At 69.0% G+C, this 45,918-nt stretch carries 34 protein-coding genes and 3 pseudogenes; 29 read left to right on the forward strand and 8 right to left on the reverse strand.

Translation table 11 applies throughout. The features are described from left to right. The 3 genes from EFK10_RS48835 to eccE form a co-directional block, all read right to left on the reverse strand. On the reverse strand, positions 1-297 hold a 297-nt coding region (locus EFK10_RS48835; protein WP_265737557.1), incomplete at its 3' end, for an SCO5717 family growth-regulating ATPase. A 221-nt stretch (positions 298-518) separates the two neighbouring features. Continuing rightward, a complete protein-coding gene (locus EFK10_RS24940; RefSeq protein ID WP_240677447.1) occupies positions 519-1,373 on the reverse strand; it encodes a hypothetical protein in 855 nt (284 codons plus the stop codon). Continuing rightward, the gene (eccE, locus tag EFK10_RS24945; protein WP_127357904.1) at positions 1,373-2,701 is read right to left on the reverse strand and encodes a type VII secretion protein EccE; all 1,329 of its coding nucleotides are present in this window, start codon (positions 2,699-2,701) and stop codon (positions 1,373-1,375) included. The genes EFK10_RS24940 and eccE overlap by 1 nt, the downstream gene beginning before the upstream one ends. A gap of 236 nt (positions 2,702-2,937) precedes the next feature. On the opposite strand from eccE, the gene eccB reads away from it, so the two are divergent. The 10 genes from eccB (at position 2,938) to EFK10_RS24995 (ending at position 14,495) form a co-directional block, all read left to right on the forward strand. Further along, positions 2,938-4,503, forward strand: coding sequence for a type VII secretion protein EccB (gene eccB, locus EFK10_RS24950; RefSeq protein ID WP_127357905.1), 1,566 nt, complete (start codon positions 2,938-2,940; stop codon positions 4,501-4,503). A 162-nt stretch (positions 4,504-4,665) separates the two neighbouring features. Next, positions 4,666-4,989, forward strand: a complete 324-nt coding sequence (locus EFK10_RS24955) for a WXG100 family type VII secretion target (protein ID WP_127357906.1) — start codon at positions 4,666-4,668, stop codon at positions 4,987-4,989. 78 nt (positions 4,990-5,067) lie between these two features. Continuing rightward, entirely contained in the window at positions 5,068-5,361 is a 294-nt protein-coding gene (locus EFK10_RS24960) for a WXG100 family type VII secretion target (RefSeq protein WP_127357907.1), read from the forward strand. Positions 5,362-5,465: 104 nt separating this feature from the next. After that, positions 5,466-6,731, forward strand: a complete 1,266-nt coding sequence (mycP, locus tag EFK10_RS24965) for a type VII secretion-associated serine protease mycosin (RefSeq protein ID WP_240677448.1) — start codon at positions 5,466-5,468, stop codon at positions 6,729-6,731. Positions 6,732-6,759: 28 nt separating this feature from the next. After that, positions 6,760-7,056, forward strand: coding sequence for a hypothetical protein (locus EFK10_RS24970; protein WP_240677449.1), 297 nt, complete (start codon positions 6,760-6,762; stop codon positions 7,054-7,056). A gap of 44 nt (positions 7,057-7,100) precedes the next feature. Then, on the forward strand, positions 7,101-8,657 hold the full coding sequence (locus tag EFK10_RS24975; RefSeq protein ID WP_127357909.1) for a hypothetical protein: 1,557 nt from the start codon (positions 7,101-7,103) through the stop codon (positions 8,655-8,657). Between the two features lie 91 nt (positions 8,658-8,748). Continuing rightward, positions 8,749-10,089, forward strand: a complete 1,341-nt coding sequence (locus EFK10_RS24980) for a S8 family serine peptidase (RefSeq protein WP_127357910.1) — start codon at positions 8,749-8,751, stop codon at positions 10,087-10,089. A 129-nt stretch (positions 10,090-10,218) separates the two neighbouring features. Beyond that, positions 10,219-11,580, forward strand: a complete 1,362-nt coding sequence (locus tag EFK10_RS24985; RefSeq protein ID WP_127357935.1) for a S8 family serine peptidase — start codon at positions 10,219-10,221, stop codon at positions 11,578-11,580. A 188-nt stretch (positions 11,581-11,768) separates the two neighbouring features. Next, complete coding sequence (locus tag EFK10_RS24990) at positions 11,769-13,214, forward strand: AAA family ATPase (RefSeq protein ID WP_206305578.1); 1,446 nt, start codon at positions 11,769-11,771, stop codon at positions 13,212-13,214. 105 nt (positions 13,215-13,319) lie between these two features. Beyond that, the gene (locus tag EFK10_RS24995; RefSeq protein ID WP_127357911.1) at positions 13,320-14,495 is read left to right on the forward strand and encodes an SMI1/KNR4 family protein; all 1,176 of its coding nucleotides are present in this window, start codon (positions 13,320-13,322) and stop codon (positions 14,493-14,495) included. Here the strand turns inward: EFK10_RS24995 and EFK10_RS25000 are convergent. Next, positions 14,447-14,761 carry a hypothetical protein gene (locus tag EFK10_RS25000; RefSeq protein ID WP_127357912.1) on the reverse strand — a complete coding sequence of 105 codons (315 nt, stop codon included), beginning with the start codon at positions 14,759-14,761 and terminating at the stop codon, positions 14,447-14,449. The two genes, EFK10_RS24995 and EFK10_RS25000, sit on opposite strands and share 49 nt — an antisense overlap. Before the next feature lie 80 nt (positions 14,762-14,841). Here EFK10_RS25000 and EFK10_RS25005 point away from each other — a divergent pair, with 80 nt between their 5' ends. Continuing rightward, positions 14,842-15,162, forward strand: coding sequence for a WXG100 family type VII secretion target (locus tag EFK10_RS25005; RefSeq protein WP_127357913.1), 321 nt, complete (start codon positions 14,842-14,844; stop codon positions 15,160-15,162). A 16-nt stretch (positions 15,163-15,178) separates the two neighbouring features. Here the strand turns inward: EFK10_RS25005 and EFK10_RS25010 are convergent, their stop codons facing one another. Further along, entirely contained in the window at positions 15,179-16,489 is a 1,311-nt protein-coding gene (locus tag EFK10_RS25010; protein ID WP_127357914.1) for an SUKH-4 family immunity protein, read from the reverse strand. A 66-nt stretch (positions 16,490-16,555) separates the two neighbouring features. Next, positions 16,556-18,523: an ATP-binding protein gene (locus tag EFK10_RS25015; protein WP_164836143.1), complete on the reverse strand. Its 1,968-nt coding sequence runs from the start codon at positions 18,521-18,523 to the stop codon at positions 16,556-16,558. An 89-nt stretch (positions 18,524-18,612) separates the two neighbouring features. On the opposite strand from EFK10_RS25015, the gene EFK10_RS25020 reads away from it, so the two are divergent. The 7 genes from EFK10_RS25020 (at position 18,613) to EFK10_RS25050 (ending at position 28,994) form a co-directional block, all read left to right on the forward strand. Next, positions 18,613-19,011 carry a hypothetical protein gene (locus EFK10_RS25020; protein ID WP_127357915.1) on the forward strand — a complete coding sequence of 133 codons (399 nt, stop codon included), beginning with the start codon at positions 18,613-18,615 and terminating at the stop codon, positions 19,009-19,011. A gap of 135 nt (positions 19,012-19,146) precedes the next feature. Continuing rightward, a complete protein-coding gene (locus EFK10_RS25025) occupies positions 19,147-19,533 on the forward strand; it encodes a hypothetical protein (RefSeq protein WP_127357916.1) in 387 nt (128 codons plus the stop codon). 61 nt (positions 19,534-19,594) lie between these two features. Further along, the gene (locus tag EFK10_RS25030) at positions 19,595-23,911 is read left to right on the forward strand and encodes a toxin glutamine deamidase domain-containing protein (protein ID WP_240677451.1); all 4,317 of its coding nucleotides are present in this window, start codon (positions 19,595-19,597) and stop codon (positions 23,909-23,911) included. Continuing rightward, positions 23,908-26,091 (forward strand): SUKH-4 family immunity protein, encoded by a 2,184-nt coding sequence (locus EFK10_RS25035; protein ID WP_127357918.1) that lies wholly within the window; start codon positions 23,908-23,910, stop codon positions 26,089-26,091. Before EFK10_RS25030 ends, EFK10_RS25035 begins: the two co-directional genes overlap by 4 nt. A 246-nt stretch (positions 26,092-26,337) precedes the next feature. Beyond that, positions 26,338-27,111, forward strand: coding sequence for a hypothetical protein (locus EFK10_RS25040; RefSeq protein WP_127357919.1), 774 nt, complete (start codon positions 26,338-26,340; stop codon positions 27,109-27,111). Further along, positions 27,111-28,403 carry a TerD family protein gene (locus EFK10_RS25045; protein WP_127357920.1) on the forward strand — a complete coding sequence of 431 codons (1,293 nt, stop codon included), beginning with the start codon at positions 27,111-27,113 and terminating at the stop codon, positions 28,401-28,403. The genes EFK10_RS25040 and EFK10_RS25045 overlap by 1 nt, the downstream gene beginning before the upstream one ends. 186 nt (positions 28,404-28,589) lie before the next feature. Continuing rightward, positions 28,590-28,994 carry a hypothetical protein gene (locus tag EFK10_RS25050; protein ID WP_127357921.1) on the forward strand — a complete coding sequence of 135 codons (405 nt, stop codon included), beginning with the start codon at positions 28,590-28,592 and terminating at the stop codon, positions 28,992-28,994. Positions 28,995-29,092: 98 nt separating this feature from the next. Here EFK10_RS25050 and eccCa read toward each other — a convergent pair whose 3' ends face one another. Continuing rightward, a complete protein-coding gene (gene eccCa / locus EFK10_RS25055; RefSeq protein ID WP_127357922.1) occupies positions 29,093-33,037 on the reverse strand; it encodes a type VII secretion protein EccCa in 3,945 nt (1,314 codons plus the stop codon). A 267-nt stretch (positions 33,038-33,304) separates the two neighbouring features. Between eccCa and eccD the strand changes: the two genes are divergently transcribed. From eccD to EFK10_RS25085, 6 genes are all read left to right on the forward strand, one after another. Next, positions 33,305-34,774, forward strand: a complete 1,470-nt coding sequence (gene eccD / locus EFK10_RS25060) for a type VII secretion integral membrane protein EccD (RefSeq protein WP_127357923.1) — start codon at positions 33,305-33,307, stop codon at positions 34,772-34,774. Between the two features lie 232 nt (positions 34,775-35,006). Next, complete coding sequence (gene rpsO, locus EFK10_RS25065; RefSeq protein ID WP_127357924.1) at positions 35,007-35,294, forward strand: 30S ribosomal protein S15; 288 nt, start codon at positions 35,007-35,009, stop codon at positions 35,292-35,294. Positions 35,295-35,623: 329 nt separating this feature from the next. Then, positions 35,624-37,834 carry a polyribonucleotide nucleotidyltransferase gene (locus tag EFK10_RS25070; RefSeq protein ID WP_127357925.1) on the forward strand — a complete coding sequence of 737 codons (2,211 nt, stop codon included), beginning with the start codon at positions 35,624-35,626 and terminating at the stop codon, positions 37,832-37,834. Continuing rightward, complete coding sequence (locus EFK10_RS25075; RefSeq protein WP_127357926.1) at positions 37,831-39,210, forward strand: M16 family metallopeptidase; 1,380 nt, start codon at positions 37,831-37,833, stop codon at positions 39,208-39,210. The genes EFK10_RS25070 and EFK10_RS25075 overlap by 4 nt, the downstream gene beginning before the upstream one ends. A gap of 15 nt (positions 39,211-39,225) precedes the next feature. Further along, entirely contained in the window at positions 39,226-39,978 is a 753-nt protein-coding gene (dapB, locus tag EFK10_RS25080; protein WP_127357927.1) for a 4-hydroxy-tetrahydrodipicolinate reductase, read from the forward strand. A gap of 4 nt (positions 39,979-39,982) precedes the next feature. Beyond that, positions 39,983-40,435: a tetratricopeptide repeat protein gene (locus tag EFK10_RS25085; RefSeq protein WP_127357928.1), complete on the forward strand. Its 453-nt coding sequence runs from the start codon at positions 39,983-39,985 to the stop codon at positions 40,433-40,435. Positions 40,436-40,442: 7 nt separating this feature from the next. On the opposite strand, the gene EFK10_RS25090 is transcribed toward EFK10_RS25085, so the two are convergent. After that, a complete protein-coding gene (locus EFK10_RS25090) occupies positions 40,443-40,973 on the reverse strand; it encodes a hypothetical protein (protein ID WP_127357929.1) in 531 nt (176 codons plus the stop codon). A 170-nt stretch (positions 40,974-41,143) separates the two neighbouring features. On the opposite strand from EFK10_RS25090, the pseudogene EFK10_RS52760 reads away from it, so the two are divergent. The 5 genes and pseudogenes from EFK10_RS52760 to EFK10_RS25105 all read left to right on the forward strand — a co-directional run. Beyond that, positions 41,144-41,431 (forward strand): annotated as a pseudogene (locus EFK10_RS52760) (FAD-dependent thymidylate synthase); the annotation flags it as partial. A gap of 159 nt (positions 41,432-41,590) precedes the next feature. Then, a pseudogene (locus EFK10_RS52765) lies at positions 41,591-42,337 on the forward strand (HNH endonuclease); the annotation flags it as partial. 3 nt (positions 42,338-42,340) lie between these two features. Further along, positions 42,341-42,790 (forward strand): annotated as a pseudogene (gene thyX, locus EFK10_RS52770) (FAD-dependent thymidylate synthase); the annotation flags it as partial. 172 nt (positions 42,791-42,962) lie between these two features. Further along, positions 42,963-43,862, forward strand: coding sequence for a 4-hydroxy-tetrahydrodipicolinate synthase (gene dapA, locus EFK10_RS25100; RefSeq protein ID WP_127357931.1), 900 nt, complete (start codon positions 42,963-42,965; stop codon positions 43,860-43,862). Between the two features lie 115 nt (positions 43,863-43,977). Next, complete coding sequence (locus EFK10_RS25105; protein WP_127357932.1) at positions 43,978-45,663, forward strand: ribonuclease J; 1,686 nt, start codon at positions 43,978-43,980, stop codon at positions 45,661-45,663. Positions 45,664-45,918: the final 255 nt, after the last annotated feature.

The following is a 45,918-nucleotide window of genomic DNA, read 5'->3' on the forward strand; positions in this document are numbered from 1 at the left end:
GGCGGGGGCGGCCTGCGCAACCGGAGGGGCGGGCTCGGACGCGGGCGTCGGCGCCGCCGCAGCGGGGGTGCCCCCGGTCGACAGCGGCTGGACGCCGCCCAGTGGCACCGGCTGGCCCAGCGGCGGCGGGGGAGCCGGCGCGGACGATGCCGACGGCGAGGACGATCCCGTATCGCCACCGCCAGCACTTTGCTGCGTGTACCAAGCCGGAGGCGTGAAGTCGATGCTGAATTCGCTCGTAAGCGGCTCTTCGCCCCGCTCGTCGTCGGGCACGTTCCCGTCCCGGTCGCTGCTCACTGTGCCTCCTGGTCAACTACTGCATTCCCCGTCGCGAGCGGCACAGCCGGATGGAGGGGGGATCATTCGGTCATTACGCCCGCAGGGCCGAACCACCCAATACCGCACCGGAGAAGTGCTCCTGCCGCTCGTAGGACAGCCTAATCATGCGGAGCACCAATACGGCAGGCCGGTGGGCAGCGCCCACCGGCCCGCACCGGCACCTTCCGGCCCCGGCCGTGTCAGTCCATACGGCGCGGAGCGCCCAGCAGACCCGTCTCCGCGTCCGTGGGCTGCGTCATCACGAACTGCTGCCGGTCCCGCGTGCACCACAGCATCACGTTGTCGCCCAGAGTGGACAGCGCGGCGGACACCTGACGCGGCAGCCGCAGCACCCGCGTGACGACCTCGGTCTCCTCCGGCGACAGCCGCTGCAGGCCGACAAGGTCCGCCCGGCCCAGCAGCCGGGGCGCGTCGGGCCCCAGGAAGGGCAGCAGCGTCAGCAGCGACTGCCACGGGCTCGGCGCCAGCAGGCTGCGCGGCGGCCGGGCACCGCAGTCGCGTACGACCAGCACCGGACTGGTCACCGATGGGCCCTGCGGCGCGATCTGCCGAACCTCATGGACCGTCACCGACTGCTGGCCGCCGCCCGCCGCCTGCGCCATCGGACCCCAGGCGGGCGGCCGCGCCGTCTCCACCGCGACCCGGGCGCCCACGGCGACCGTACGCAGGGCGAGCAGTTGGGCGATCCACATGCTGCCGACCACGACGATGTCCAGCGGAGCCGGCCGGGCGATGCCGAGCACCGCGGGCTGGTTCTGCGGGTCGACGCCGATCACGACGCCGTCGTCACCGACCGGCACGGTCAGCGCGCCCAGCGACTGCTCCGGCAGCACGTGCTGGTCGCGGCGCGGGCCGCGCAGCCCGAAGCCGGGGCGCAGCCGCCGCACCGGGGCGAGCGGCGCCTCCTCCGGGCCCTGCGTCGGCAGGTGCGTGGGGCGCCCGGCGGGCTGCCCCGGCACCTGGCCGGGGAAGCGCCCCCGCGCGGGGTCCTGGTTCCAGCCGCCACCGGCGGGGGCATACGTGGGCACCGACATCAGCGCGTACCTCCGAGGGGAAGCGTGGCCAGTAGACCGGGAAGCTGCTCGCGGTCCAGCCGTACGAGGCCGGCCCGCGCAGCGCCGGAACGGCGCTCCAGGTCGCGGCGGGCGGCGATGAGTTCGTTCTCGCTGCGCGCGGCGAGGCGTACGTAGCCGGACATCGCGGGGGAGTTGAGCGCGCCGCGCGAGGCGGTCAGCGCGAAGGTCGTCGCCATCACCGGCGTCGCGGTCAGCAGCGCGGCCAGATCGGCCAACTGCACCGCGCCGGGGCCGAGCTGCGGCCAGCTTCCGACCCAGTAGGTGGTGTGCCAGCGGTCGTCGCAGCGCCAGGCCCGCACCGACTCCTGGGTGCGCCGGGCGGCCCGGCCGTTCTGCGGGGCCGCGTTGTTGGCCCGGGGGTTGATGCACGACGCGATGCCGACCGCCGTCACGATCTCCCGCTCGTCGAGCACGCTCGCCCGGAAGCCCAGCCCCGTCAGCCGGCTCGCCAGCTGGTCGGCGGCCCGCAGCAGCGCCCGCTGGGCACCGCCGATGCCGCCGCCGCGCGCCTGGACGGCCTCGGCGCACAGCTCCGGGTCGAGCTTGAGCGCGACCCAGGTCAGCCGGACCGCCGGGGTCTGCGACTGTGCCTGCAGCGGCGCGTAGGAACGTACCGAGACCGCCTGCTCGGGCACATGCGGCGCCGGGGCGGGCTGGGTGTACTGCACCAGCTGCACCGACTCCAGGTGGATGTCCTCCACGTCAAGTGCGGCGTGCAGCAGGTCCAGCGGCAGCGGCCGCGTCCCGCGTTGCGGGCGCAGCGGCTCGTCCGGCGCCTCCACCTGCACGATCGCGGTCAGGAACGTACCGTCGCCGACGAAGCCGACGGTCCGCTCGTCGCGGTCGGCGTAGGCGTACGTACGAAGCGCCGGATCGCACTCCACGGCGGGCACGAAGGCCGGGTCGGTGCCTTGCGGCGCCGGGTCCGAGCACTCCTTCTTGCGGCGCTTCATGGCCTGCACCGTGGCCATCCACTCCGGCATCGGGCGCTTGCGGCGGCGGCCGAGGCCGAAGAACAGCAGCGCGATCGCGGCGACGGCGGTGACGCCGAGGGCGATCGGGTGGATCACCCAGCCCACCAGCAGCAGCGCCGCGGCGAGTTCGATGAAGACCAACTGCTGCACCCGCACCGGGCCGACGCTGCCCGACCGCGTACGCAGTCTGGGCGCCACCGGGCCGGTACGGGTCACAGGCGCCTGCTGTGTCGCAGGCCCCCGACGTTGGTCCTGCTGGCCCTGTTGTGCGGCCTGCCTGCCGCCATGTCGGGTCCTGGTAGCGCTGGACATCCCCCGGTTTGCTCCTCTGCTGGTGTGCTGCTGCTCTGCTGCTGGTGTGCGGTCGGTCAGCTGTCTCGGCTGGCGAACGCGTTCGCGGTACCCGTACCGTACGGGTCGATCACCACACGGCATAGTAGAGGGCCCGTCGGCCTAACGGCCGGGGGCGGGCCCCTGGTTGGCCGGGGTGGATCCGACGTACGGGCACCGACAAACGGGCATACGGGATACGGGGAGACAAGGCACCAATGACATCACGACGGGATGAGCTCAACGCGTACACGTTCGCGCGCAAGCGCACGGTCGCCGCGTTCTTGAAGCCCCTGCCGAACGGCTCGGCCGACGACGCGCCCCGCCCCATGAAGGCGCTCCTGCCCGGCATCATCGTCGGCGCGCTGATACTGGTCGGCTTCGGCGGCTACGGCATGATCAAGCCCAGCGCGCCCCCCGGGTGGAACTCCCCCGGCGAGAAGGTCCTGGTGGGCAGCAAGTCCACCACCCGCTACGTCTATCTCGACTCCGGCAAGAAGGACAAGAACGGCAACGAGATCGACCTGCTGCACCCGGTCCTCAACCTCGCCTCCGCCCGCCTCCTCCTCGACCCCTCCAAGTACGAGGTGCTCAAGGTCGACGAGTCCGTCCTCGACGACCCCAAGATCCAGCACGGCCCCACCATCGGTATCCCGTACGCCCCCGACCGCCTCCCGGAGAAGGACGAGGCGGCCAAGGCCAAGGTCTGGGCGCTGTGCGAGCGGCCCGGCGCCGGCAGCGACAACAAGGCCCAGAAGGCCGTCTTCGTACTCGGCGGCAACGACAAGAAGGACGTCGAGGGCAGCAACAAACTCAAGGCCAACCAGGCGCTGTTCGTCCAGGCGCCCGACCGCGGCTTGTACCTCGTCGACAACAAGGGCACCGCCTACCCGATCGGCAAGACCTCCACGTACGAGATCGCGGCCGACGAGATGAACACGCTCCGCCGCGCCCTGTTCGGCAACTCCTCGCAGCCGCAGTTGGTCACCCAGGAGTTCATGGACACGCTGAACGTGGGAACTCCCATCCTCTTCCCCACCATCGACGGGGTGGGCGGCACGTCGACCGCCTCCGGCCTGCCCGCCGGGCACAAGACGATCGGCACGGTCCTCGTGGCCGACGACGCGTCCGGCAAGCAGCAGTACGTCGTCCTCAAGGACCACCTGGCCCCGATCTCCAACTTCACCGCCCGGCTGCTCCTGCAGGGCCCCAACGCCTCCAAGGCCTACGGGAACGTCAAGGCGGAGGCGATCGGCGTCAACACCGGTGACATCGCCCCGGGCGCCGCCTTCCAGGACTCGATGTGGCCCAAGGAGGACCCGACCCAGGTCAACAAGGCCGACGGCCGCAAGGTCTCCTGCAACGTATTCTCCGGCGCCGGCGACTCCTTGGGCCACCCGATCCTGAGCACCTGGGCCGGCACGGACTACCCCGAGCAGGTTTCCGACGGCGGTACGAGCGCGTACGTGACCCCCGGCAGCGGCATCCTCCTGCGCCGCGTCTCGTCGCTGAACACCAACATCGGCTCGGTCTTCCTCGTCACCGACACCGGCCTGCGCTACTCGGTGCCCTCCAACGGCGACAGCGCCACCGCTGCCGCCAACACCGCGTCCACCTCCGGCTCCACGTCCACCTCCGTCGACCCAGCGCAAAACAACGCCCCGCAGAAGCGGCTCGGTTACGACGGCGTCACCGCCGTCCCAGTTCCGAACGCCTGGGCCGACCTGCTGTCGGCGGGCCCGACGCTGGACACGGCGAGCGCCAAGCAGCCCCAGAATCAGTGAAGTTGGCGAGTTCTGTGAAGACTTGTTGTGGCTCTGTCACAACTGGCGCTCCCACTTGGGCGTTGTCACAGCGGATCGCTAGAGTGGTTTAAGGCATCAGACATAGATGCGGCCGTATCGAATACGGACACGGGTTACGAGTCTCATGGGGGACGCTGGCTTATGGCTGGACAGCAGTACACGACGACTGAGGAGGAGATGGTTGCGTTCAGCAACAAGATCTCCACGGTCAACGGATCCATCCAGGGTGAGATCAGCCGCCTGCAGACGGTGATCGACACGATCACCTCCGGGTGGAAGGGCTCTGCGGCGACCGCGTACAACAACCTGCAGACGCAGGTGAACGAGGACGCGAGCAAGCTCAACCAGATCCTGGGTGAGATCAAGGACGCGATCGACACCACCACCAAGAACTACTCGGCCTCGGAAGAGGACCAGGCGGCGTCGATCAACCAGGTCTCGTCTTCCGCTTCGCCCTTCGGATGACCGGACCGCGTACGCACTCCGTACGCGCGGCGAAGCAGCACACACGACCAGTCCACACCAACTCCCCGAGGAGACACCATGTCCGGCCAGATCCTCGTTAACTTCACGACGATCTCGCAGGCCTCTTCCGACGTTCGGCAGACGGCCGGCAACATCCGTACCCAGCTCGACGACCTCGAGAGTGGCGTCAAGAAGATCGCCCAGAGCTGGCAGGGTGCGGCCCAGGAGGGCTACCAGGCCAAGCAGGCCGAGTGGGACAAGCGCGCGGCCTCGCTGCACGCCACCCTGGAGGCCATCGCCAAGGCCCTCGACACCGCGGCCCAGAACTACCAGAGCACAGAGCGCCAGAACGCCAGCATCTGGAACGGCTGACCCGAGCGGCCCTCACCGGCTCTCGCACAACACTGAGGGTGGGCGCGCTGCTTCATGGTGCGCCCACTCTTCGCGTCCGTCACAAAACAGGGAGAAGAAGACCCGTGCGATCCCGCGCCGCACACTCCACCGCTGCAGCGCTCTGCGTCCTGAGCCTCGTCGGCCTGTCCGGCACCGTCGTCGCCACACCCGCCGCGGCGGACGACAACCCGAGCATCCCGATCGCCAGCAACTCCTGCCAGTTCGGCGGCGACGACATCGCGGGCACTCCCTGGTCCCTCCAGCGCATCCTCCTCGACGAGATGTGGGACAACTCCCGTGGCGAGAACGTCAAGGTCGCCGTCATCGACACCGGCGTCGACCGCGACAACAAGCAGCTCCAGCAGGCCATCGACCCGGACCCGAAGTCGCGTGGCAAGGACTACTTCGTCCCCAGCGGCGACGGCACCACCGACCCCGTCGGCCACGGCACCAAGGTCGCCGGCATAATCGCCGCCCGCCAAAAGGACGGCACCGGCTTCATCGGCATCGCCCCCAGAGCCACCATCATCCCCATTCGCCAGAACAACAACGAGGGCGGCGGCACCGCCGGCACCATGGCCAGTGCCATCCGCTACGCCGTCACGGCCGGCGCCGGCGTGATCAACATCTCCCAGGACACTTCCTCCGCCCTCAGCCCCGGCTCGGAGCTCGAGAAGGCCGTCGAATTCGCCCTCGGCAAGAACGTCGTCGTCGTAGCCGCCGCCGGCAACGACGGGGCCTCCGGCAAAGAGAAGAAGACCTACCCCGCCTCCTTCCCCGGCGTCCTTGCCGTCGCCGCCTCCGACCGCAACAACGAGCGCGCCTCCTTCTCCCAGCCCGGGGACTTCATCGGTGTGGCCGCCCCCGGCGTCGACATGGTCTCCACCGTTCCCAAGGGCGGCCAATGCATCGACAACGGCACCTCCTTCGCCGCCCCCTACGTAGCCGGCGTCGCCGCCCTCATCCGCTCCAAGTACCCCAACTGGACCGAGGCCCAGGTCGTCGCCCGCATCGAGCAAACCGCCCAACGCACCGACCGCGGCCCCAACCACCTCATCGGCTGGGGCGTCGTCGACCCAGTAGCCGCCCTCACCAGCGACGACCCCCCCACCGACAAGCCCACCCCCGACCCGGCGTCCCTCCAACTCCAGAACGCAGGCAGTTCCATCGTCCCCGGCAAGCTCACCATCGGAGAGACAACGGAAGAGCGGAACGCCCGCTACGGGATCTATGTCGTTGGCGCCGGCATCCTCATCGTCGCCGTCGTCGTGGGCGCCGGGATCGCGATGCGCGACTGGCGCCGCAAGCATCCAATCAACACTCACGGGGAGGCCATGACTAATGGCTAGCAGTCAATACGGTGTCGATCTAAGCGCCTTGGACGAGGTCATCACCGCACTCAACAACGTTCTGCGGGACATGGGCGGCCCCAAGGGCAAGGCAGCGAACAACACGTACCTTCCGGCCGGCGCGTTGGGCAAGAACTTTTCCGAGGAGGAGGAGTTGCGGAACTCGCATGCCGTGATGAAGGACTACATCGAGAACGAAATCCTCGGCAAGATCGCGGACCTGGTCGATGAATTCGGCAAGAAGACGAAGAAGGCCAAGGACCACTACGAAGAGGCCGAGCACGCGAACACGACCACTTCCAGCAGCGCGAACATGGGAGTGTGAGCTGTGACGATCGGCGGAGAATTCACTGCATTGGGGGCTAGCTGATGGTGGCAGCAGACGGCGGAGGCTCCAGCCGGCTCAAGCCGGATACTCCTTTCAACCAAAAGGGGTTGAAGGATCTCAAGGCGATGCTGGAGGACGTCAAGGTCCAAACCGTGGAGGACGTCGCCCAGAACTGGCTGGATGTCCACGACCTGCTCGTCGGGACAGATGGCCAGGGCGGCATCCTGAAGCAGTTCACTGACGCCGTGAGCAAGGTTCTTGAAACCTGGCACGGCGATTCGGCCATGGGCTTTGCCAGCGAGGCCAACAAGATCTCCCAAAGCTTCGTCAGTGGCGCGCCTTACGCTAAGGGCGTCTCCGACGTGCTGTTCTCCGCGGCTCAGACCTTGCAGGACACATACGGTCAGGTCATGGCGATCCAAGAGCCCAGCTTGCTCGACAGTGGCCTGGACTACCTCGGGAACACTCTCTCCTCCGGGGCCGGAGCAGCGGGACTCATCTCCAACACCATCCTCCCCGGTAGCGGGGGCGTGGTCTCGGCCATCGGCGGCATGTTCGGTATGAGTACCGGCCGTGACGAGACCCAGCTCAATGCGGATCTGGCCAACCCGAACATCTCCACGGCGCAGGCATTGAACAACAACAGGGGGCAGATCTCCGAGGAGAAGGAGCGCTCGCTCGAAGCTGCGGTCCATATGGAGAACCTTGCGCTGGTGTACAAGGGCAAGGCCCAGCAGTTGAAACAGCCAACTTTGGCTCACGTCGACCAGAGTATTTCGGAGCAGAAAGACGGAAACGGTAACGGAAACACCACCGGCGTTGGGACGATCGCCGCAGTTCCCGTGGGCGTCTCCAGCCCGAGTTCGACAGCCGGGACTTACAAGGCCTCTACCAGCACGGGCTCGGGATACACCCCGATCACCGCTACCTCTCCGAATGCCACAGAAGGTATTTCGGGTGGATCCGGCAGCGGTAGCACGCCGAAGTTCTCAACTTCCACCCCTTCGATTGGGACGGGCGGCACAGTCGGCACCGGGCTTGACAGCTTCGGAACCGGAAGTTCCGGCGGTAGCAGCAGCCTTGGGGGTGTCGGCGGCAGCTACGGAGGGGTCGGGTCGACCGGCTCGTCAGTCGGTTCTGGGTCCAGCAGCCTCGGCGGCGGCACCGGAAGCGGCACTTCTGGAGTTCCTGGCGTCTCCGGCTCGACGGTCGGCGGCAGTGCCGCTGGCCGCACTGGTGCGGGCAGCGGGCGCATGGGTACACCCGGTATGGGTGGCGCGGCAGGCGCCGGTAAGGGCGGCGCTGGGGGCTCAACCGGCCGCGGTGCTCTAGCCCGGCAGAAGGGCGGCGTCGTCGGTGCGGCGAAGGGCAAGTCCGGCAGTGGAGCCCAGGGCGGATCCGGACTCCACCGCAGTCGCGGCGGTACGCAAGCCGGCACGGGCAGCAAAAGCGGCCGGGGCATGGCAGGGGCGCCCGGCGCCCACGGACGCGGCAAGGGCGACGAGGAAGGGCGCGAGGGCCAGCGTCCGGACTACCTCATCGAGGATGAGGAGACCTGGACGCCAGAGCGTAATGTGGCACCCCGGGTCATTGAGTAGGCAGCTGCCGAACGAGTGATCGGCGGAAAAGCGAAGGGGCCCGCAGCCATCGGGCTGCGGGCCCCAGTCACGTCAGGAGAGGTGTAACAGCATGAGCTTCACCCGGACGCTGCGTGCAGTGGGCGGCGCGGCACTGGCGGGAGCGCTGCTCTTCGGAACCGCGCCGGTCGCTTCGGCAGATAGCATCAGAGACAGCCAGTGGCCGCTGAGTGAGTTCGATGCCGAGCAGGTATGGCAGCTGTCCACGGGCAAAGGCGTTACCGTCGCGGTTATCGACAGTCCGGTGGACGGTACTCATCCAGACCTTTCCGGAAATGTTCTGCCGGGTAAGAACTTCGTCACCGGCGGGACGGCCAACCGCAATGACAGCACTGTCGACGGCGACAGTCACGGGACCGCGATGGCATCGCTCATCGCAGGTCACGGACATGGGGCTGGGGGCTCTGCGGGGGTAAAGGGACTAGCCCCGGATGCCAAGATTCTGCCCGTCGGAATCAACTTCGAAAACTCCGGAAGCACGGAGTGGGCTGAAGCGCTTCGGTATGCGGTGGATCAGGGCGCGACCGTGGTGAATATGTCTTTCGATGCGGGCATCGCCTACTCTAGCGATGAGAAGGACGCTGTCGCCTACGCAGCAGAGAAGGACGTCCTTCTCGTTGGCGGTGCAGGCAACACTGGCGCGCAGAGGGTCTCTTTTCCTGCTGGTGCGGCTGGGGTTGTCGCCGTGGGAGCTGTCGGCAAGGACGGCGTAGTGTGGGAGAATTCGAATTCCGGGGAGCACCTCATGCTCACAGCTCCCGGTGAGTACATCAGGTCTGCAGCCAACGGGGGCGGCTATCGCCTGGCCAACGGCACTTCTGACGCGACCGCTTACGTCTCGGCGACTGCCGCTCTCCTCCGTTCGAAGTACCCGGATCTCACTGCCGGTCAGATCGCCAACCGCCTGGTGAAGACGGCTGGCCTGCCCTCTTCGGCGAAGGGCCTCAGCCTTCCGGACAAGCACTACGGCTACGGTTTTATCCGCCCGTACCACGCTCTTGCAGACGACATCCCGGCCGGGTCCAAGCAGGGCCCGCTCAGGACGCCCGATGCCGCGACCTCGGCCTCTCCGTCGACAGCCACCACGGCTGGCGGATCGGACGCCAACAGTTCGGCCTCGTCGGACTCCTCGGGTCTGGGTGCCGGCGTCTTCGTCATCATCGGCGTTGCCGTGCTCGTCGTCGTGATCGTGCTGGTCATCGTCCTCTCGAAGCGCGGCGGTCGCCGCAACGGACCGGGTGGCGGGTCTCCGCTCCCGCCGCAGGGTGGCTGGCAGCAGCAGCCTCCGAGCGGCTGGCAGCAGCCTCCGGCCGGTGGGTACCAGCAGCAGCCGCCGCAGCAGAACCCGTACGCCTCGCAGCAGCAGCCACCGAACCAGTGGCCCAATCAGTGAGGCATCGAGCAGGCACTCAGCGCCGGGGTCTCATCGGCCAAGGCCACTAGAAGCAGCACACACAAGAAGTGCCGAGGGTCCGCAGTCTCCGGGCTGCGGACCCTCCGTACGTCAGGAGAGTTGCAAAACATGACCTTCACGGGGACGCTGCGTGCAGCGGGCGGCGCGGCGCTGGCGGGAGCGCTGCTCTTCGGAACCGCGCCGGTCGCCTCGGCGGACTCAATCAGAGACAGCCAGTGGCCCCTCGCAGTCACAGCCTTCGACGCCGAGAAGGTGTGGGGGGTCTCGACGGGTAAGGGCGTTACTGTGGCAGTCCTCGACAGCGGCGTGGATGGCACTCACCCTGATTTGACCGGAAGTGTTCTGCCTGGCAAGGACTTTACCGGCGGTGGGACGGCTGATCGGGAGACAGTCAACGTTCACGGGACTGCGATGGCGTCCCTCATCGCGGGGCATGGTCATGGATCCGGCGGTGCCGACGGAGTAATGGGGTTGGCCCCTGACGCCAAGATCCTTCCCGTCAAGGTCCTGGCTCAGGACTCCGGGATTACCTCCGCCGATTCGCTGGACTACGCCGCAGGGCTGAGGTATGCGGTTGATCACGGCGCCTCCGTTGTCAATATGTCCATTGACGCCGGATTTGACCCCTCTGTCGAAGAAGAGCAAGCAATTGCCTACGCGGCAGAGAAGGACGTTCTAGTCGTTACTGCCGCGGGGAACGATGGCGCAGGTAATCTCACGGACCCAGCTTCTGCTCCGGGTGTTCTCGCTGTCGGTGCAGTAGGCAAGGACGGCGTTGTCTGGGAGAAGTCAAACTACGGTCCTCAGCTGATGCTCGCTGCGCCCGGCGAGTACATCAGGAGCGCGAAGACGGGAGGCGGCTACCGCCTGGCCAACGGTACTTCTGACGCCACCGCCTACGTCTCCGCCGCTGCAGCCCTGCTCCGTGCGAAGTTCCCGGACCTGACAGCAGGCCAGATCGCCAACCGCCTCGTTAAGACGGCGAGCCTGCCCTCTTCCGCGAAGGGCCTCAGCCTGCCGGACAAGCATTACGGATACGGCTTCATCCGCCCCTATAGCGCCCTCACAAAGGGCATCTCGGCCGGCTCCAAGCAGGGTCCGCTCAAGACGCCGACAGCGGCAGCCTCGTCCTCGAACTCGCCGTCAACATCCGCGGCGGCGGGTGGCTCGGTCGCCAACAACTCGTCGTCGTCTTCTGACTCGTCAGGTATGGGCACGGGTGTCATCGTCGCTATCGTTATCGGTGTCTTGGTGCTCGCCCTCGTCATCATGCTGATCATCGTCCTCTCGAAGCGCGGCGGTCGCCGCAACGGTCCGGGTGGCGGATTTCCGCTCCCGCCGCAGGGCGATTGGCAGCAGCAGCCTCCGAACGGCTGGCAGCAGCCTCCGGCCGGTGGGTACCAGCAGCAGCCCCAACACAACCCGTACGCCTCCCAGCAGCCGCCGCCGGGTCAGTGGCCCAATCAATGAGGAGTGGGGCCCACCGCTTTCGGGCCGTGGGCCTCAGGCAGTCAGAAGAGATGCGGCCCCGGTGTACGTGCGTCGTAACCGTCTGGGCGACGGGAAGTTATTAGGGGTGTACTTCTAAGAACTACACCCCTAAGAGGGAAAGCCCCGTGCCGAAGCCTGTAGCCGTCCACATCCCGAAGCCCCCGGACATGTTCAACCGTGACTGGGAGTGGAGCGAGCTGACAGGCTTCGCGACGCGGGAGCATCCAGGCAACTCCCTTGGTGTGGTCTCGGGCCGGCGTCGGCAGGGTAAGACGTTCCTGCTCCAGGCCTTGGCGCGGGCAACGGGAGGGTTTTACTTCGCTGCGACCGAAGCGACAGAGGCCCAATCGCTGAGGCGGCTCGGGGCGGCCATTGCCCGGCACACGGGAGCCAGGCGCCCGCTGCGGTTCGACGACTGGGAGGACGCCTCCCACGAGTTGTTCCGGCTCGGAGCCAACGGTCCCACCCCGGTCATCATCGACGAGTTCCCGTATCTTGTCCGGTCGTCGCCCTCGCTTCCCTCAATCCTCCAGGCGGTCATCGGTGTCCGCACGATGGACGCGCATGCGCCCCGGCCCCGCCTCCTTCTGTGTGGCAGCGCACTGTCCTTCATGGGAGGGCTGCTGTCCGGTACCGCGCCTCTGCGTGGCCGGGCTGGCCTGGAGTTGATTGTCCATTCGCTCAACTACCGGGAAGCAGCCCGCTTCTGGGGCATCGAGAGCCCTCGGCTGGCGGTCATGGTCAACGCCATCGTCGGCGGTACGCCCGCGTACCGCCGTGAATTCGCGGGCGACGACGCCCCGGATGGCCCGGACGACTTCGACGATTGGGTGTGCCGTACAGTTCTGAACCCAGCTAGGCCGATCTATCGGGAAGCGCCCTACCTCCTGGCTGAGGAAGCGGACCTGCGGGACCGGTCGCTCTACCACTCCGTGCTTGCCGCAGTCGCAGGCGGCAATCACACACGCGGCGGGATCGCTGACAGCATCGGGCGAAAGGCCACCGACATCTCACTGCCGCTGACCGTGCTGCAGGGGTGCGGCCTGCTCAATGCCGAACCCGACGCCTTTCGCGGCAACCGAACCAGTTACCGCATCGCCGAACCGCTGATCGCCTTCCACCACTCGATCATCGAACCCTCCCTCGACTGGCTGAACCAGAACACAGCGGCGGACGTATGGGCACGCAGTCAGGAACGCTTCAACAGCCAGGTGCTGGGTCCGCACTTCGAGAAGCTGTGCCGCGACTGGGTGTCGGACCATGCCGACATCGAGGTCTTCGGCGGATTGCCTACTCGCGTGGCCCAGGGGACCGTGGCCGATCCGGAGCGGCGTACGTCCATCGAACTCGACGTCGTAGTCCATGGAGCGATCGGCCAGGACAACGGCATTCTCCTCTCCATCGGTGAGGCAAAGTGGAACAAGGTCATGGACCTGCGCCACTTGGAACGGTTGCAGCACGCCCTCCGTCTGCTGGCAGCCAAGGGCATCGACACGACTCACTCCAAGCCGGCCTGTTACAGCGGTCTGGGTTTTTCCGATGACCTGCGGGAGGCCGAACGTCGAGGCGACGTCGTCCTCGTGGACCTGGACCGGTTGTACGGCGGTGCCTGACCACTGTTGGCGAGGGAGCGGAGAATGCCTTGGCGTGGAAGGCGGAGCTCCGGCCGCAGGCGGCCGCGGAGGCCTCCTGTCAGTGCTCGCAAATAGTGTTTGGGCATGACGACCGACCTGGTGGACAGTTCGTGGGACCGCATCGACGCTTGGCTGCGCGAGAGGGCGCCGGCGACGTTCGCCACGCTCAACGGGCCTGCGACGGCGGGGGATATAGCGGCGGCTGAGAGCCGGCTTGGGGTCCGGTTTCATGGTGATCTTGTGGCGTCGATGAGGCGGCATGACGGGGCAACAGGGTTTCAGTTTCCGACGCATGACAGGTTGTTGGGCGTGGGGGAGGCCGTGGGGGCGACGCTGTTTCTGCGCGGGATCATCGCGGGGGACGAGGATGAGGACTGGGGCGATTACTGGCGGCGCGAGTTCGTCAAGTTCGGGTCGTATGAGGTCACGGCGGATGGGCTGACGGTCGATTGCAGGGCCGGGGGAGATGGGTTTGGGGCGGTGGGGCGGTTCTTCGATGAGTCGGGGACGAGCTTCGGGCATGCGGGGTCGCTGGGGGCGTACTTGGCGGATGTGGCCGACAGCTTGGAGGGCGGAGGGGCGTTCCAGGGGGATGGGGCGACGCCGGTCGTCTTCAACGGGGCGCTGATCTGGGAGCGGGCCCAGGCGCCCGACGCGGGGTGGGGGAGGGCGGATGAATCTCTTCCGGGCGCGGAAGAGACGCTCCCGGCGCTGAGCCTGGACCGGGGCGAGCCGCGGCTGCGGGCCGTCTACATCCAGGGACTGGGTGTGCTCGGAGCCCTCATAGCCACTCTGCCCCGGGAGCGGGTCGCCGAGGCGGCGGTGAGGCAGATGTGCCGGCTCGCCGCCGAGACGGGGCTGGCCAAGTACGCGGAAGTCGCACACGCTCTGGACGAGGCGGGGCGGGGTCACCGCGTCGAGGTCACGGATGACAATCCGCTCGGCCTGCGGCTGCGCTCGGTCATAGCCCAGGCGGAGACGCGGCGGGACAACTACCGCAAGTGGGCGGCGGAGAGCATGGTGGTCCTACTCCGGAACTTGCCGCACCGGGCCGTCGACCAGATCAGGACCGTACGCAGCCATGTGTGCGCCGAGTGGCGGGGAGATCTCCTCGAAGACCTGGGCAGCCCGCCCCTCCCGCCCGCGCCCGACGAGCTGTTCTGGGCGAATCTGCGCAACCCCGCCATCGACACGGACTGGTACGCCGACCGCTACGGCCGGACCACCAGCAAGGGAACGGCGAGTAATAGCAGCCCGTAGGCCGCGAGCATCCAGCGCCGGGAGCGGATCGGGAAGGCGCGCACCGCGAGGACACCGCCCGCGGCAGCCGCGGTGCCGCCGACGAAGCCCAGAGCGCGGCCCGCCATGGACAGGCGCGGGCTCTCGGCGAAGAGGTCCAGCGCGCTACCGGCGATGCCGTTCGCCGCGAGGGACAGGGCGAGCACAAGAGCGAGGCCCGTGAGGTTCCACCAGACCAGGGCCCAGTTCCGGTCAGCAGGACGGCCGTTCGGGGTGCAGTCGAGCATGACCTGTATGGTAGCCAGGCCATGCGCAGGTAAAGACGACGTAGTCAGGGGGCCGGCGGCCCTACGACGACGGGGGATTCATGTCTGAAGAGTTCCGCATCAACCACACCGAGGTGGCAAAGCTCGGGAAGAGCTTCGGGACGTACGCCTACGACCTGGAGCGTTATGCGAGCGCCTTCGAAGAGGCCGCGGCAGCGGACGCGATACGCGACGGCGTCGGGGCCGAAGCGGGCGACGGCTACACCGAGTTGGCCGAACGGATGGTGGCGACGCTCGGGCACCTGAACCGCCGCCTCGACGCCATCGGCGGCGCGCTTGGCACTGCGGCCGAGAGCGCCGAGGCCTCGGATGAGGCGCTGGCCCGCGAATGGGGGCGGCACATCTCGCCGCCCCTCTCCTGACCCCCGGTCAGAACAGTCAGAACAGGCCGTGCCACATCTGCTCGACCACGACCGTCCACCAGTTCTCGACATCGCCCAGCGCCGTCGGGTCCAGCGCGGCCAACTGCTCCTGGAAGGCGGCGACGGCCGCGCCGGCCTCGACAGGGTCCATGCCCTCCATCTCCTCCCGGGTCTGCACGAGCAGCGCCAGTGAGCGGTCGAAGGCGGAGACGGACTGGTTGATGAAGCGGCCGGTGCCGGAGACCGGGTGGACGGCCCAGACGGAGCCGATCCAGCGCTCGGCGCCCCGGCATTGGACGGTGACGACGTAGAGGCCGTCGGTGCCGATGCGTACGTGCCCGGCCAGAGTCTCCAGGGCCTTCTCGGAGGCCTCGGTGCCGCGCTCCCGCAGATGCGTGGCCGCGTCGGTGAACAGGCCGCCGGGTGGGGGCACGTCGGGGCGGTCGGCGGCGAAGAAGAAGGGGATGTCGGCGGGGAGGCCGGCCGTGGTGAGGGTAGCGGTGGCGGACTCGGGGAGCTCGGTGGCGGTGAGGTCGGCGGCGTCGTAGCGACGGACGCCGTCCGCGCCGAAGACCTCGACCAGTTCCTGGCCGAGAGCGTCGTCGCCCTCGGGCTCTGCCGGCGTCACGTTGTCCGGGACGGGGACGCGGTGGGGGCGGGGCGGGGGCTGCTGGCCGGCCATGCGGTGCATGGACTCGACGTTCTGGATGAGGGCGGCGATGCCCTCGGCGCGCTCCTCAGGCCGCATGCCGTAGTCCTGGGAGCAGGAGAAGGAGGCGTTCGGGAAGGCGTTGAGGATCAGGTCGCCGGTGTAGCCGCCGGGCAGGAGGCTGGGCCGCAGGTCGGTGTGGACAGCGACGACATTGCCGGCCGGTACGCCCATGCCCTGCAGCTCGGCCCAGACCTGGTACTCGACGGGGGGCTGCCCGGGGGCGGAAGTGCGGAAGAGGGTGGTCTCCTCGCCGTTCGTGGGGTCGACGTAGGAGAAGACGGCCGTGTTACCCGGGCCCGTGACCGGCGGCGCCGCATCGGCGGACGCGGAGGCGCCGTGCTTGGCCTGGTACATGCCGATGACCTCGTCCACCGGCACCGAAGGCCAGACGGTCAGCTCGCCGGTGCGCCGGTCGACGACCCCGCACGCGTTGCCGAAGTCGGCGGGCGGCCGGCGCTGCCCGGTCACCGGGTCCACCTCGACGGGCGGCGGCACCGCCCACACCACCCACCCGAGGTCGAACTCCTGAATGCCGACCCGGCGGTGCTGCTCCTGCGGAGCGTGGCCGTTGAGCCAACGGTCGGCGGTCGCGAGCGCTTGCGCCTGGCTGATCACGGGAGAAGCTCCTTCATACGGGGCCACGGGTGTCGTACGGACGAGGCTATCGGTTGCACGGGAGGGTTACGCGGGGGTGGTGATCCGCAGGGCCTTGGCCCCGCGCTCGGTGGCCAGCAGCAGTACGCCGTCGGGGGAGAGGTCAGCGCCGGTGAACGGTACGTCGGAGATCACGGCCGCGACGACCTCCTGGGAAGCGCGGTCCCAGACCCGTACGTAGTCCGCGCCACGGCTCAGCGCGAGCGGGGCGGCAGCGCGCTCATCCTCGTCGGGGCGCAGGATGGCGGTCGGGTCGAGGGCGTCCTGCGAAACGGGCGTCGGCTCGGTGAGCCCGTGCACCATGACGGCGGCGCCGCCGAGGGGCAGCGCGCCCGGGGTGCCCTCGGGGACGACCAGGACGGCAACACGCAAGGGCGCCGCTTCGGGGGACAGGGACGAGGACGGGGACGGTGCCGGCAGGGCCGCCGCCGTCACCGCGCTCACCCCCGGCACCGGAACGCTCCACAGCGTCCGCCACGGCAGGACCAGGCCCAGCGCGTGCACCGCGTCCGCGTAGTCCCGCAGCCCGTCCTCCACGAACGCCGTCTCCAGCAGCGCCGCCCGCAGCACCTCGGGCGCCTCGGTGCGGGTCAGCAGCGGCGCGACCCGACGATACGTACGGGCCGGGGCGCCCAGCGCCTCCAGCGGCACGGCGTCCACGGCGGCACGCAGCGGGACAGGGTCGGCGAACGTGAACAGGCCCGGGTCGGTCAGGAGTTGCGGCAGCAGCCCGGCCGCCAGGGCGTGGCCCGCGATGTAGTCGCGTACGTACGGATCGGCCTGGGCCCAGTTCTGGGCGGGCACCTGTTCCAGCAGCGCCACCGCGATCTGCGTCTGGGCCGCACGCCCGCCGTCGGGCAGGCCGGACCGCAGTTCCTCGGCCAGCCCGGGGTGCAGCAGCTTCAGCAGCGTACGGCCGTCGTCAGCGGATTCCCCCGGCGTCACGAACGGCCCGGCGAGCGTCATCGCCCCCGCGATGGCCTCGCCCATGTCATGCCCCGCGACGGCGCTCGCCAGCGGCGCCCACAGCTGCAACGGCAGCCCCTGGCCCTCCGCGAGCGCGAGCGGCAGGAGCATTCGCCGCAGCAGCTCCGGCTCGGCGCCCAGACGGCGGGCGTGCAGGTCGAGGGCCTCGCCGATGCCTCGCGGCAACCACTGCTCGTCCGCCGGATCGAAGCCCTCCGGCGCCATGAGGAGTCCGTTCACCGCGAGTTGTACGGTCAGCCGACTCCCGCCCGGCCCGTTCGCCGCCGCCCGCCCGGCAATCGCCGCGGCCAGCCGCCCGCGCGTTTGCGAGTCGGTGGTGAACGGCAGCTCCGGCGCCCCGAACTGCGGGCTCAGCAAGGCGTCCGCCTGGAGCACCAGGCCCTCCGGGTCGTCCCACTCCGGCTCGTCCAGGTCGATGACCTGCACCGTCCCCGGCGGCAGCCCGGCGGCCAGTTCGGCGGCCAGCGGTCGCGGCACGTCCGTGAGCAGCCGTACGGTCTCCGTCGCCGCCAGCGGCCGCAGTACCTCCCGTACGACCCGGGCCGGCTCGTCCAGCCCCCGGATCGCCCCGGCCAGGTCCACGTCCGGCACGACGACGGTCACCGGCGCGTCCAGCGCGGCGAGTTGCGCGTACACGTCCTCCACCCGCGAGGCCTTCAGCCCGAAGTGGTCGGCCAGCACCCACAATAGCTGCGCCGCCGTCAGCCCGTCCGGGCCCGGCACGGCCGGCGCGGGCAGCTCCGGCGGCACGATGGTCGGATCCAGCTCGGCCAGCGGCAGCTGCTTCCGGAACTCCGGGTCGCACAGCATCAGAAACCCGGTCAGCAGCCGCGACGCACCGCTCCCCGAACTCCCGGTCAGCACAACGCATCTGGGCGTCCCCGGCCACTCCATCCGCCAGGCCGCCAGCGCGCGCAGCGCCGCCGTCCGGCCGCCGATGTGGGGATGCGGTGCGTACTGGCCGCTCATGGCCTCTGCCGCCCTTCGCTCGTCGTGCGTGCGATACATACGGACGCCGATCCTATGGCCATGGTTTCAACCCCCGGGCGCCTGGCACTATGGCATGCGCACGCACATCCTGAGACGGGGGCGATTCAATGAGCACCGAGCGCGAAGTCACCGACGACGACCTCATGGAGGACGCCAAGGACCCGGCCCAGGCCGCCCGCCTCCACAAGGCCCTGCGCACCCTCCGCGACAACCCCGACGTGCCGCCCCAGCTCAAGCAGATGGCCCGCGAAGTCCTCACCGGCCGGCTCACCATGACCGACGTCGCCAAGGGCGGACCGTATCTCGACGCCCTCGGCGACGGCATGACCAAGATCCGCCGCGCTGCCGAGAACCTCACCCCCGAGGAGGAGGCGCGCAACCGCGAGGCCGCCGAGCGCTACCGCCGCGAGCAGGAGGAAGCCGAGGCCCGCGAGCAGGCCGAGCGCGACGCACCCGCGCAGCCGCCCACGACCCCGCGCCCGCGCGGACGCCGCGGCCGCATCTAGAACAGAACCCAGCACAGAATCCAGAACAGAGCTGTGACACAAGGGCCTTGAAGAATCACGGGTTGCCCTCAGTAAGCTTTTGCGATGACTGACTGCCGTGCCGGAACGTGATCGCCGTATGGACGGGGGAAGTTAATGGGACAGGACGGCCTCAAAGCCGCAACTGACGTCCTCGACACCGAGGGCAACAGCTTCAAGAAGATGAGCGAGTCCTTCGGCAATGCCGTGGACCGCCTCAGGAACGGGCTGACCACCCTGGAGCAGGGCGACACACCTCCGTGGGGCGACGACGACATCGGCGAGAAGTTCGGTGTCGTCTACGAAGGCGTACGCGACGGCATGTACCAGTCGATGGACTTCCTCACGACCCGGCTGGACGACATCGGCAAGGCGCTGCAGGACATGGGCAAGAACCATGACTCCAACGAGACGTTCAACAACGCGCTCATCCAGCAGGAGCAGTCGCACGCCGACGCGCAGGGCCAGTTGCTCAAACAGCTGGTTCCGCCGACGAGTATCTGAATACCGGCCGCCGCCCGCAATCCGCAACTGAATCTCAACGGGGGAATACCGCGTGTCCATCATGCTGCCGGACTGGCTCGAATGGGTCCTCAACGAGGTCCTCGGGATGGACTGGCCGACGGCGGACGAGGACAAGCTCTTCGAAGCCGCCAACCTGTGGCGGCAGTTCGCGACCGACGTACAGGGGATCCAGTACACGGGCGTGACCGCGGCCGGCAACGTGATCTCCGAGAACTACGGCGACTCGATCGACGGCTTCAAGGGCACCTGGGACAAGTTCTCCGGCAACGGCTCCGGCTACCTGGACGACGCCCAGACCGTGGCCCTGGTCGTCGCCGGCGTACTCGACGCGGCCGGCGCCATCGTGATCGCGGCCAAGGCGGCGGTGATCGTCCAACTGGCAATCCTTGCAGCGGAGATCATCGCCGCCCAAGCAGCCGCGCCCTTCACCTTCGGTCTGTCCGAGCTGGGGGCGGCCGGGGCCACACAGGCGACGAAGATGATCGTGCGCCGACTCCTCAAGGAGCTCAAGGACGCCCTCATCGAGGCGATCGTCGAGGCGATGAAAGAGCCCGCGATCTCCGCCCTCGAAGCGATCATCACCGACCTGATCTCCCAGTCCCTGAACGTCAACTTCGGCGCCCAGAAGGGCATCAATGTCGGCCAGACCCTCAAGGCCGGCTCCGACGCCGCCGTCGACCAGCTCAAGAACACCCCGCAGACCATCGCCGAGGGCGTCCGCGACAACCTGGGCGGCAAGGCCGGCCACAGCGCCCACCACGCGATAGACAGCCGGAACGGGCACGGGGACAGCAGCTCCTCCGACGGAGACGGATCGTCGTCCACGTCGTCATCGACATCGACGGACAGTACGAACTCCTCCGACGGCAATTCCTCGTCCGACAGCTCAAGCAGTACGAGCTCTACGACCACGACGCACAGCGACGGCAACTCAGGCCCGACGACGACCTCCCCGACCAGCCCGCTCGCCAATGGCAACGGCAACGGCAACACCACGACGAGCTCCGACAGCACGCCACCGACTCTGCCGTCGACCTCGACGCCTGGCGCGACACCGCCCACGACACCGGACTCGACAGCCGTCCCGGCGCCCGCCGCCTCCCCGGTAACGCACTCGGCCGACAACTACACGCCGTCCCCGTTCGACCCGCAGGCCTCGACGGACACGCCTTCCGCAACGGACTCGACCCCCACGAGCAACCCGGACTCGACTCCGACCGCGACCCCCAGCGATTCACCGACGCCGGCCCACGACTCAACTCCGGCCCACGACTCAACTCCGGCCCACGACACGACACCGTCCGCCGATTCGTCGCCGCACGCCACCTCCTCGGACTCGGCACCACACTCGCCCAACCCGACCTCGTACACGCCGACGCACGCCACGGATACGACTGCCCACAACGTCCGTACGCAGTCCGACAGCATTGCCTCACCCGACCTGAGCCAGCACTACACCCCGACCCACCAGTCGGGGGACACGGGCCCGACCCCCCACCAGTCGCAGTCGTCCAACTCAGGCATGCCCTCCAGCCCCAACCTGGACAGCGCCGGCTCCGGCACCTCCAGCCGACCCAGCACCACCGGCGGCACCAGCGCGCCCACGACATCCGGCGGCAGCAACACCCAGATCAGCAGCCCGAACACGGCCGCCGCCGGCACGCCGTCCTCGACGCCCTCCTCGTCCTCGACGCCCTCGCGGACCACCACTCCGAGCAGCACTCCGGTCACCAGCCCGAGCCCCACGACCGGTGGCACGCCGTCGAGTACGAGCCCGAGCACCAACACGGGCACACCGTCGAGCACGAGCACGCCGTCCAACAACCCCCCGAACACCACCCCGGGCCAAAACACGCCCGGGAACACCACCCCCACCCCCACCACCCCGCCCCGCCAGGCGCCGCCCGCGCAGCAGCCCCCGACGGGCCAGTCGCCCGACCGCCCGGCCGGCGACACGCCCAACTCCCGCCCGCAACAGCCGCCGCAGGGCCAGGGCCAGCAGACCCCGCAGACGCAGCAGCCCAGTACGACCACACCGCCGCCCCCGGTCCACGTCCACGCCACCGTCCCGGCGCAGACCCCCGCCCACGCCCAGCAGCACCAGCCCAACAACGGCCAGCAGCCACCGGCCCGCCCCACCTCCGACTCCCGCCCCTACGACCAGCCCGGCGGCGTCGAAGGCCCCCGCCCCGACGACCAGAACGCCCTGGAAAGCCACATCCCCCGGGACGACAACGGCGACCCGGTCCGCCACCCCGACCCCAACGACGGGTCCTGGACCGAGCACATCAACGGCACCGACCCCACCGAGCCCGGCCGCAACAACAACTGCGTCGACACCGCCCTCTCCACCGTTGACACCTATTCCGGCAACCCCACCGCCGCCGCCTCCCGCACCCCGGACATCGACTCGGACGGCAACCCCTCCGACCGCGGCGAAACCGGCGGCCGCGACCGCATCGAGAACACCCTCGGCGCCAAGTTCTCCGACCTCGGCAACGGCCACGACGCCTTCACCCGCCTGGAATCCACCCTCCGCGACTCCGGACACGGCTCCCAGGCCGTCATCATCACCTCTGACTCCAACGGCCGCGCCCACGCCTGGAACGCCGTCAACCACAACGGCGACATCACCTACGTCGACGCCCAGACCGGTCAGCGCTCCAACACTCCCCTCCACAACGGCGACAACGGCGTCTTCGCCGTGCCCCTCGACCCCAACCGCCGCCCCGTCACCCCCGCCGACCCCACCCCCGGCACCAACCGCCCCGCCGACTCCCGCCCCGCGACCACCGACCGTCGTCCCGACGCCACTCCGGCCGGCGTCAAACGGGATCAGCCGGACACGACGGACGACAGGGAGGAAGGCCCCAGTACAAAGAGACAGCACGGCGAGGGCGAGACCTCCGAGGAAAAAAGGCGCAAAGACCGCAACGCATCCCTGCCCGCTCCCGAGACCGTCACCCAGACGCAGTCGACGCTCCCACCGGACGCGTCCCAGGCGGCCGTCCGGAACCACGTGGCCGGCGGCAACCCGGTCCACCGGATCGAGCTGAACCCTGTCCAGGCCCAGATGCGTCGATGGGCCGCCGACGACCGTGCCCCGCTCGCCCAGCTGATGGAACGCGCCGCCGAGCGCAGGGCTGCGTACGACGACGCCACCGAGAGCACCCGCAAGACCAGGAAGGAACTCACTGCTGCCAAGAAGGAGGTCACAGCGGCCAGGAAGGCCGTCAAGGACGCCCAGAAGGGCAGCGCGCAGGACAGGACGAACGCAGCTCAGCGGCTCGCCAACGCCGAGACTGCTCGTGACGCGGCGGACGCGACGCATCAGGCGGCCCGGCAGGCTCTGCGGGACAGCGGCGAAACCGTTCCGCCGACCGCATTCACCGAACGCGAACTCAGGGAAGTACTCGGCGACGACTTCGCCCGTATGAACGACGGTCAGAGGTACGCCGTTGTCGCGACCATGGCCCGGATGAGCCAGGCTTTCCACGCGGACAACAGCGTCGGCCGGAGCCCTGAGCCGGCCCTCGATGGAAACTCCGCGTACGAGGGCGCCTCCAACATGCGAAGCGGGGATCCCAACCCGGCACGCGACTACGACGACATCTCGGTAGCGGCGGAACGGCGGGCGGACGCCCAGAACAAGTTCCCGGCCGAATACCGGCGCGAGGGCAGCGCGGCCGACACGGCGCTGAAGGACCTCCAGAACGAGACGCAGAACGCCGCGGGACAGAGCAACAAGCCGAGCATCACCGACCTGCTGGAGAACGCGGAGCAGAACACTCCCGACTTCTCCGACAAAAACTACGCGGTCGTTGAGCTGGTCGACGCGGACGGGAACAGCACGTACGTCGTCGACTCGTCCATTCCGAGCCAGGACGACGGTGTGTCCCCACGCCACTCGGAGACACACCTCCTCGACTGGGTGGACCGGCTCAACAGCAGCAAGGCATCCGCCGGGCAGCCCGGATACGAGATCGCCGGGCTCTACACCGAGCGGGAGCCGTGCGGCCTCCGCAAGGGAAACTCCGGACACGCGGACTGTTCCCAGGCCATTCGCGACTCCCAAGCCATGCGTCGCAAACCCGTCTATTACAGCACCACCTACCGTGTCGATTCGGGCCGCAAGGCCGTGCAGCAGGCCTTGCGTGCCCAGATGACGGCCCAGGGGCTCCCGGCGAGCGAGATCAAGACCGCCGTCAAGAACGCACGGACCGACAACGAGCACGAGATGACCGAGCAGATGCACGATCATCTGAGGGTCGTGGGTGAGGTCTGGGCCCGGGCTAGGATCCAGATGGTCAGGCGCGAGCACGGGCTGGATGATCAGATGGACGTGGACGCACAGTGACCGAAGGGACCGTGTCGCACATCAGCGACTGGTGGCATTCCCGGCGCCCAGCAGGCACTGCCGCGTATCTCATCGATCCCAGCGGATCCGCCGGGGCAACGGTCCTGCGCGAACTGCACAGCAGCATGAGCGACAGCGTCCTCGTTGACGCCTCCGGCCTCACCGCGGAGCAGGTGCACGAAGCCGCGCTGCACGCCCTTGGTGTCGACCTGTCCCCGGGCCGCCGGGACGAGTGGCGCGGCCGTCTGTACGACATGGCTGACGACCGTCTGCTCATCGTCATGAACACGCATCGCGCAGGGTTGACCCGGCGTTCCTCCGAACCCGAGCACCTCATCTTGGGGACGGTCGAAGCGCTCGCCACCGGCAGAGTCGCGGTGCTCGCCCATGTCATCCCGCGAGACCTGCCGGATCCGGACGACGAAGACGACGAGTACGACGATGACGAGCAGCACGAGAGCCGGGTCGTCTTCCAGCTTCCGGAACACGACCGCACCAGCCGCACATCCGACCTCCCGGATTCCACGGCGCTGCGCGCGCTCGCGCTCGCGGAGCCGCGCGTCGTACCGACACTCGCGTGGGCCGAGCTGACAGCAGCTCTGAGCGGTGAACCGGCCTCCGTTGCCGAGCTCGATCGACTGGCCGCGGCCACGGCGGAACTTCTCCCGGGACCGGAAGGGGTGGCCTTCGCGGACGAAAGCCTCGCCGAAGCTCTGCGGCAGGACACGGACCCCGCAGATCTGAGGCGCGTCAACCGGCACATGACCGACTGGCTCTCGCGTCACGCTCCGGACTTCCGCCGTCCCACGGGATGGAGCCAGTCGGGCCCCGTGGGGCTGTACGCGGCGAGGGGGCTCCCCATGCACGCCGCTCAGGCGGGGACATTCGAGGAACTGCTCCGGCAGGGCGGCCACCTCGCGAACATCCCGCAGAAGGCGCTGCTCGACGCCGCCTACTGCGCGTTCGAGGGCAACATCCCCGGCAACTCGGCTGCCGCCGACGCCTTTTACCTCTGGCTCTACGGCGTCGTACCGCAGGAGCAGCCGGAATGGGCCTCCTGGCTGCAGTTGATGTCCACCACGAGGGGCGACGATGATTTCGCCTCGGCCATTGCCGAGTCCGGCGTACATCTGCCGTGGAAGGCGGCCTGGACGCGCTGGCGGCCCCCGGGCGGCTACCATCTGCGCTTCCTCAGCCCGGGGCCGGTCGACGGACTGGCCGAAGTGCGCTGGCAAGGCCGGCCGGCCGTCGCCGGGCTCTACAGCTCCACCTCACGGGCCGCTGTCTGGGATGTGGCCACAGGGGAACTCCTCGCCGGTCCCTGGAACGGAAACGAGATCCCCGCCGAACATCGCGCCGGCCTCGCCTGGCCCGCGCCTCCCGGTACCGGTCCCGCCGCCCCTGAGACCTTCCGGGACCTGTGGCACGCCGTCCCCGACGCCCGAAGTGCTCACTTCACCCTCCTGCACAGCCCGCCGCTGCTCCTGGCCGACCGCGTCATCCTCGGCGGATCCGGTGGCCTCCTCGCCATCGACCCGGCGCCCGGCGCACCGTTCGAGGGCTTCACCTCCCCCAACGTTCCGCCACTGTCCGACCTGTACGCCGCCCCTGGCGAGATCACCCCGGTCGGTGCCCCCCCGCCCAGCCCCTCGGACCTCGCCGAGTTGTACGGAGCCGATGAAATCCGCGAGTTCGACGAGGACGAGATCCCCGAAGGGCTGACCGACGAGGCCACCCGCCGTACGCTCATCAACTTCGGTCTCCCGGACATGCGGGAAGGAGGAATGGGCATCTACCCCTGGGGAGACGACCAGCTTGAGGACGTCCTGACCGAGCTCCCCTGGCCGCCGGACATCGAGCGGCCCCAGGAGACCGGTCCCTTCTTCCAGATCGGCCGATGGATGGGTGGCGCACTCGTCATCGACGGCGCCTCCGGACACGTACTCCGCATTCCCGCGGAACCGGGTGAGGACGAGCTTGCGGCACTTCCAGCCGCATTCAGTCTGGCAAACTTCCTCGCGATGGTGGCCCTCTGGATCACGGGCCTGCGCACCAAAGCGATCATCGAGGATCACAACGAAAGGTCGCTTCTTCCCCAGCACGTTCTTATCGCCCTGCTGCGCATCGATAAGAACGGAGTACTGGCCCGGGCCTGGGCCTACGCTCTCCACAACGGGTGAGAGCGGGCACCACTCAGCGGCACCGCAGAAGGGCAGTGCCGAGAAGGCGCCGCATACGTGGAACAGGCCACCGCATCGGCGGAGGCGCTCACTGATTTTCCGCAGCTCCGTGCCCTCGCGGCCGCAGAACTGCGGCACGTTCCTCTGCCTGTCTGGGAACCGCTGGCCGGGGAGGACCTGCCGGATCCCGCAGACCTGCCTCCGTAACTCGTCGAGGTGCGCGAAGGCGATGGTGCCGCTCCCCAAGTGTCGTTCGTACCGACGGCTCGAAGTACGCGGCCCGACTCGCCGGACCCATCGCAGGCTGAAGGGCACAGCCGCATCGCCGCCGCCCTGCTGGCCCGGGCTGCCTGGTGCGAGGCGGGGCCACTGGAGCGTTACGCGGCCCGGACCCTTCCCGTGCATGCGGCGTTGGCGGGCACGCTGCCGCAACTGCTGGCCGATCCCGAGACAGTCGCCCATGTGGGCCGTGAGGCGCTGTTGCAGGGACTGGCGCTGGCGTGGCCCGATGGCGTGCCGCTGGGCGGTGTGGCTGCCGACGCCCACTACCTGGAGGAAGAAGGCGTCGAACCGGACTCGCAGGGCGAGTGGCTCGCCTGGCTGCACTGGGCAGCGGTCAATCGTGGCCAAAGGGACTGGGCCCACCGCCTTCTGGAGTCGGGCGTATCCGTGCCCTGGCATACCACCTGGTCCCGGCGACGCCCGTACGGCGCCTTCGGTCCATACCCAGGGCAGACCGGCGCGCTCATCGCCGTGGGGGTCGTCCGCGAGCCGTTCCGCACAGGCTGCGAGCGTCGCCGCGCGATCGCAGTAGGGGTGGTCGCTGACGATGGAGCGGAGGTCGGCGGCCAGCTGGACGTCGTCGGGGTCCGGCTGGAGCGCGGTGTCGGATGCGGGATTGATCATGATCATGAGTACGTCCGGGGGTTCCGGCGGTTCCCTTGTGACCCGCTGCTGCGCGCGGAGGGAACGGCGGGGAGGATAGGCGGGCAGGGACGACGCCTACAGGGGATGCGCTGATGCTGATTCAGAAGGGCATGAATGTGCCGGTGCCCGCGCCGGTGGTGCGGGTGGAGCTGGGCTGGGGGACGGGCCCTGGGGTGCCGGATGCGGATGCGTCGGCGCTGTTGCTGGTGGGCGGGAAGGTGCGGTCGGACGCGGACTTCGTGTTCTACAACCAGCCGGTGGATGCCTCAGGGGCCGTACGGCACGAGGGCAAGACGCAGGCGGCCGACGGGGTCACGGACGTGCTGACCGTCGATCTCGGTCGCGTGGACCGCGCCGTGGAGACGGTGGTGCTGGCGGCGTCGGCGGACGGCGGGAGCTTCGGGCAGGTGCCGGGGCTGCATGTACGGGTCGTGGACACGGCCAGCGGCGCGGAGATCGCCCGGTTCGAGAGCGCGGACGCGACGGTGGAGACGGCGTTCGTGCTGGGGGAGCTGTACCGCCGGCAGGGGGCGTGGAAGTTCCGGGCCGTGGGCCAGGGGTACGAGAGCGGGCTGGCCGGCCTCGCGACGGACTTCGGCATCTCCGTAAACGACGAGCCCCCGGCTTCCCCGGCCGCCGTCGCACCGCCGATGCCGATGGCTCCGCCGCCCGTACCGCCCATGCCCGCCGCTCCGCCCGCGGCGCCGCCCCCGCCCGTCAGCCTCAGCAAGATCACGCTGACCAAGCAGGCCCCGGCCGTCTCCCTCACCAAGCAGGGCGGCACCTCGGGCGCCATGCGGGTCAACCTCAACTGGCAGCTCGCCCAAGCGCCTTCCGCAGGCGGCGGAAGCGCAGGCGGCTGGATGCGCAAGCTCGCCAAGGCGGGCTCGGCGGGGGTGGCGCCCCCGCCGACCGACCTCGACCTGTGCGCCCTGTGGGAGCTGAACAACGGCAGCAAGGGCATCGTCCAGGCCGTGGGCGGCAACTTCGGCAACCTGCACCAGGTGCCGTACATCCACCTCGACGGCGACGACCGCACCGGCGCGCTCGCGACCGGCGAGAACCTCACCATCAACCTCGACCACGCCGCCGAGTTCCGCCGGATCCTGATCTTCGTCATCATCTACCAGGGCGCCGGCAGCTTCGCCGGCCTGCACGCCACCGTCACCCTCCAGCCCCAGTACGGCGCGCCCATCGACTTCTCGCTCGACGAGCACAACGCGCCCTCGCGGGTCTGCGCCCTGGCGCTGATCACCAACCAGAACGGCGAGCTGGTCGTCCAGCGCGAGTCCCGCTACCTGCCGCCGCAGGCGGGCGTCAGCATGCAGCAGGCCGCGGACTTCGCGTACGGCTGGGGCCTGCAGTGGCACCCGGCACGGAAGTAGGCAGGTCCGCTCAGCGCGACTTCCGCACCTCTTCGCGGATCTTCTTGGACGTGGCCGCGAAGCCGGTCTGCATCATGTCCAGCGGCTGGAAGCCCTTCCCCTCCGGTCACTGCACTCCCCGTGTGGTCGATCACCGTTTCGCCTCGTGCCGATGACGCCGATCGACACGACCTCGTCCGATCCGACGTGCGCGTCGCCCTGCCGGTGTTCGAGCTCGCGGCGGCCGGGCTGGATAACGAGGCGGACCGCATCGAACGTACGAGTACGGAACCGGCCGGCACCGAAGCGGACGACACGACGGCCGTCGACCACACCCAGCTCATCACGCAGATCGCGTTCGCCGCGAACGCGCTGAGCCAGATAGGCGCGCAGCTCGGCGTCAGCTTCGGCGGCGCCGCCGGGAAGCGGCAGTGCGCCGCCCGCACCTCCGCCCCGACCGGGCCACTGCCCGCCGCCGAGGGCTCGCAGCTCCCGAACGGCGTCATCGGCATCCCCGTCGCGCAGGCCCCGAAGAAGGACAAGCCGAGCGGCGGCCTCGGCGTCGCCGCAGGCGTACGCACCCCGGCCTCCGAGTACGGCGCCTTCGGCTGAGGCGTTCAGGCGCTCAGGCGTTCAGACCGCAAACGACAGCGGCGGTGCCCCCGAACCGGGGAGCACCGCCGCCGTCGTACGAGCGCGCGGACGAACCGTCAGTTCGTCGGCAGCCAGCCGGTCTGCACCAGCTGCGCACCCTTCTTCCGGGTCACGAACTGCCCACGACCCTGCGGCAGTCGGGCCGCCTTCGTGCTGCCGACCAGCGGCCCTTCCTGCGGATCGCCGGACATGATGAGCGCCTGCGCACCGAGCTCCTTCATACGCTGCATGAAGGGCTCGAACGAGGCCCGCGACGCGCCCTGGGAGCTGCGCGCCAGGATGACGCGCAGACCGAGGTCGCGGGCGAAGGGCAGGTACTCCAGCAGCGACTGGAGCGGGTTGCCGCTGCTGGTGGCGACCAGGTCGTAGTCGTCGACGATGACGAAGGCGTCCGGGAGGTCGTACCAGGAGCGGTTGCGCAGCTGGTCCGGCGTGACGTCCGGGCCCGGCATACGGCGGCCCATGGACCCGGCGAGGCCGGTGATGACCTCCTGCAGCGAGGGAGCGGCCGCGCAGTACTTGTACAGGTGACTGTCGGGGATCTCGCCGAGCAGCGCGCGCCGGTAGTCGGAGACGACGAACAGCGCCTTGTCGCTCGGGTACCGCTCCGCGATCTGCTTGGACAGCAGCCGCAGCACCGACGACTTACCGGACTCACTCTCGCCGTAGATGATGAACAGCGGGTCGGTCTCGAAGTCGATGAACGCGGGCTGCAGCGTGGTCTCGTCGACGCCGAAGGCGACACCGCGCTCCGGGTAGTCGTTGCCCTTGGGCAGCTCGCCGACGAGCAGCCGGGTCGGCAGCATCCGGACCGGCGGGGCCGGGGGGCCCTGCCAGTGCTCGGCGACGGTCGAGACGAGGTGCGCCATGCCGTCGCCGAGGGAGTCGGCGTCGCTGACGCCGTCCAGGCGCGGCAGGCCGCCGAGGAAGTTGAGCTTGTCGGGGGACAGGCCGCGACCGGGCACGCCGGCCGGGACGGCCTCGGCCTTCTTGCGGTCGAACTCGGACTCCATGGAGTCGCCGAGGCGCAGCTCGACGCGGTTGAGGAGCTGGTCGCGCAGGGCGGGCCGGACCTCGGTGTAGCGGGAGGCGCCGAGCACCAGGTGGATGCCGAAGCCGAGACCGCGCGCGGCGATGTCGAGGATCACCGGGTCGAGCATCTCGTAGTCGGTCTTGAAGGTGCCCCAGCCGTCGATGACGAGGAAGACATCGCCCCAGGCCTGGTCGGGGTAGGCCCCAGCCGCCCGGCGCTGGCGGTAGGTGTTGATGGAGTCGATGTTGTTCGCCCGGAAGAACTCCTCGCGGGCGTTCAGGATCCCGGTGACCTCGGCGACCGTACGGCGGATCTTCTCCGCGTCCAGCCGGGACGCGACCCCGCCGACGTGCGGCAGGCCCTCGAAGGCCAGCATGCCGCCACCGCCGAAGTCGAGGCAGTAGAACTGCACTTCGACCGGGGTGTGGGTGAGGGCGAAGCCCGCGATCATCGTACGCAGCAGCGTCGACTTGCCGGACTGCGGACCGCCGACCACCAGACCGTGACCGGCCGAGCCGGAGAAGTCCAGGTACATGACGTCGCGGCGCTGCTCGAAGGGCTTGTCGACGATCGCGACCGGCACCACCAGCTTGCCCAGCAGCGGGTACTCGGGCGCGTGCGCGCCGCGCTCCGGGGTGGCGGCCAGCGCCGGGAGCAACTGGTTGACGGTCGGCGACTCGTCCAGCGGCGGCAGCCACACCTGGTGGGCCGGCGGGCCCTGGCCCTGCATGCGCTGCACGATGACGTCGAGCACGGTGTCCGCGAGCGCGTCGTCGGTCTGCGGTGCCTCCGGCTCGTAGTCCGCCGGCTCCTCGATCATCCGCATCTCGACCGGCGCCGCCGTGAAGGGCACCGGCAGCCGGTCGAGCCGTCCGCCGCCACTGCGCCCGCCGCCACCGCCGGGACGGTAGGCGCCGGAGACGTACGCGGCCTTGAACTGCACCATCGTCTCGGTGTCGTACTTGAGGATGCCGGAACCCGGGACGTTCGGCAGGTGGTACGCGTCCGGGACGCCGATCGCCGTACGCGACTCGGCGGCGGAGAAGGTGCGCAGACCCAGCCGGTAGGACAGGAAGGTGTCCAGGCCGCGCAGCTTGCCCTCCTCCAGGCGCTGCGAGGCGAGCAGCATGTGCACACCCATGGACCGGCCGATGCGGCCGATCTGGATGAACATGTCGATGAAGTCGGGCCGTGCGGTGAGCAGTTCGCTGAACTCGTCGAGGACCATCACCAGCGAGGGCAGCGGCTCCAGCGCCGCACCCGCCGCACGCGCCTTCTCATAGTCGGTGATGTTGGCGTAGTTGCCCGCCGTACGCAGCAGCTCCTGGCGGCGTTGCAACTCACCGGTGATCGAGTCGCGCATACGGTCGACCATGGTGAGGTCGTCCGCGAGGTTGGTGATGACGGCGGCGACGTGCGGCATCTCCGACATGCCGGCGAAGGTCGCGCCGCCCTTGAAGTCCGCGAGGATGAAGTTGAGCGTCTCCGAGGAGTGCGTCACCGCCAGCGCGAGCACCAGCGTACGAAGCACCTCGGACTTACCGGAACCGGTGGCGCCGACACACAGGCCGTGCGGGCCCATGCCGGCCTGCGAGGCCTCCTTGATGTCGAGCATGACTGGCTGGCCGTCCTTGTCGACACCGATCGGCACCCGAAGCCGCTCGGGCAGCGACCGGGGCCGCCAGGTGCGGGAGACGTCCACCGCGCCGGCGTCACCGATGCCCATCAGGTCGGTGAAGTCCAGGTTGCCCAGCAGCGGGTCGTCGCCGTCGGCCGAGCCCATCCGCAGCGGCGCGAGCTGACGGGCCAGCGCCTCGGCCTCCGCGACCGACAGCACGTCGGGCACGCCGGTGTAGACCGCGCCGCTCGCCGACTCCAGGCGCAGCCGGCCCGGGTAGACCTCGACCGCGAGGCTGCTGCGCATCTCGTCCAGGTCGCCGGGGACGACCTCCAGGATCGTGACGCCCTGCAGTCCCTCCGCGCCGGCGATGACCGAGTCCTCCGGCACACCGCCACCGTCGAGCACGATCACCAGGTGCGGTACGTCCAGCACCGGCGGGGCCTGCGTGTTGAAGCGGCCGCGCCCGTCCAGGATGTCCGCCAGCAGCTCCTCGACCTCCATGAGGTCGCCGACGATCAGCCGTCGCGTACCGGCGCCGTCATGCGTCGTGTCCTGCGCGTGCGGCAGCCACTTGGCCCACTCCCACTCCGGCAGCGCGCCCGGGGCCGCGACGACGGCGACCATCAGGTCCTCGGGGGAGTGCAGGCTGACCAGTTGGGCGATCATGGCGCGCGAAGCGCCGTACACCGTCTCCGGGTCACCGGAGACCGTCAGATGGTAGAAGGCGCGCAGCGACACTGCGAGCGGCAGGTTCTCGATGGAACCGTGCGAAGTGAGGAACTGCTTCATCGCGTGCGCGGTCAGCGGCTCCAGCTCTTCGAGCGGCGCGGTTTCCGGGGCCGCGAGAGGCGTTGCCAATTGCTGCGGGCCGAGCCCGAGACGAACCTGCGCGAAATCTCCATCGGTCGCCCGTCGTTCCCACACGCGCCGGCCTTCGGCCACGATCGACCACAGCTGATCGGGGCTGGGATGCAGGAAGAATTGCGCGTCGCGCTGCTTCCGCGCGGTACGCCGCACCTGACGCCGGGTCTGCGACAAATACTTGAGATAATCGGTGCGTTCCTGGGCCATCTGCCCGGAGGGCCCCTGCCGCGCCTTGATGATCTGGGCGATCGCCATCGCCAGTGTCGAAGCGACCATCAGGCCGCCCATGATCTTCATGAACGGCTGTCCGCCGATGAAGAAGAACGCCGCTGAACTGCCCATACCCAGCATGGGCAGTAGGTTCATCAGCAGGCCCTGGTCCTCCTGGCGCGGCAACTCCGGCGGCGGTTCGAGGCGTACCTCCTCACCGCTGACATCGGGCGGCAGAGCCCGAGGCGGGCGCTTGACGATGACAACGCTCACCGAGGCACCAGTCCTTCACGCAGATCGCAGAGAATAGGACCGCCCCCGTTTATTGACGGTCCCCCCGGCCAATTCACTTGCCGTTGGCGCTGGCGACGATCCTACTGACAGGCGTCAACCCGAGGGCCGGGTGGGGCAAGTGAGAAACCAGCGGTACGCTAACGCACCGCCGCCACACGGCCGTACGGGCCCGAGGGGGCGGCCAGGGCCACTGACAGGCCCCAACCAACCCACCACACCGGACGACGGGGGAAACGCCAGGTGAGCATGACCGCAGCGACCGGCTTCTGCAGGGTCACAGTCGCCGCGCCGGAAGCACGTATCGACGTCGCCCTGCCCGAGGACGTCGCGCTCGTCGACCTCTACCCGGAGATCCTGCGGCTCTCCGGCCAGTCCCAGCCCGAAGGCGCCCCGACCGGCTACCACTTGGTACGCCGCGACGGCACCGTGCTCGACGCCGGGCGCTCGCTCGCCGAGCAGCGCATCCTCGACGGCGACCTGCTTCTGCTGCGCCCGTTCGCCGAATCACTGCCCTCGGCGGTGTACGACGACGTGTCCGACGCCATCGCCTCGGCGGTCAGTCGCGACCGTCGTCGCTGGAGCGACGACCTCATGCAGGGCACCGGCCTGACCGCCGGGGTGCTGCTGCTGGCCATGATGGCGTTCGCGCTGTGGTTCGCGGACCCGGTCAAGCGCGACATGCACAGCCTCCAGGGCATCATCGCGGGCGCCACCGGTGTCCTGTTGGTCGCGCTGGCAGGCGTACGCGCCCGGGTCTACGAGGACCGTGCGTCCTCGATCGCCCTGGGCCTGGCCGCCCTGCCGCACCTGCTGCTGGCCGGCTCCGGCATCTTCCCGGTCGACCGGGGCGAGGGCCCGGGCCGCCTGCACTTCCTGGTCGGCTGCGTGGTCGTGCTGATCGCCTCCGTACTGCTGATCGGACTGCTGCCGCAGGGCGACGCGCCCTTCGTGGCCGCCGCCTTCCTCGCCGTGATCGGCACCCTCGCCACCTTCGCGGCCGTCCTCACCGACGCCGCCGTCAGCGAGGTCGCCGCGGTCACCGCGGTCGGCGCGATCGCGGTCGTCGCCTGGCTGCCCGCCCTGTCCGCGCGGTTCGCCCGGCTCCCCATCGGCTTCCGCTCGCCCGACCAGATCGCCAGCGGCCGCGACTGGGGCGGCGAGCGCGGCCGCGGGATCCCTGACGAGGAGTCCGTCGACTTCGCCCGCATCGGCGCCCAGGCCCGCCGCGGCCACGAGCTGTTGCTCGGCCTCGTCGCCGGCTGCGCCACCGTCGTCGTCGGCTCCGCCGGTGTCGTCCTCGGCTTCTCCGACAACCACTGGGCGCAGGGCCTCGCCCTCGCCGCCGGTGTCGCCACCATGCTGCGGGCCCGGCTCTTCCACTACACCTCGCAGGTCGTCTGCCTGCTGGTCGCCGGAATCCTCACCGTCATGGGCCTCATCCTCGGCCTCGCCCTCAACCCGCCGACCGCCGCCCTGATCGCCTTCCTCCAGGGCGACGGCGCCCAGCTCGACATCCGCATCGTCTGGTTCGCCGGCAGCATCGCCATCGGCGCCGCCCTCCTCGTAGCCGTCGGCCTCATCGTCCCCCGCAAGGGCGTCTCCCCCTTCTGGGGCCGTATGCTCGACGTCTTCGACGCCACCGTGCTGCTCTCCCTCATCCCGCTGGCCCTGGCCGTCCTGGACGTCTACTCCATGGCCCGCAGCATGACGAGCTAGCCGCCCCCGGGCCGGGGGAGCGGGACCGTGCTGAAGGCCTGCGGCCCAGGGCCCGGGCCGCGGGAACGGACCGCACTACACGCGGTAAAGCACGCCGGTCACAGGTGGTAACCTGTGACCGGTCGCGTGTGCTCGCACACACGCTGATCAATCCGCCTCACGAGTCATCGAAGATTCCCTGTGACCTAGACCAGGGGCGCTCGGAGGCAACTGGACACAAGAGGAGTCCGCAATGCCGCTCGACATCGCGACGAAGAAGCAGATCATCGCCGAGTTCGGTACCAAGGAGGGCGACACCGGCTCCCCCGAGGTCCAGGTCGCCATGCTTTCCCGTCGTATCTCGGACCTGACCGAGCACCTCAAGACCCACAAGCACGACCACCACTCCCGCCGTGGTCTGCTGATCCTGGTCGGCCAGCGTCGCCGCCTCCTGCAGTACCTGGCCAAGAAGGACATCCAGCGCTTCCGTGCCCTCGTCGACCGCCTCGGCATCCGCCGCGGCGCGGCGGGCGCCCGCTAAGACGCCACGACGGGAGCGGTTCCCCTCCGGGAGCCGCTCCCTTCGCGTACGTACGGACACCGGACCGCGCACGACGCGTGACATGGGCGGAAGCTTTGTAGTCTGGTGCCGTAACCGAATAACGCACACGCACGATGCACAACGCATGAGGAGGAGCGTCCTCCATCTATCGCCACAAGCGCCGGTCCTCGGTAGTGGCCCCCGGGCAGTAACAAACAGCACCACGACACCCCGGTGGCTTCGATCGAAGACCGGCCCGGCGGGGACGCGCCTCCGACCGACGGTTCCAGGGAAGACGCCCTGGGACACGAACGAGGAGAAACCCCATAGTGGAGAACGAGACCCACTACGCCGAAGCCGTGATCGACAACGGCGCCTTCGGCACCCGTACCATCCGTTTCGAGACGGGCCGCCTGGCCCGTCAGGCCGCCGGCTCCGCCGTGGCCTACCTGGACGACGACACCATGGTGCTGTCGGCCACCACCGCTTCCAAGAACCCCAAGGACAACCTCGACTTCTTCCCCCTCACGGTGGACGTCGAGGAGCGCATGTACGCGGCCGGCCGGATCCCCGGTTCCTTCTTCCGCCGCGAGGGCCGCCCGTCCGAGGACGCGATCCTCACCTGTCGGCTGATCGACCGCCCGCTGCGCCCGTCCTTCAAGAAGGGCCTGCGCAACGAGATCCAGGTCGTCGCCACGATCATGGCGCTCAACCCGGACCACCTGTATGACGTGGTCGCGATCAACGCCGCGTCCGCCTCGACCCAGCTCGCGGGTCTGCCGTTCTCCGGCCCGATCGGCGGCGTCCGCGTCGCGCTGATCAACGGCCAGTGGGTGGCCTTCCCGACCCACTCCGAGCTGGAGAACGCGGTCTTCGACATGGTCGTCGCCGGCCGTGTCCTGGACGACGGCGATGTCGCGATCATGATGGTCGAGGCCGAGGCCACCACCCAGACGATCAAGCTCGTCGAGGGTGGCGCCGAGGCGCCGACCGAGGAGGTCGTGGCCGCCGGCCTCGAGGCCTCCAAGCCGTTCATCAAGGTTCTTTGCCGCGCTCAGGCGGACCTCGCCGCCAAGGCCGCCAAGCCGACCGGCGAGTTCCCGGTCTTCCTGGACTACCAGGAGGACGTGTTCGAGGCCCTGCAGGCCGCGGTCACCGACGAGCTCGCCCAGGCGCTGACGATCCCCGGCAAGCAGGCCCGTGAGGCCGAGCTGGACCGCGTCAAGGCTCTGGCCGCCGAGAAGCTCCTCCCGCAGTTCGAGGGCCGCGAGAAGGAGATCTCCGCCGCGTACCGTTCGCTGACCAAGAAGCTGGTCCGCGAGCGCGTCATCAAGGACAAGGTCCGCATCGACGGCCGTGGCGTCACGGACATCCGTACGCTTGCCGCCGAGGTCGAGGCCATCCCGCGCGTGCACGGCTCCGCGCTGTTCGAGCGTGGCGAGACCCAGATCCTGGGCGTCACCACCCTCAACATGCTCCGCATGGAGCAGCAGCTCGACACGCTGTCGCCCCAGACGCGCAAGCGCTACATGCACAACTACAACTTCCCGCCGTACTCCGTCGGTGAGACCGGCCGCGTGGGCTCGCCCAAGCGCCGCGAGATCGGCCACGGCGCGCTCGCCGAGCGCGCCCTGCTGCCGGTGCTGCCGACCCGCGAGGAGTTCCCCTACGCCATCCGCCAGGTCTCCGAGGCGCTGGGCTCCAACGGCTCGACGTCCATGGGCTCGGTCTGCGCCTCCACCATGTCGCTGCTGAACGCCGGTGTGCCGCTCAAGGCCCCCGTCGCCGGTATCGCCATGGGCCTGATCTCGCAGGAGATCGAGGGCCAGACGCACTACGTGGCGCTGACCGACATCCTCGGTGCCGAGGACGCGTTCGGCGACATGGACTTCAAGGTCGCCGGTACGAAGAACTTCGTCACCGCCCTGCAGCTGGACACCAAGCTCGACGGCATCCCCGCGTCGGTCCTGGCCGCGGCCCTCAAGCAGGCCCGCGACGCCCGTCTGCACATCCTCGACGTGATGATGGAGGCCATCGACTCCCCGGACGAGATGTCCCCGAACGCGCCGCGGATCATCACCATCAAGATCCCGGTGGACAAGATCGGTGAGGTCATCGGCCCCAAGGGCAAGATGATCAACCAGATCCAGGAGGACACCGGCGCCGACATCACCATCGAGGACGACGGCACCATCTACATCGGTGCCGCCGACGGCCCGGCCGCCGAGGCCGCGCGCGCCACGATCAACGGGATCGCCAACCCGACGATGCCCGAGGTCGGCGAGCGCTACCTGGGCACCGTCGTGAAGACGACGACGTTCGGTGCCTTCGTCTCCCTGCTCCCGGGCAAGGACGGTCTGCTGCACATTTCGCAGATCCGCAAGCTGGCCGGTGGCAAGCGCGTCGAGAACGTCGAGGACGTCCTCGGTGTGGGCTCCAAGGTCCAGGTCGAGATCGCCGAGATCGACTCGCGGGGCAAGCTCTCGCTGATCCCGGTCGTCGAGGGTGAAGAGGACGAGAAGGACGAGCAGACCTCGTGACCTCACGCTCAACCCGTGTGACGGCCCGCCCCTCCACCAAGGGGCGGGCCGTCCGCACGCAGACCCTGCTTCCCGGCACCGTCGACGGCATCGGCACCGTACGGCGCAGCGTGCTGCCCGGCGGCCTGCGCATCGTCACCGAGACGCTGCCCACCGTGCGCTCCGCGACCTTCGGCATCTGGGCCGGCGTCGGCTCCCGCGACGAGACCCCGTCGCTCAACGGCGCCACCCACTACCTGGAACACCTGCTCTTCAAGGGCACCAAGCGGCGCAGCGCCCTGGAGATCTCCTCGGTGATCGACGCAGTCGGCGGCGAGATGAACGCCTTCACCGCCAAGGAGTACACCTGCTACTACGCACGTGTCCTCGACCGTGACCTGCCGCTCGCCATCGACGTCGTGTGCGACATGCTCACCGGCTCGCTGATCCGCCAGGAGGACATCGACGCCGAGCGCGGTGTCGTCCTCGAGGAGATCGCGATGACCGAGGACGACCCCGGCGACCAGGTCCACGACCTCTTCGCCACCGCCCTGCTCGGCGACTCCCCGCTGGGCCGCCCCGTCCTCGGCACCGTCGACACCATCAACGCCCTCAGCCGTGACCAGGTCGCCCGCTTCTACAAGAAGCACTACGACCCGACGCACCTGGTCGTCGCCGCCGCCGGCAACATCGACCACGACACGGTCGTACGCGAGGTCCGCAGCGCCTTCGAGAGCGCAGGCGCCCTGCGCGACCCCGACGCCCAGCCCATGCCGCCGCGCTCCGGCGCCCGTACGATCCGTAGCAACGGCCACATCGAGCTGCTGGACCGCCGCACCGAGCAGGCCCACGTCGTCCTCGGCATGCCGGGCCTGTCACGGCACGACGACCGCCGCTGGGCGCTCGGCGTGCTCAACACGGCTCTGGGCGGCGGCATGAGCTCGCGGCTCTTCCAGGAGGTCCGGGAGAAGCGCGGGCTGGCGTACAGCGTGTACTCGTACACCTCGTCCTTCGCCGACAGCGGGCTCTTCGGCGTCTACGCCGGCTGCCAGCCCAAGCGCGTCCACGAGGTGCTCAAGATCTGCCGCGACGAGCTCAACCAGGTCGCCGAGCACGGCCTCGGCGACGAGGAACTCGAGCGCGCCATCGGCCAGTTCTCCGGCTCCACGGTGCTGAGCCTGGAGGACACCGGTGCGCTCATGAACCGTATCGGCAAGAGTGAGCTGTGCTGGGGGCAGCAGATGTCGGTCGACACCACCCTGGAGCGGATCGCCGCCGTCACCCCGGAGGAAGTGCGCGCAGTCGCCCGCGATGTACTGGGACAGCGGCCCTCGCTGGCCGTCATCGGCCCGCTCAAGGACAAGCAGGCCGCACGTCTGAACGAAGCAGTCGCCTGAATTGAGGACCGAACGATGAGCACAACCCGCGTCGGTGTGATCGGTGCCCGTGGCCGCATGGGTTCCGAGGCCGTCAAGGCCATCGAGGCCGCCGACGACCTGGAGCTGGTCGCGGCTATCGGAAGCGGCGACAAGCTGGAGGCGCTGGCCGACGCCGGTGCCCAGGTCGCGGTCGAACTGACCAACCCTGGCGCCGTCATGGGCAACCTCGACTTCTGCGTCCGGCACGGCATCCACGCCGTCGTCGGCACCACGGGCTGGACCGACGAGCGGCTGGCCACGCTGAAGGGCTGGCTCGCCGACTCACCCGGCACGGGTGTGCTCATCGCCCCCAACTTCGGGATCGGGGCCGTCCTCACGATGCGCTTCGCCCAGCAGGCGGCGCGCTTCTTCGAATCCGTCGAGGTCGTCGAGCTCCATCACCCCGATAAGGCCGATGCCCCCAGCGGTACCGCCGTCCGCACCGCCCAGCTCATCGCCGAGGCCCGCCGCAGCGCAGGCCTCGGCGACCAGCCGGACGCCACCAGCACCGCGCTCGACGGCGCCCGCGGGGCCGACGTGGACGGCGTTCCCGTGCACGCCGTACGGCTGCGCGGCCTGGTCGCCCACCAGGAGGTGCTCTTCGGCGACGCCGGGGAGATCTTCACCCTCCGGCACGACTCGATGAACCGCTCCTCCTTCATGCCGGGCGTCCTGCTCGGCGTGCGCCGCGTCGTCTCGACGCCGGGGCTGACCTTCGGCCTCGAACACTTCATGGACCTGGACTGACCGCATGCGTGCCAAGCTGACGTACTTCCTGCTCGCGGCGGTCCTCGTCGTCTACTTCGCCCTGGTCGGCACCCGCGGCGTCTGGCTCATCCAGGACGGCCGCCCGGTTACCGTCGTCCTCGGCATCGCCGTGCTCGTCCTGCCGCTCATCGGCCTGTGGTTCCTCTGGCAGACCACGGCCTTCGCGCGCAACGCGAACCGCCTCGCCAAGGAGCTGGAGGCCGAGGGCGGCCTCCCCGTCGACGAGCTGGTCCGTACGCCCTCAGGGCGCATCGACCGCGACTCGGCGGACGTCGTTTTCGCCAAGCGCCAGGCCGAGACCGAGGCCGCCCCCGACGACTGGCGCACCTGGTTCCGGCTCGCCGTCGCCTACTTCGACGCCCGCGACACCCCCCGCGCCCGCAAGGCCATGCAGCGCGCGATCGCCCTGCACGACGGCAAGGCCGTCCGCGCCTAGCCGGGGGTCAGCGCAGCTCGGCGGCCCACGCCTCTATGGCGTCGGCCGCCATGTCGAACGCCTCCGTACGGTGCCAGAAATCCGCGTTGTGGTCGGTCAGCAGCGGCCGCAGCTGCTCGCCGTTCGACCGGGTGACCACCAGCGCCTGCCCCATCACCGTCCTGGGCAGCCCCAGGACCTTCACCGGCTGCTGTGCCGTGCGCACCGAGCCGACCCGGTCCCACGACAGCGTGACCGTGTAGAAGAGCCCGACCTGCCGCAGCCCGCGGCCGCTGACCCAGAAGCCCACCCGCAGTATCCGCAGCGCGCTCACGATCACCAGCGCCGCGATGCCCAGGCAGGTCCCCGCCCCGTTGAGGCTGCCGGCGATCCCCATGATTCCTGCCGCCACCAGCAGATACGCCACGAGCACCAGCATCATCGAGGCCAGGGCCACCCGCAGCGGTCCCGGCCGGTACGTACGCATCCAGGTATCCCGTGCGGCGTACGGCAGAGTTTCGTGATGGCCGCCGTCCGCGGCGAGGAAGGGCAGAGACACGGCTCAGGTCCTATCGGGCAGGGTTGGCTGTGACCCGTGAGGCTATCTGGCAGCTGTGGCCCGGGCCACCTCGGACATGCCTGCCGTGGTGATTTGCGCCGTGTGCGGCGTTGTCAGTGCCAGGCCATAGGCTTGGCGCCGCCCCAAAGCACCAAGAGGAAGGACGCCCGGTGACCGACACCCCCACCGAGACCGCTGTGCATTTCCGTGACGACGTGACCGTCGAGCTCGTGAAGCACAGCGCTGCGGACTCTGACGTGCTCTGGGCGGCGCGCGTGTCCACCGCCGGGGAGCAGTCCCTTGAGGAGCTGAGCAAAGATCCCGAGCGCTCCAAGGGGCTGATCAACTACCTGATGCGAGACCGTCACGGCAGCCCCTTCGAGCACAACTCGATGACCTTCTTCGTCAGCGCGCCGATCTTCGTCTTCCGCGAATTCATGCGCCACCGCGCGGGCTGGTGTCTTGCCGGGGATACCGAGATCACTCTGGAGAGCGAAGCCGGTAATCTGCGCCGCCGGACGATCAAGGAGCTGTACCAGCACTGGCACTCCGGGGTTGAGGACCGGCTCCCGGCCTCTGCGGGGGGCGTGACCTGGCATGCCAAGGCCGGAAAATGGATGGGTCAGGTACGGCGGCACGACAAAGATCACTATCTCGGGTTGTACGAGAGCCGGGAGGCTGCGGAAAGCGCAGTGGCCGAGTTCCGTGAGCAGCACCCCAGCACACGCCTGCGAAAGCTGGAGTCAGTGCGGAGCAATCGTGTCCGCTGCTACGACGAGGAGACTCTGCTGGCCCAAAGGGCGAGCGTCGTCGACGTCATCGAATCGGGCGTGAAGCCGCTCATCAAGCTGACGACGGCGAAGGGCCGCGTCCTCAGGTGTTCCGCGGACCACGCCATCCTCACCCCGGAGGGGTGGGCGAAGGCGGGAGAGCTGGCAGTCGGAGACGCTGTGATGGGCGCCGGGACGGCCCCCCGTTCTTCCGAGGCGCTCGTACCTCCCAGTCTGCGGCGCGGCATCGGCGTCTGGACGTCCATGCAGCGTGACCGGTTGATCGAGGAAACCGACACCTGCCACATCTGCTCAGGGACCTTCCCACGGGAGTCCCTCGCTCTTGATCACCGAGTTCCCGTGGCAGCGGATCTGAACCGGGCCCTCGACGAGGACAACCTCGCTCCGGCGTGCGAGGACTGCCATGCAAAGAAGAGCGCTGAAGAACAAGCTCTATGCCGACGTGGCGGCAAGATCGCTGTCGCGCTTCCGGAAACGATCATTTCCATCGCCGAGGACGGCGAGGAGATGACCTACGACCTGTCGGTGGAAGGCCCGTGGCACAACTTCCTTGCCAACGGGATCGTCGTACACAATTCGTACAACGAGGAGTCCGGCAGGTACCGGGAGCTCCAGCCGGTCTTCTACATCCCCGGCGAGGACCGCAAGCTGGTGCAGCAGGGCCGCCCCGGCAAGTACGAGTTTGTGGATGGCACACCCGAGCAGCATCGGGCGGTGACCGATGCCATGGAGGCTTCGTACCGGCATTCGTACGAGGCGTACCAGGACATGCTGGCGGCGGGCGTGGCCCGCGAGGTGGCCCGGGCGACACTGCCCGTGGGCCTGTTCTCGTCCATGTACGCCACCTGCAACTCCCGCTCGCTGATGCACTTCCTCTCCCTGCGGACCCAGGACGAGCGGGCCGCCGTTCCGTCCTTCCCGCAGCGTGAGATCGCCATGGTCGCGGAGAAGATGGAGGCGCAATGGGCGAAGCTCATGCCGCTCACCCACGCCGCCTTCAACGCCAACGGCCGGATCGCACCGTAGCCCGCTGTCCGATTTGAAATCGAAAGACTCGTATTGCGTGCTTATGTGAACTTCATCTAAGCTACAGAAACGGATTCCGGTGCTGCCTGAACCCCCGAGCAGGCAGCACCGGAGTCCTCTTCGCAGGTCCCGGGGGAAGATGTCACCGCTCCTACCGAGTAGCGTTGGACCCATGGCTCCGACCTCCACCTCGCAGACCCCCTTCGGGCGGGTCCTGACCGCAATGGTCACGCCGTTCACCGCGGACGGTGCTCTTGACCTCGACGGCGCGCAGCAGCTCGCCGCCCACCTGGTGGCCGCAGGCAATGACGGCCTGGTCGTCAACGGCACCACCGGTGAATCGCCGACCACCAGCGACGTGGAGAAAGAGCAGCTCGTACGGGCCGTCCTGGAGGCCGTCGGCGACCACGCCTTCGTCATCGCCGGCGTCGGGACCAACGACACCCACCACAGCATCGAACTCGCGCAGCAGGCCGAGCGGGCCGGAGCCCACGGACTGCTCACGGTGACGCCGTACTACAGCAAGCCACCGCAGGAGGGCCTGTACCGGCACTTCACCGCGATCGCGGACGCCACGCAGCTGCCGGTCATGCTCTACGACATCCCCGGCCGCAGCGGCGTCCCCATCCATACCGAGACCCTCGTCCGGCTCGCCGAGCACCCGCGCATCGTCGCCAACAAGGACGCCAAGGGCGACCTCGGCGCCGCGAGCTGGGCGATAAGCCGCACCGGACTCGCCTGGTACTCCGGCGACGACATGCTCAACCTGCCGCTGCTCTCGGTCGGCGCCGTCGGCTTCGTTTCGGTCGTCGGCCACGTCGTGACGCCCGAGCTACGCGCCCTGCTCGAGGCTTACCTCGTCGGCGACGTGGTCAAGGCCGCCGAGATCCACCAGCAACTCCTCCCCGTCTTCACCGGCATGTTCCGTACCCAGGGCGTCATGACCACCAAGGCGGCCCTCGCCCTCCAGGGACTGCCCGCCGGACCGCTGCGGCTCCCGCTCGTGGAGCTCAGCGACGACGAGACGGCACAGCTGACGCGAGATCTCGCCGCCGGCGGGGTACAGCTCTAACAACAGACTTCACAACTGAATACCGAAATCGAACCATAACCAGGAAAATCGCACGATATCGCGCGCGCCATGTGTCCCACGATGGGCATGTGGCGCTCGTGGTGAGGAGAAACTTTTGAGCCATCCGCACCCTGAGCTCGGCCCGCCCCCGCCTCTTCCCGAGGGTGGTCTTCGCATCACCCCGCTCGGCGGCCTCGGCGAAATCGGCCGCAACATGACCGTCTTCGAATTCGGCGGGAAGCTTCTGATCGTCGACTGCGGGGTGCTCTTCCCTGAGGAGGAGCAGCCCGGAGTTGATCTCATCCTTCCCGACTTCACCTCCATCCGGGACCGCCTCGACGACGTCGTCGGCATCGTCCTGACCCACGGCCACGAGGACCACATCGGCGCCGTCCCCTTCCTGCTCCGCGAGAAGGCCGACATCCCGCTGATCGGCTCCAAGCTCACCCTCGCCTTCATCGAGGCCAAGCTCCAGGAGCACCGCATCCGGCCGTACACGCTGGAGGTCACGGAGGGCATGCGCGAGCGCATCGGCCCCTTCGACTGCGAGTTCGTGGCCGTCAACCACTCCATCCCGGACGCGCTGGCCGTCGCCATCCGCACCCCGGCCGGCATGGTCGTCCACACCGGCGACTTCAAGATGGACCAGCTGCCGCTCGACGGCCGCCTCACCGACCTGCCCGCCTTCGCGCGGCTCGGCGAGGAGGGCATCCACCTGCTGCTCTCGGACTCCACCAACGCCGAGGTCCCAGGCTTCGTCGGCCACGAGCGGGACATCTCCGGTGTCCTGAAGCAGGTTTTCGCCAAGGCCGAGAAGCGGATCATCCTGGCCAGCTTCGCCAGCCACATCCACCGCATCCAGCAGGTCCTGGACGCGGCACACGAGCGCGGCCGCAAGGTCGCCTTCGTCGGCCGTTCCATGGTCAGGAACATGGGCATCGCCCGTGATCTCGGCTACCTGAAGGTGCCCGCCGGCCTCATCGTCGACGTCAAGGTCCTCGACGACCTCCCCGACGAAAAGGTCGTCCTCGTCTGCACCGGCTCCCAGGGCGAGCCCATGGCCGCCCTGTCCCGGATGGCCAACCGCGACCACCAGATCCGCATCGTCGAGGGCGACACCGTCATCCTGGCGTCCTCGCTGATCCCCGGCAACGAGACCGCGGTCTACCGTGTCATCAACGGCCTGACCAGGTGGGGCGCCACGGTCGTCCACAAGGGCAACGCCAAGGTCCACGTCTCCGGGCACGCGTCCGCCGGCGAGCTGCTGTACTTCTACAACATCTGCAAGCCGAAGAACCTGATGCCCGTCCACGGTGAATGGCGCCACCTGCGCGCCAACGCCGAACTGGGCCAGGCCACCGGCGTGCCGAAGAACCGCTGTGTCATCGCCGAGGACGGCGTCGTCGTCGATCTCGTCGACGGCGTCGCCAAGGTCGTGGGCAAGGTCCAGGCCGGTTACGTGTACGTGGACGGCCTTTCGGTCGGCGACGTCACCGAGACCTCCCTCAAGGACCGCCGGATCCTCGGCGAAGAGGGCATCGTCTCCGTCACCGTCGTAGTCGACAGCAGTACCGGCAAGCTCGTCGGCGGCCCCTTCATCCACGCCCGCGGCTCCGGCATCGAGGACGAGGCCTTCGCCGCCGTGCTCCCGAAGATCGAGGAATCCCTGGCCAGAGCGGCCTCGGACGGCGTGGCCGAAGTACGTCAGCTCCAGCAGCTGATCCGCCGCGCCATCGGCAAGTGGGTCTCCGACACCTACCGCCGGCGCCCGATGATCCTCCCCGTGGTCGTCGAGGTCTGACGGTCCGTCTGACGCCGTAACCAGGAGCGGGGCGCCCGGATTTGCATCCGGGCGCCCCGCTCCAGTACGTTGGCACAACCCCCGCGAACGAAGGCGTCGTAGACGTGCGCCCTCGGGAATCGGGTGGAAAATCCGACAGAAAGCTTCTGCTAAAGTCGGAGAAGCGGGAAAGCTGAAAGGCAGAAACGCTAAAGCAGAATCCTATCAGCGGGAATCGGAGCCGAAAGGGTCTGATAAGCTGGAGACACGAAGGGT

The organism is Streptomyces soli (assembly GCF_003999195.1).
Lineage (GTDB): Bacteria > Actinomycetota > Actinomycetes > Streptomycetales > Streptomycetaceae > Actinacidiphila > Actinacidiphila soli.

Coding starts and splice junctions, on each gene's coding strand:
- dapA (WP_127357931.1), top strand. CDS start 42,963: ATGGCTCCGACCTCCACCTCGCAGACCCCCTTCGGGCGGGTCCTGACC.
- EFK10_RS25005 (WP_127357913.1), top strand. CDS start 14,842: ATGTCTGAAGAGTTCCGCATCAACCACACCGAGGTGGCAAAGCTCGGG.
- EFK10_RS24975 (WP_127357909.1), top strand. CDS start 7,101: ATGGTGGCAGCAGACGGCGGAGGCTCCAGCCGGCTCAAGCCGGATACT.
- EFK10_RS24955 (WP_127357906.1), top strand. CDS start 4,666: ATGGCTGGACAGCAGTACACGACGACTGAGGAGGAGATGGTTGCGTTC.
- EFK10_RS24995 (WP_127357911.1), top strand. CDS start 13,320: ATGACGACCGACCTGGTGGACAGTTCGTGGGACCGCATCGACGCTTGG.
- EFK10_RS25015 (WP_164836143.1), bottom strand. CDS start 18,523: ATGTATCGCACGCACGACGAGCGAAGGGCGGCAGAGGCCATGAGCGGC.
- EFK10_RS25085 (WP_127357928.1), top strand. CDS start 39,983: ATGCGTGCCAAGCTGACGTACTTCCTGCTCGCGGCGGTCCTCGTCGTC.
- EFK10_RS25020 (WP_127357915.1), top strand. CDS start 18,613: ATGAGCACCGAGCGCGAAGTCACCGACGACGACCTCATGGAGGACGCC.
- EFK10_RS25045 (WP_127357920.1), top strand. CDS start 27,111: ATGCTGATTCAGAAGGGCATGAATGTGCCGGTGCCCGCGCCGGTGGTG.
- rpsO (WP_127357924.1), top strand. CDS start 35,007: ATGCCGCTCGACATCGCGACGAAGAAGCAGATCATCGCCGAGTTCGGT.
- eccD (WP_127357923.1), top strand. CDS start 33,305: ATGACCGCAGCGACCGGCTTCTGCAGGGTCACAGTCGCCGCGCCGGAA.
- EFK10_RS25030 (WP_240677451.1), top strand. CDS start 19,595: ATGCTGCCGGACTGGCTCGAATGGGTCCTCAACGAGGTCCTCGGGATG.
- EFK10_RS24985 (WP_127357935.1), top strand. CDS start 10,219: ATGACCTTCACGGGGACGCTGCGTGCAGCGGGCGGCGCGGCGCTGGCG.
- dapB (WP_127357927.1), top strand. CDS start 39,226: ATGAGCACAACCCGCGTCGGTGTGATCGGTGCCCGTGGCCGCATGGGT.
- eccE (WP_127357904.1), bottom strand. CDS start 2,701: ATGTCCAGCGCTACCAGGACCCGACATGGCGGCAGGCAGGCCGCACAA.
- eccB (WP_127357905.1), top strand. CDS start 2,938: ATGACATCACGACGGGATGAGCTCAACGCGTACACGTTCGCGCGCAAG.
- EFK10_RS25000 (WP_127357912.1), bottom strand. CDS start 14,761: ATGCTCGACTGCACCCCGAACGGCCGTCCTGCTGACCGGAACTGGGCC.
- EFK10_RS24990 (WP_206305578.1), top strand. CDS start 11,769: ATGTTCAACCGTGACTGGGAGTGGAGCGAGCTGACAGGCTTCGCGACG.
- EFK10_RS25025 (WP_127357916.1), top strand. CDS start 19,147: ATGGGACAGGACGGCCTCAAAGCCGCAACTGACGTCCTCGACACCGAG.
- EFK10_RS24960 (WP_127357907.1), top strand. CDS start 5,068: ATGTCCGGCCAGATCCTCGTTAACTTCACGACGATCTCGCAGGCCTCT.
- EFK10_RS24980 (WP_127357910.1), top strand. CDS start 8,749: ATGAGCTTCACCCGGACGCTGCGTGCAGTGGGCGGCGCGGCACTGGCG.
- EFK10_RS24940 (WP_240677447.1), bottom strand. CDS start 1,373: ATGTCGGTGCCCACGTATGCCCCCGCCGGTGGCGGCTGGAACCAGGAC.